Genomic DNA, 53,551 nt, shown 5'->3' with positions numbered 1-53,551 from the left:
ATGCGTTCTTGCCGGCGGCCGATTTGTCGACCCAGGCATTGCCGAGAACCTTGCGGCGTTTTGCGGTGCCTTCAGCGGCGCGCTGTTGCTCGTCCATCTTAGGTCTCCGTTCAGCGCTGCGTCAGGAAGCCAACGACGGCGTCAGTGAAAGCGTAGGGCTGTTCGACGTTCGAGATGTGTGCGGCGTCCAACAGCGTCATGCTCGCGCCGGGGATGTTGCTGCGGATCAGTTCACCAGCCGCAACCGGTGTTGCGTTGTCCTGACGGCCGGCGATCACCAGCGTGGGGCTTTTGATCTTGGGCAGCAGCGCGCGCTGATCGAGCGTGCTTAGCGCCTCGCAGGCAGCAAGATAGCCTTCGACCGGTGAGGCGATCAGCATCGCCTTCATCTTCGCGGTGGTCTCGGGCTCGCGCTCGCGGAAGTCGGCGGTCAGCCAGCCGCCGATGACGGCGTCGGCCACCGCGACAATGCCACCCTCACGCACCGCCTTGACGCGGTTATGCCAGTTGGTTGGATCCGGATAGTAGCAGCTGGTGTTGGCCAGGATGATCTTGTTGAAACGCTCAGGCGCGTTGGCCCCGAGCCACTGGCCGACCATGCCGCCCATCGACAATCCGCACCAGTGCACCTTGTCGATGTTGAGATCGTCGAGGATCGCCAGCACGTCCTTGCCATAGCGCTCCATCGAGGTCGGACCGTTCATGCCGGACTTGCCGTGGCCGCGGCGATCGTAGCGGATCACGCGAAACAGTTTTGTCAGCGCCGGCATCTGCGGCTCCCACATCGCCATGGTGCAGCCGAGCGAATTCGACATCATTAGCGTCGGCCCGCTGTCGCGGCCCTCCACGGAGACATTCAGCAGGCAGCCGTCGGCGTCGATCATGGGCATGGTGTGTCTCCCGAGTTTCTTCTTAACGGAGTGAGGCGAGCTGGCGGTCGATCAGGGCTTGCGAGACGCCCTGATAATCCATCGGCTCGAACAGTTTGGCGATCGCGGCAGCGCTGAGCTGCGCGCTGACCTTGGGATCGGCCGCGAGCACATCGCGCAAATGTTTCTTCTCGGCGACGGCGCGCTTCGTGGCGGCCTCGACCAGATGATGGGCGTCGCTCTTACCGAGCTTTTCGGCCAGCGCGAAGGTCACGGCTTCCGCCATAATGAGACCGTGGGTGGTGTCGAGGTTGCTGCGCATCCTGATGGCATCGACCTCAAGCCCTTCGGCGATGTCGACAATAGCCGCCAGCGCGCCTGAGGTGACCAGCAGCAGCGTCGGCAGTGTCGGCCATTCCGCGTGCCACGGACCAGCGCTGCGTTCGTGGTCCTGGATCTGCGCGGCAAAGATGGTTGCAGCAAGATTCGGCGCCATGGTCGCGGCCCCGAGCGCCGAAGCGGAAGCAACCGGGTTGCGCTTATGCGGCATGGTCGACGAGCCGCCGCGGCCTTCGCCTGACGGTTCGAACGCTTCGCCGACATCGGTCTGCATCATCAGTGACACGTCGCGGGCGATCTTGCCGCATGAGCCCGACAGGATTGCCAGCACGGAGGCGACTTCCGCGATGCGATCACGATGGGTGTGCCACGGCGCATCGGGCAGCGGCAGCTGCAATTCCTTGGCGAGTTGCTCGGCAACGACAAGCCCCTTGTCGCCGAGCGCAGCGAGCGTGCCCGCGGCGCCGCCGAATTGCAGCGCGAGGCCCTCGGTGCGCGATCGCTTCAGGCGCAGGCGCGAACGATTCAGGGCCGAGGCATATTCAGCAAGCTTCAGCCCGAACGGCATCGGCAGCGCGTGCTGCAGCCAGGTGCGGGCGACCACGGCGGTGTTGCGGTGCTTGACCGCAAGGCCTGCAAAGCCGGCAATGGCGCGGTCGATATCCGCCACCAGGGCGTCGATCGCGGCGCGCAGGCCGAGCATGGTTGCGCTGTCGATGACGTCCTGACTGGTCGCGCCCCAATGCACGTAGCGCGCGGCCTCGACATCGGCTTTCGCCACTTTGGCGGTGAGCGTCTTGACCAGCGGAATTGCGAGGTTGCCGGCATGCGTTGCAGCTTCTGCCAATGCGGCCAGATCGAACTGGTCGGCTTTGCAGGCGGCCTCGATGGCCTTTACGGCGCTGGCGGGAATCACCCCGACTGTGGCCTCGGCCCGCGCCAGTGCGGCTTCGAAGTCCAGCATATGCTGCAAATGGGCGGTATCATCGCAAACCGCGCGCATCGCGGGGCTCGATAACAAGGGCGCCAGCAGAGGGGAAAGGGAGGTGCTCATCTGTGCGGGACCCTAACCATTCCGGGCAGAGTCTGCCAATCCCCACAAACTCCCTGTCGACATTGCTTGTTGCATTGCGAATAGGCAGTGCATCCATCCGCGGGCCGGTCTTTCCTTTGCGCCCTCCGTGCATTACTTGGGATTGGGGGCAATCCCTTGGGGATGACAGCCTCAATTCCGGACGGCGACAAATTCAGGAGACAGACCCATGGCCATGACGATGAGCGGTGAAGTCCAGCTTGCGGCACCCCGCGACGTGGTGTGGGAAAAGCTCAACGATCCGGCAGTGCTGAAGGCCTGCATCCCGGGCTGCGAAGAGCTCGAGACCACCGAGGAAGGTGGTTTCCGTGCCACCGCCAAGATCAAGGTCGGCCCGGTCTCGGCGCGCTTCAAGGGCAAGGTTACGCTCAGCGATCTCGATCCGCCCAATGGCTACAAGATCACCGGTGAAGGCGAGGGCGGCGTGGCCGGCTTTGCCAAGGGCGGCGCCGTCGTCGGCCTGACCGACAAGGATGGCGGCACACTCCTGACCTACAATGTGGAAGCCCAGATCGGCGGCAAGCTGGCCCAGCTCGGTCAGCGCCTGATCAACGGTTCGGCCAAGAAGATCGCCGACGAATTCTTCGCGAACTTCGCTAAGGCCGTTCAGGGCTAGGCGCACAGGACCTTCCGATTACGATCAAGTGTTCTTGATCCCTCGTAAAAGCGCGCCAGAGACCGTCCCGACTTGAGGTTGCTCATTGCCGGGATGGGTCATAATATCCCTTTTGGAATGATTTTAATGACGCGCAGCCACGCAATGGCGGTGCGACCAAGAGAGTGCATATGGCCAAAATCTCGATGATCGTGAACGGCAATCCCGTCACCGGCAATATCGATCCGCGCACATTGCTGGTGCAGTTTCTGCGTGAGAATCTGCGACTCACCGGCACCCATGTGGGTTGCGACACGTCGCAATGCGGCGCCTGCGTTGTGCATCTCGACGGCAAGGCTGTGAAATCCTGCACCACGCTCGCTGTCATGGCCGATGGCCACGAGGTGAAGACCATCGAAGGCCTCGCTGCCGATGGTGCGCCGCTGCATCCGATGCAGGAAGCGTTTCGCGAGCATCATGGCCTGCAGTGCGGCTTCTGCACCCCCGGTATGATCATGACCGCGGTGGACCTCGTGCATCGCAAGGGACATGATCTCAGTGATCATCTGATCCGCGAAGAACTCGAAGGCAATCTCTGTCGCTGCACCGGTTATCAGAACATCGTGGCGTCGATCGCAGCCGGCGCCAAGGCGATGGCGAAGTCCGATCTCGCATAACGACGCACAACGATAATCGCGCACCGCGAATCAGGGATCCCCACCCATGTACGAATTCAAATATCATCGTCCGTCGACCGTGCGGCAGGCCGCCAATCTCCTCATCAAGAACGAAGACGCCAAGCTGATTGCCGGCGGTCACACGCTGGTGCCGGTCATGAAGCAGCGTCTGGCGGCGCCGCCGCATATCATCGATCTCTCGCATATCGAGGGCGTCGACGGCATCGAAATGAAGGGCCGTTCGCTGGTGATCGGCGCGCTGGCCAAGCATGCCGCTGTCGCGGCATCGCCGATCGTTGGTGAAGCCATCCCGGCGCTGGCCGAGCTCGCCGGCCTGATCGGCGATCCCGCTGTGCGCCACAAGGGCACCATCGGTGGTTCGCTGGCCAACAACGATCCCACCGCGGACTATCCTGCAGCCGTGATGGCCCTCGGTGCCACCATCACCACCAACAAGCGCAAGCTGAAGCCAGAAGAATTTTTCCAGGGCTTGTTCACGACCGCGCTGGAGGCCGACGAGATCATTACCAAGGTCTCCTTCCCCGTGCCGAAGAAGGCCGCCTATATCAAGTTCCGCAACCAGGCCTCGCGCTACGCGCTGGTCGGGGTGTTCGTGGCGCGTCTGCCCTCGGGTGTGCGGGTCACTGTCACCGGTGCGGGCTCGGATGGCGTGTTCCGCGTCGAGGAGTTCGAGGCTGCATTGCAGAAGCGGTTCTCGCCGAAGGCGCTCGATGGGCTTACAGTGCCTGCCGAAGGCCTCAACAGCGATCTCCATGGCAGCGCCGAATATCGCGCGCATCTGATCGGTGTACTGGCCAAGCGTGCGGTCGAAGCCGCCAACAACCGGGCCTGATATTTGTCAGGTTCGCACTTCCTCGGATCGGTTCTCTCATGACCAAGCCAGCGGCGCTCCCCACCTCCGTCGATGGCATGCTAGAGTTGCTGACATCGCACGGCTATCTCGCCGAGCGTTCGCTGGCGACAGTTACCTATCTGGCATTGAAGATGGGTCGGCCGCTGTTTCTTGAAGGCGAGGCCGGCGTCGGCAAGACCGAGATCGCTAAAGTGCTGTCGGCCGCACTCGGCCGCAAGCTCATCCGGCTGCAGTGCTATGAAGGCCTCGACGTCTCGTCCGCGGTCTATGAGTGGAACAGCGCCTCGCAGATGATCGCAATCCGTCTGGCGGAGGCGGCTGGCGATACCGATCGCGATCAGCTATCCAGCGACATCTTCGCCGAGCGCTATCTGATCAAGCGTCCGCTACTGCAGGCGCTGGAGCCCGATGTGAACGGCGCGCCGGTGTTGTTGATCGACGAACTTGATCGTGCCGATGAGGCGTTCGAGGCCTATCTGCTCGAAATCCTCAGCGACTTTCAGGTCACCATCCCCGAACTCGGTACCGTGAAGGCGCCGGTGCCACCGATCGTGATCGTCACCTCGAACCGCACCCGTGAAATCCACGACGCACTGAAGCGCCGTTGTCTGTATCACTGGGTCGACTATCCTAATGCTGAGCGCGAACTCGCCATCGTCAAGTCGCGCGTGCCGGGTATCTCCGCGAAGCTGTCGCAGCAGGTGGTGAAATTCGTGCAGGCGCTGCGTGACCAGGATTTCTACAAATCGCCGGGCGTTGCCGAGACGCTGGACTGGGCGACTGCGCTGACCGAACTCGACGCTCGCTCGCTGACGCCGCAGGTGGTGGGCGATACGTTGGGCGCACTATTGAAGTATCAGGACGATATCCAGCGCATGCAGGGTGATGCGCTGGCGAAGGTCATCAAGGAAGCGACGAACGATTAACACTCGTCATTCCGGGGGGCGGGCGGCGATAGCCGAACGCGAATCCGGAATTCCGAAATGTTCAGCGTGCAAACATTGCGAGATTCCGGGTTCGAACGCGAAGGCGCGTTCGCCCCGGAATGATGACAGAGGCAACGACGGAGTTTGGTTTGCCCATCGACCATCTCAATCCACCCACCGGCCAGATGGCAGATAATGTTATCGGCTTTGCGCGTGCGCTCCGTGCCGCCGGGCTGCCGGTCGGGCCGGGGGCGGTGATCGATGCGCTCAATGCGTTGCAGATGATTGAGATCGGCAAGCGCGCCGACGTATTCACGACGCTGGAGGCGATCTTCGTCAAACGCCACGAACATGCGTTGGTGTTTGCCCAGGCCTTCGATCTGTTCTTCCGTGCGGCCGACGAATGGAAGCAGATGCTGGATTCGGTGCCGCTGCCCGACGATGCCAAGCGCAAGCCGCCGCCGGCCTCGCGCCGCGTGCAGGAGGCGATGGCGCAGCCGGCACAGGGCGCAGAACGCGAGGCACCGCAGGAGCAGGAGATCAGGCTGTCGGTCTCCGACCGCGAGGTTTTGCAGAAGAAGGACTTTGCGCAGATGAGCGCCACGGAGATCGCCGAGGTCACGCGCGCTATCGCCAATATGCGGCTGCCGCAAGCTGAACTGCGCACGCGCCGCACCCAGCCGGACAAGCGCGGCGCGCGGCTCGATCTGCGGCGCACGCTGCGTGGTAGCCTGCGTACGGGCGGCGATATCATCGATATCCGCAGACTAGGCCTGATCGACAAGCCGGCGCCGATTGTCGCGTTGCTCGATATCTCCGGCTCGATGAGTGAATATACCCGGCTGTTCCTGCACTTTCTTCATGCCATTACGGATGCCCGCAAGCGCGTCTCGGTCTTCCTGTTCGGCACAAGGCTGACCAATGTGACGCGGGCGCTGCGCTCGCGCGATCCCGACGAGGCGCTGGCCTCGTGCTCGGCCTCGGTGGAAGACTGGGCCGGCGGCACGCGCATTTCCGCGTCGCTGCACAACTTCAACAAGCTCTGGGGACGCCGCGTGCTCGGCCAAGGGGCCATCGTGCTGCTGATCTCGGACGGACTGGAGCGCGAGGCGGATTCGCAGCTGGCCTTCGAGATGGACCGGCTGCATCGCTCCTGCCGGCGGCTGATCTGGCTCAACCCGTTGTTGCGTTTCGATGGCTTCGAGCCGAAAGCTCAGGGCATCAAAATGATGCTTCCGCACGTTGACGAATTCCGCCCGGTACATAATTTGAGTTCGATCGACGGACTGATCAAGGCGCTATCATCGGCCCCCCCGGTCCATCACCGCAGCCTGATCCGGCCCGCAGCTTAAGAGAGGCTTCCATGCTCAATCGCGATGAAGACATCCTGCAGGCCGCCGAGGCGTGGCAGAAGGCCGGGCACGGCGTGGCGCTGGCTACCGTGGTAGAGACCTGGGGATCAGCGCCGCGTCCCGCAGGCTCGAATCTCGTGATCAATGACGATGGCACCTTCCTGGGCTCGGTTTCCGGCGGCTGCGTTGAAGGCGCCGTGGTCACGGAGGCGCTTGATGTAATTGCGAGTGGTGAGCCGAAATTGCTCGAATTCGGCGTGGCTGACGAAACCGCCTGGAATGTCGGTCTGTCCTGCGGCGGCACCATTCGTGTGTTCGTCGAGAAAGTCGGTCAGTCGTGAAAGCCGAGACACTTGCCATCCTGAACACGGAACGCGCCGCTCGGCGCCCCGTTATTTTGATCACCGATATATCCGATGGAACACAACGCCTGGTGAAGGCTGCCGATTTCGGTGGCGATCCGCTGCATGTCGAGCTCGAGAAGCAGCTCCGTATGGGCAAGAGCGCCATGGTCGAGTCCGATGGCAAGAAGCTGTTCCTGAACGTCTACGCGCCGACCGCGCGCCTCGTGATCATCGGCGCCGTCCATATCAGCCAGGCGTTGGCGCCGCTGGCGCGGTCGCTGGATTACGATGTGACGGTGGTCGATCCGCGCACGGCCTTTGCCAGCCCCGAGCGTTTCCCGGACGTGAAGCTGATCGCCGAATGGCCGGAAGAGGCGCTGCCGGCCCTCAACATCGATCACTACACAGCCTTCGTCGCGGTGACCCATGATCCGAAGATCGACGATCCAGCGCTGTTGCACGCGTTCGAGAAGAACTGCTTCTATATCGGCGCGCTGGGTTCGCGAAAGACGCATGCCAAGCGCGGCGACCGGTTGAAGGCGCAGGGCGCCAGCGAGGCTGACTTCGCGCGGATCAAGGCGCCGATCGGTCTCAACATCGGCGCGGTGTCGCCTTCCGAAATCGCGGTCTCGATCATGGCCGAGATCACGGCTGAGTTGCGTATGCCCAAGACGATAACGGCGGAATCGTCCAAAGTGAGCAACCCATGAAGTTTGGTCCCGCCAGTCCGGCGGATGCACTTGGCGGCGTCACCGTCCATACGTTGCGTCAGGGCTCGCTCGTTCTCAAGAAGGGCACCACCATTGGTCCCGATGAAGTCGCGGCGCTGACCAGCGCCGGCGTCAAGGACGTTGTCGTCGTGCGTCTCGAAGACGGCGATGTGTCCGAAGACGTCGCTGCAGCCAGTATCGCGCAGGCGGTGGCGGGCGAGGGCGTCAATGTCGAACGTGCCTTCACGGGCCGCGCCAATCTGTTTGCCGGGACTCCGGGTGTGCTCGTCGTCGATCGCGCCATCGTCGATCGCATCAATGCCGTGGATGAAGCGATCACCTTTGCAACGCTGGCGGCCTACAAGCCGGTGGTCGAAGGCGAGATGATTGCGACGGTCAAGCTGATCCCGTTTGGTGTTGCAGGTACGCTGCGCGACGCGGCGGTGGAGGCGGCGCGCGGCGGCGCGATGCGGATCGCACCTTACACGGTCAAGAAAGTCGGCATTGTCTCGACGCTACTGCCGGGGCTGTCGCCGAAGGTGATCGACAAGACCCTGCGTGTTACTGAAGAGCGCCTTGCGCCTGCAGGTGCGAAGATCATCGCCGAACGCCGCGTGCCGCATGACGAGAAGGTGCTGGCGAAGACAATCAAGGAATTGCTCGGCCTCGGTGCCGAACTGGTGATCGTGTTCGGCGCCTCGGCCATTGCCGACCGCCGCGACGTTATCCCGTCGGCGATCGAGCAAATCGGTGGCGCTATCGAGCATTTTGGTATGCCGGTCGATCCTGGCAATCTGCTGCTGATCGGCAGGGCCGGCAACGTGCCGGTGCTGGGCGCGCCGGGTTGTGCGCGGTCGCCGGTGGAAAACGGTTTCGACTGGGTGCTGATGCGGCTGCTGGCCGGCCTCAAGGTTACCCGCGCCGATCTCACCAACATGGGCGTCGGCGGGTTGCTGATGGAAATCGTCACCCGGCCACAACCGCGCGTGCCCGTCGGCACTGACGGCAACAGCAATGTCGCGGCGGTCGTTCTGGCTGCGGGGCGCTCGACCCGAATGGGCGGGCCGAACAAGTTGCTCGCCGAACTCAACGGCAAGGCGCTGGTGCGGATCGTCGCCGAACAGGCGATTGCATCGAAATCGTCGAGCGTAACGGTGGTGACAGGTCATCAGGCGCCGGAGGTCGAGAAGGCGCTGGCCGGGCTCAAGGTTGCGTTCGTCTACAACCCTGATTTTGCCGATGGTCTCGCCAGCTCTGTGAAGGCTGGCATCGCAGCGGTCCCGGCCGGGGCCAATGGCGCGGTGGTCTGCCTCGGCGACATGCCATTGATCGATGCCCGGCTGATCGACCGGTTGATCGAATCCTTTGCGCCGGATCGCGGCAACCTCATCGTCGTGCCTGTAAGCGATGGCCGGCGCGGTAATCCCGTGCTGTGGTCTCGGCGCTTCTTCAATGAGTTGATGACGCTGGACGGCGATATCGGCGCTCGGCACCTGATCATGAAGCACGCCGAAGCCGTTGCCGATGTGGCAGTCGAAGGTCAGGGTGCCTTCCTCGATATCGATACGCCGCAGGCGCTGGAAGACGCGCGGAGCGGCTAGTACATGGCGGATGCGGCGCGCCGCCGCATTTCGCTTTCGTTCACCAAGTTGAAACGCCCTCCCTGTAGCGTCTGCCTCGTTCGGCCTCGGGGGAGGGGAAATTGTCACTGTTTGCTGCCGCGCGTCGTCGCGCGATTATCACCGTTGCCTTGCTGATGAGCGTCGGTGCCGTGGACGTGGCCTCGGCCGCTGGCGCCTTGGCCGTGGGCAAGTGCGGCGCCTATGGCCAGGCCTTCGACTATCCGGCACAGGGGGCGGCGCTGGCGGCGGCTAAAAAGCAGTGCAAGGGCGAATGCACGACCGTAACGATGAATCGTGCCTGTGCAGCGTTCGCTGTGGATATGAAGAACCCCTGCGGCGCACATGGCTATGCGGTGGCGCCGCGCATTTCCAGCTCGCTGAATCAGGCGACCAAGAAATGCTACGATTATGGTGGCAAGGAATGCGTCATTCGCGCTTGGGCCTGCGACGCCAAGGGCTAGCATTTACCGACAAAATTCTCGTTCAAACGGTGCGCGGCCGCTAAAGTGCCGCGATGATTCAGTTTTTCCGGACATTTTTAAAGCCTGCCGACGACGAACCGTCCGTTCGCGAATTTCGCAATGCGTTGTCGCATCAGATGCTGCTGACGGAGCAGTTGCGTCTCAAGGCTCTCATCATCACGGTCGCTGTGCTGGTTAGCGTGGCGTCCGTCGCACAGCTCGTCGCTCCCTCCGCGTTTGTGAAGATGTCGCGCGGCGGTTTCAACTTGACCGCGACATGGGCGATCACGGCGCCGTTCCTGCTGTTCGAACTGGGGGTGCTCTATCTCGTTGGCCGCCGCATCAGACAGCGCAAGGATATTCCGGTTCTGCGGCGCTATTTCAGCGCCCTGATTGAAACTTCCTTACCGACTGCCGCGCTCTATCTGCACATGACCTGGATGGGGCCGGAGACGGGTCTCGCTTTCGCTGCACCCCTTACGTATTTCCTGTTCATCATCCTCTCAACCCTTCGGCTGGATTTTTGGCTCTCAGCCTTTACGGGGCTTGTCTCGGCCGCGCAGATGTTTGCCTTGGCGATGCTGTATCATCCGGCGGCATATGCGGCCGAGCCGCCACCAGACACTGCCTTCCAGCTTCTGCGGGCCGTCATTCTTTTGGTTGGCGGCGTGCTGGCGGGCGGCGTAGGCGTTCAGCTCAAGCGTCAGTTCGAGGCCAGTATCGTGGCGACATCGTCGCGCGACCGCGTGACCAATCTCTTCGGCCAGCACGTCTCCCCGCAGGTGGTGGAGCGGCTGCTTTCATCCGGAGCCTCTCCTACGACCGAGATGCAACGGGTCGCGGTCATGTTTGTGGACATCCGCAACTTCACGGCAGCAACGCGGACACATACGCCGACGGAGGTTGTCCGGCGGCTGGACGAGGCCTTCGCCGTGCTGGTCGATGTACTCGATAGCCATTCCGGCATCGTCAACAAATTTCTCGGCGACGGTTTTCTTGCACTGTTCGGCGCGCCGATTGAAGATCCCAAAGCCGCCCAATGCGCGGTCGAGGCCGCGCGGCAGATGCTTGCGGCGATGGAAGAGAATAACTGCGGCAACGAATGGCCGCTGCGCATCGGTATTGGCATTCACATGGGCGCCGTCATCGCCGGCAATGTCGGCTCGCCGCGCCGCAAGGAATACACCGTGATCGGCGACACGGTGAATTTTGCTGCGCGCCTCGAAGCTCTCAACAAGCAGTTCGGGTCGCAGTTGCTGATCTCTGCGTCCATACGCGATGCCCTGGGCGAGACCTGCAGTGATGCGGAATTGCTGGGCGATGTGCCGATCCGGGGCTATGACCTGCCTCAGGCGATCTGGCGACTCGGCTGAGCTGATCCCGATCGTTCTCCCAAGAACGGCTATGCAACAGCACTACGCATGTCCGGCACGCTCATCTAGCCATCAAGCGTGCGGTTTGCCGAAATCGCTCGAAAGGCCTTGAATATGACTGACCGGTCAGTCATATTCAGGCCATGAGCACATCAAAGCCGAAACCGAAGGCGGCACGGCCAGCCCGTGCGGCCACTGGCCGAGGTAGCGCGAAGGCGGCTGCCGCCAAGCCGGCCAGAGTGGCAGCACCGAAGGTTGCCGTGTCGAAACCACCATCGAAACGTGAGGCCAAAGCGGAGGAGCGGCGGGCGGCAATCATCGCCGCCGGGCTCGACGAATTCGTTGCCCGCGGCTTTGCCGCCACCCGGCTCGACGACGTGGCGAAGCGCGCAGGCGTCGCCAAGGGCACGATCTATCTCTACTTCACCGACAAGGAGGCGTTGTTCCAGGAACTGGTGCGCAGCGCGCTTGGCCCGCTGATCAGCCGGATGAGTGCTCCGCCGGTTGCGGGTGGCTCGGCCCGCGCCATGCTGGAAGGCTTCGCCGAGAGCTTTGTGCGCGACGTCGCGCAAACCCGGCGCGGCGATATTTTGCGCCTGATCATAGCGGAGGGTGCGCGCTTCCCGTCATTGTCGGAATTCTACTACCGCGAAGTCGTGGAACGGGGGATGGCCGGCATGAGGCAAATGATCGAGTACGGCATCACGCGTGGTGAGATCCGCAATCCCGCGCTGCTGCAGTTTCCGCAGATTCTGGCGGCTCCGGCCATGGTCGCGGTGATTTGGCAGGGGCTGTTTGCCCGGCTGGCGCCGCTCGACGCCATGGCGATGTTGCAGGTTCATATCGACCTGATCTTTGGCGACCGGAGGACGACATGATGTCGTCGCACAAGACCTGCCGTTTGTTGGGCATGCTGGCGTTGATGTTGGTCCTTGCCGGTTGCAACGAGCGCAGGGACCCCGGCTATCAAGGCTGGGTCGAGGCCGACATGATCTTTGTCAGTCCTGACGAATCCGGGCGTGTTACCAAACTCAACATTCGCGAAGGCGACGGGGTTCATGCCGGCGCCCCGCTCTACGCGGTCGACGACGATTTGCAGCAGGCCGATCTCAACCAGAACAACGCTACACTGGCCAATGCAAAACAGACCTATGATCGCGCCCAGTCGCTCAGCAAGACCGGCTCCGGCACCCAGGCCAACCTGGACGCCGCGATATCGGCACTGCGCGTCGCGGAGGCGCGAGTAAACACCTCGCAAACGCGGCTGACGCGGCGCAACGCCTTCGCGCCGGTGAGCGGCACCATTCAGCAGATCTATTTCCGCGAGGGCGAGATGGTGCCGGCGCAGCGGCCCGTATTGTCGATCTTGCCGCCGGGTAATATGAAGATCCGCTTTTATATTCCGGAGACCGATCTGGCCAAGCTCGCCGGCGGCGACGAGGTCCGCGTCGCCTGCGATAACTGCGCGGCCGACCTGACGGCCAAGATCTACTACATCGCGACCACGGCGGAATATACGCCGCCGGTGATTTACAGTCTCGATGAACGCAACAAGCTCGTCTATCTCGTGCAGGCTCGGCCCAACAAGCCATCGAGCGTCCGTGTTGGCCAGCCGGTCAGCGTGTTCACCCGTGCTTCCATGGAGGCGACGCGATGACCGCAGCAACCGTTGCCGCGCCCGACATTGCCATCGAGGTGACCGGCCTGTCGAAATCGTTCAACGGCCGCGAGGTGGTGCATGACCTGTCGATGCAGGTGAAGCGCGGTACCATCTACGGCTTCCTCGGTCCCAACGGCTCTGGCAAGACTACCACGATCCGCATGCTGTGCGGGTTGCTGACGCCGGACAGCGGGACGGGCACATGTCTTGGCTTCGATATTCGGCGTGATGCCGACAAGATCAAGCGTCGGGTCGGCTACATGACCCAGCGCTTCAGTCTGTATCAAGATTTATCGGTGCGCGAGAATCTGGAATTCGTAGCCAGGCTGTATGGCGTGCGCGATCCGCGCAAGGCGGCGCGCGACATGATCGCGCGGCTTGGGCTCAATGGCCGCGATGAGCAGCTGGCCGGCGAATTATCCGGCGGCTGGAAGCAGCGCTTGGCACTGGGCGCCTGTACGCTGCCGAACCCGCAATTACTGCTGCTCGACGAGCCAACCGCGGGTGTCGATCCGAAGGCGCGGCGCGATTTCTGGAACGAGATTCATGCGCTGGCCGCGCAGGGCCTGACTGTGCTGGTCTCGACCCATTACATGGACGAGGCCGAGCGCTGCCACGAGATCGCTTACATCGCCTATGGACACTTGCTGGCGCACGGTACTGTCGAGCAGGTGATTGCGGCATCGTCACTGGCGACCTGGACTGTCACCGGCGCGGATCTCAATGAGCTTGCGGCAGACCTCGCCGATAAGCCCGGCGTCGACATGGTGGCGCCGTTCGGCACCAGCCTACACGTCTCCGGGCGCGATCATGCTGCCCTTGAAGCTACCGTTTCGTCGTACCGCGACCGGCCGGGACAGCACTGGCAGCACGGCGCGCCATCGCTCGAGGACGTATTCATCGATCTGATGACGCGCGCCAGGGACAATTTCCAGTGAGTGCCGTGGAGGGACCGGACCGAGAGGTCGAGGAGAGGCCGTTCGGTTTTTGGCGGCGCAGCTACGCCATGCTGGTGAAGGAGTTCATCCAGCTACGCCGCGACCGGGTCTCATTCGCCATGATCGTAATGATCCCCGTGATGCAGCTCTTGCTGTTCGGTTATGCCATCAATACCACGCCGCGTCACCTGCCCACGGCGGTGCTGCTGCAGGAGGACAGCGACCTCGGCCGCTCGATCCTCAAGGCGCTGGAAAATACCTCATATTTTCAGTTTACCCACGAGGTGCATACGGTGGCCGAGTTCGACAGCCTGTTGCTCTCGGGCAAGGTGCTGTTCGGCGTGGAGATCCCGCGCGGCTTCGAGCGCGCGGTGCGGCGCGGCGACCGTCCGGCTTTGCTGGTCGCCGCCGATGCCACCGATCCGGTGGCGGCGGGCTCGGCACTGGGGGCACTCGGCACCCTCATGCAGACCGCCCTGCAGCACGACTTGTTCGTCGGCGATCCTCCGTCGCTGCCGTTCGAGATTCGGGCGCATGCGCGCTACAATCCGGCGGCGTCGTCGCGGCTCAACATCGTACCTGGGCTGGTGGGCACGATCCTGACCATGACCATGCTGATTTTCACCGCGCTGTCGGTGACCCGCGAGATTGAGCGGGGCACCATGGAAAACCTGCTGTCGATGCCGATCACCCCGGTGGAGGTGATGCTCGGCAAGATCGTGCCCTATGTGCTGGTGGGCTTCATCCAGGCCACGCTGATCATCGGTATCGGCGTTCTGCTGTTCGGCGTGCCGGTGCAGGGCAGTTTGCTGCTGCTCGCGCTGCTAAGCACGCTGTTCATTACCACCAACCTGTCGATCGGTTACACATTCTCCACCATCGTGCAGAACCAGTTGCAGGCGATGCAGCTGTCGATGATGTTCTTCCTGCCCAGCATCCTTTTGTCCGGCTTCATGTTTCCATTCGCCGGCATGCCAGTATGGGCGCAGTATATCGGCGAAGGCCTGCCGCTGACGCATTATATACGGATCGTCCGCGCCATCATGCTGAAGGGGGCAGTACTGGAAAATCTGCGCTACGACGCGATCGCGCTCGTTGCGCTGATGCTACTGGCGATGACCATCGCAGTGAGCCGTTTCCGCCGCACGCTGGATTGAGCAGTTACGATAAACTGTCAGTTCTCGAAGAATGGAGCGCGGGGCGGCCGCATGACCATGCCAAAGCGTGCATAGACTCCCTGGCGCTCGAAACTATCCCGCACATGTCCCGCGGCGAACGACCATTCGTAGGGGCCGGTGCGCAAGCCAGTCAGATGGCCGCCGATCCGGGTCTGTTGGCTGAAATAATCGTTCGACAGTGCTGCCTCAGGGCCGATCCAGAACAAATCGAACAGGCGCCAGCCGGCCGCAATGCGCGTGGTGTAGCCGTTATCGATCGTCGTGCCCGACAGGGCATATTGCACCATCAGCTCGCGCGTCGGCTCCCACCAAACATCCATTGTACCGCGTGCACCGGCCATCGTGCGCAGCCGGGAGCGGCGCTGATCGTGGAAGAAATAATCGGCCTCCATATCAAGACCCGCCAAGAACTGAACTTCCAGATTGCCGCTGCGGACGAGGTAACCAGGCAGGATCGCTGCGCGGCTGATCTGGGTGTAGTCGGAGCGCGTGCCTGTTGTGTAGCGTTCGAGGTTTTCCGACAGGAAGAAGCGCAGGATGAAGCCATTCTTGTTCAGGCCGGCGGGGGCCCATTGCAGGCCACCATAGGCGCCGAGGCTCCAATGCGATGCATCGACGCCACCGAAATACATCAGGCGGTCCGGCATGCCCCCGGAAAGAAAGTCGAAGGCGCGACGTTTTTTGATAGGCGGGTCAAACAAGGACGACCAGAAGCTCGATGAGCCGGATGCCGGCTCGATCGTGGCATCGATCTCGCCGACATCCTGAGCCGAGGCTACGCCGCAGAAGTGTGCGGCCGCTGCAAGGCATAATGCGCGTAATGCCAGTCCCCAACGCATCGAGCCCCCACCCAACGCAACAGAAACACAACTATATAATGCAACTTAAGGTAGATTATCTTGGGGATAAGCCGCCGTCCAGTGTGGATAAGTGAGAATCCGAAAAAATCTGCTTCGAATGATCTAAACGCCGTCAAAACTGCGGCGGCAGCAGGTTCTGAACTTTGGCGCCTTCGCGCTCCTCGATGATCTCGGCGATCCAGCGCCGATGACAGTGTTCGTGGTCGCGTTCGTAGCAGAGGATGCAGACCGGTCCGGACTTCGTCACCAGCGCCGCCAGCTCATCCATCTCCTCCCGTGCCTGCGGTGTCTTGAGATGGGCCATATAGATCTTCTCAAGGGCTGCAAGCTTGCCACTGCGCGCGGCTTCGCGGCCGTCCTTCGGCGTGCCTAGTCCACGCAAATGGATGTAGCCGATGCCGCGCTCATCGAGGCCGGCGGCGAGTTGGTTCTTGGAGAAACCCGGCCGCCGCGATGCGGCGACGGCACGCACATCGACCAGCAGCTTGACGCCGGCATTTTGCAATTCGTCGAGCACGGCTTTTGCTGGCGTCTGCTCGTAACCGACAGTGAAGAGGCGGGGCGTCTTGCGGGCCATGTAAGCATCCACGTGATCGAGATATGATTGGCACAATGTTGCGGCCAGCCGCGAGGCGTTGCTCCGATCTGCAACATGACACATAGTGAACTCAACAAACTCCGCCAGTTCAATGGCTGATATCACCGGGGGAATAAATGGTTCGCAGGGTTGGTGCTCTGAGCGTGGCCGCGTTCGCGCTCGTGTCCTTTCATTCAGTAGCATCGGCGCAAGGCGCGTATCCGGATCGCCCGGTCAGGATCATCGTGCCGATCGCTCCCGGCGGGAGCTACGATCTGGTCGGACGGCATCTTGCCGATGCGTTGGCAAAGCGAACGGGTCAGGCGTTCTTCGTCGAGAACAAGCCCGGCGCGGGTACTGTCGTCGGCACGCAGGCTGCGGCCCAGAGCGAGGCTGACGGCTATACGCTGATGGTCGGCGGCCTTTCCAATATGGCATTCAACTCCGCGCTCTACGCCAAGCTGGCCTATGATCCGCTCAAGGATTTTGTGCCGGTCGCGCTGGTGTACAAGTTTGGCTACGTCATGGTTGGCCGCAAGGATTTGCCGCAGCAGACACCGAAGGAAATCGTTGCGGCGGCGACAGCCAAGCCGGGCTCGATCACCGTGGCGACGGCGGGTGTCGGAACCGGCCAGCAATTGGTGGCCGCGGCCTTCATGAAGTCCGCGGGCGTCAAGCTGCAGGAAGTGCCGTACCGGGGATCGCCGGCTGCCTTTGCCGATTTGCTGGCGGGCCGCATCGACCTGTTCTTCGACTCGATTGCCGCCGGGCTGCCTTATGTGCAGTCGGGTCAGGTGAAGGGCATTGCGGTCCTGTCGTCGAAGCGGAGTCCGCTGGCGCCTGATGTGCCGACGATGGCGGAAGCGGGCGTGCCGGGTCTCGACGTGGATTCATGGTTGGGCATTTTCGTGCCGGCCAAAACGCCGCCAGCGGTGATCGCAAAACTCCGCCAGGATATTCGGGCGGTGTTGCCCGATCTGAAAGAACGATTCGAAAAGAGCGGCGGTGAACCCTGGGATATGCCCGACGACAAGCTCGACAGCTTCATCGCGTCAGAACACGCGACCTGGACAAAACTGATCCGCGAGGCTGGCATCAAGCTCGACTGAGTAGCGTCGTGGGCGCTACGCCACCCGCTCGATCAACGCCATCGCGCCCGCAGGAGCACGCACCTTCGCCTCATGGATCACATAAGCGAACACGTCGCGTGGCTGCTTCTTGATCTTGACATCGTCGACGCGGGGCAGGTCGCTCGGCTCGCCGCCACCGGCCCATGTCTCGAAGCGTTTAGCCCAGGCATCCAGCGCCTTTGGGGGATAGGCAGTTTTGATGCTGTCCTCGCCCTTCTGCAAACGCAGATAGACGAAGTCGCCGGTGACATCGGCTATGGCCGGGTAGGTGGCGTGTTCGGAGAACACCACGGGGATATTGAACTGGCGCAGAAGCGCGATGAAGCCCGGCACGCAGAAACTGTCGTGGCGGACCTCGACCACGTGGCGTAGCTTGCGGCCAGCGAGCTCGGTTGGCAGCAATTCGAGAAACTTCCCGAAATCGGCTTCGTCGAATTTCTTGGTCGGCGCGAACTGCCACAGCACGGGTCCGAGTTTATCGCCGAGTTCGAGCACGCCGGAATCGTAGAAACGGTTCACGCTGTCACCGGCCTCCGCGAGGATACGGCGATTGGTTGCGAAGCGGGGGCCCTTGAGCGAGAATACGAAATCATCGGGCACTTCGCGCGCCCATTTGCGAAAGCTCTCCGGCTTCTGTGAGCCGTAGAAGGTTCCGTTGATCTCGATGGAGGTCAGCTTGGACGCGGCGTAACTGAGCTCCTTCGCCTGTGTTAGTTTCTCCGGATAGAACACCCCGCGCCATGGCGCGAAGGTCCAGCCACCGATGCCGATGCGAATTTTGCCGGATTTCACGGAAGTTGATTTTGTAGCCATCGTGGGATCAACCTTTACGTTACATGTGACGTCAGTGGCGTGTTGGCAGCATCGGCTTGGTCACACCTTCCATTCCGGTCAGGACCAGCATGGTGAGTAGTGCGTTTTGCGGCCCCATATAGGCATCGACGGGCTTGTACCATTCGTTGCGCGAGTGCCAGTTGCCGCCCTGGCCGCCGCCGCCGATGGTCACCGCAGGGATGCCGAGCGACATCGCGAGATTGGAATCGGTGCTGGAGCCGGCAAAGGTGACGCGCGGCGCGCGGGTCAGAACGGTGACGGCGCGTGCGCTGGCCTGTACCAGCGGTGAATCTTCGGCGACGAGACCTGCGGGACGGTCACCAATCAGTTTGATCTCGACCGTGATCTTGTCCGATCCCCAACGTTTATTTTCCTCGACGACTGCGTCGTTCACCAGATCGAGCAGCTTTGCTTCGAGCTTTAACAGTTCTTCCGTGGAATTCGACCGCATGTCGATCGCCATGCGCGCTTCGGCGGCGATGGCATTGACTGAAGTGCCGCCACTGACCGTGCCGACCGTGAAAGTGGTTTTCGGATCGGACGGAGTCTGCAACTCGGAAATTTTCTCGATTGCGCGTCCCAATGCGTGGGTCGCGCTCGGCAGTCCAAACTCCTGAAAACTGTGGCCGCCAGGTCCCCTAAAGATCATCTCGTAGCGGTGACTGCCGGTGCCCTGATTGACGATGCGGGTCACGCCAAGTCCGTCGATGGAAATGAAACCATCGATGTCCTTGTTGTCGCGAAACAGCGCTTTGACGCCGCGCAGGTTTCCTAGCTCCTCCTCGCCGACGCTGGCGACAAACATGATGTCTCCGACGGTCGTAATCTGCTGCGCATTGAGAGCCTGCATCAGCGACAGCAAAGCGGCGAGCCCGCGGGCGTCGTCACCGATCCCCGGTGCCAGATATGCGCCGTCTTTCTCTTTCACGGTCACATCGGTGCCTTCCGGAAACACCGTGTCCTGATGCGCGGAGATCACCAGCTTCGGCGTCCCGGTCGTTCCCTTGCGCAGGGCAATCACATTGCCTTCGGCGTCGATCCTGGCGTCCTTAAAGCCCAGTTCCTGAAACCGGGCCAAAATGTAGTTGCCGCGCACGCGCTCCTTGAAAGGAGGCGCGGGGATCTCAGTGATTCGGATCTGCTCTTTCAGGGCGCGGTCGTCGTCGGCCTTGATGGCATCCAGCGCAGTCGTGACGCGTGCATTGGCGAGCAGCGTCGTCGTGACGGCATCAACCGTCTGCGCGACGGCATGGATTGGGCAGAAGGTCGCGCCCCATGTCAGCCCCGCGGCGAGCAGATATGGCTTGAGCAAGCGTCGCATGGCGCCTCCGGTTTGTCTTCTGCGCGGCGACAGGCATGGGCCGAGGCAGCTGTAGCTACGGATGGCCGTCTTATGCACCGCATTAATTGCCGCAACGTAACGGTGCTCCACCATGCTGGCTATAGGCTGGCGTTGACAGCGATGGTGCGAACAGGAATGCCTTGGCCTTGGGAGGGCCATTAGAAAGCCGCAAGATCACCCCTTGCGGAACGTCTCCAGCGTCCCTATCTTGTTTGCAACGGCGACGTCGACGCTTAACAGCTCCGGCGCTGGAACGACCTTGAATAGCTTGGTGCGCCGGATGTACGTGCGCCTGTTGTTCGGGGTCGTTGGCATTTTTGGGCCGCTTTTGGCCGTTTTCCCCTTCTGATGGCTTGTTTCGGCACCTCTCAAGGCTTCGCTGTTCCCTGTCCGCCTTGGCAGGGTCCGGCGCGGCAGATATATGCTGGCGCCATGAACGAAGCCATCAGACCGGGGCCCGGACAGGTATCGAAAGCGGGCGCTCCGCTGCAGCTGTCCGTTGTCGTCCCCACTTTCAACGAACGCGGCAATGTCGCCACCCTTGTGCAGCGATTGGACGCGGCGCTGGTTGGCATTTCCTGGGAAGTCATTTTCGTCGACGACAATTCGCCGGACGGCACCGCCGACGCGGTACGTGAGCTGGCGCGCGGTGACTCGCGCGTGCGCTGCATCCGCCGCATCGGGCGCCGTGGTCTATCCGGCGCCTGCATCGAGGGCATGCTGGCCTCCAGCGCACCCTGCGCGGCAGTGATCGATGGCGACTTGCAACACGATGAGACCCAGCTCGGAAAAATGCTCGGCCTGATCGAGAGCGGCGCCGCCGAACTGGTGATCGGCAGCCGCTATATCGAGGGTGGCAGCGCCGACAGTTTCAATACGCAGCGCCTCGGCGCCAGCAAATTTGCGACTGCTGTGGCGCAGCGCGTGCTGCGGGTGGAGATCGCCGATCCGATGAGCGGCTTCTTCATGATCCGCCGCGATCGCTTCGAACAGCTCGCACCGAAGCTGTCCACGCAGGGCTTCAAGATCCTGCTCGACGTCGTGGCGACGGCCGAAGGCGATCTGCGCGTTATCGAGGTGCCCTACACCTTCGGTTCGCGCCTGCATGGCGAGAGCAAGCTCGATTCCATGGTGGCGCTCGACTTTCTGGGTCTGGTGCTGGCGAAGCTGACCAACGACACGGTGTCGCTGCGCTTCCTGCTGTTCGCTATGGTCGGCTCGATCGGCCTGTTCGTGCATTTCGCCGTGCTGTTCGTCACGTTGGAAGTGTTCGATCCGCCATTCGCGGAGGCGCAGGCCATTGCGGCGTTTTGCGCGATGACCGGCAACTTCCTGCTCAACAATTTCCTGACTTATCGCGACCAGCGTTTGAAAGGTTTCGGCATCCTGCGCGGTCTGGCGATTTTCTACGTGGTCTGCAGCGTGGGTCTGCTCGCCAATGTCGGCGTGGCCTGGTCGGTCTTCGACCAGGAGCCGATCTGGTGGCTGGCCGGTGCTTCCGGCGCACTGATGGGCGTGGTCTGGAACTACGCGATGTCGGGCCTCTTCGTGTGGCGGAAACGGTGACCGCTGGATGAATGCGCAGGAACTGCGGCTGGTTCGCGGCACCGCGGCCGTGGTCGTCGGTCTGGTGCTGCTGCGGCTCGTGGCGGCCGCATGGACGCCACTGACCTTCGACGAAGCCTATTACTGGATGTGGTCGAAACATCTGGCCGGCGGTTACTACGACCACCCGCCGATGGTCGCCGTGGTGATCCGGCTCGGCACCATGATCGCCGGTGACACCGAATTCGGTGTGCGCGTATTCTCTGTCCTACTGGCTCTGCCGATGAGTTGGGCGGTGTATCGCACGGCCGAACTGTTGTTCGGTGGCCAGCGGCTCGCGTCGACGGCGGTAATCCTGCTCAACGCGACCATGATCACGTCTGTCGGACTGATGATCGTCACGCCGGACGCGCCGGTACTGGTCGCCTCGAGCTTCGTGTTGCTGGCGCTCGCCCAGGTACTGGCCACAGGGCAGGGCGCGTGGTGGCTCGCTGTGGGCGTCGCCGTCGGAGCGGCGCTGTTATCGAAATACACAGCGTTGTTTTTCGGACCGGCGATCCTGATTTGGCTGATTGTCGTGCCGAAGATGCGGCGCTGGTTGGTCTCGCCATGGCCTTACCTCGGGGGCCTCACAGCGCTGGCGGTGTTCTCGCCGGTGTTGTTCTGGAATGCCGAACATGGCTGGGTATCTTTCATCAAGCAACTCGGGCGCGCCCGGATCGATCACTTCAATCCGGCTTTCATTGGCGAGTTGATCCCGACGCAATTCGCTTTTGCGACGCCTCTGGTGTTCATTCTCGGCGTGATGGGACTTTACGCCTTGGCCGTCCGCAGGCCCGGAGCGTGGCCGGCGCGGGTACTGCTCAATGCGATGTTCTGGATCATCGTGCTGTATTTCGGCTGGCACGCGTTGCATGCCCGCGTCGAGGCCAACTGGTTCGCGCCGGTCTATCCGACGCTGGCCATCATTGCTGCCGTCGCTGCAACCATCGTGCAATGGAAACCGCGCGAGCAGCGCACCGTGGATTTCTGCCTGCGCTGGGCGGGGCCGACCGGCATCGTCATGTTCACAGCGCTGGTCGTGCAGGCCAATACCGGCCTGCTGTCCGGCTACAAGCGCGATGCTACGGTGCGCAGCATCGGTGTCGGCTTCGTCGAATTGGCAGCCGAGATCGAGGCCGTCCGCGCCCGTGTGGGGGCTACATGCGTGGTGGCGCCTGATTACGGCACCACGGGCTGGCTCACTTTCTATCTGCCGAAAGGGACCTGTGTCTTCCAGCGCACCCAACGCATTCGCTGGGTGAACATGCCAGAGCCGAATGCAGAGCAGCTGTCCGGCAAGCTTTTGCTGGTGGGGGAACAAAATGCCGCAGCCAATCCGGAATGGCGGGCGGCCTTTGCCAACATCGAGAAAGTGGCTGACCTCAAGCGCAAACGCGGCCCGCTGGTCGTGGAGAATGTGGAGTTGAACCTGCTGGAAGGCGCCAAAGGTGACGTGCTGGACCGGTCGCCGCCACCGGAGATGTTACCGCGCTAGGAGGCGCGACCACCATGCGCGCAATGGCGCGATGGTGGCCTGCTGTTGCAGTTACGGCGCAAAGTGATAGTTCACGCCGATCTTTCCGAGCTGCATGGTCTGCGCAATATCGGCATTGAAATAGTAGGAGCCGACCATCGGAGGGGCATTGATCACGCCTTCGAGACTCGCTTTGTCATGGCCAAAGCCGATGTAGTTATACTCTGCCTTGACGGACCAGTTTGGTGCGAAGGCATATTCCACGCCGGCACCGATCACATAGCCGGTATGGATACGGGATCCATCGAGGTTTACGTACATCGGGCCTGACACCACCGATATGGCATGATGATCCCCGGCGACGGCGACACCCCCCTTGAGATAGGTCAGCCAGCGCTCGTTGGTCACGATGCCGATGCGCGCTGTAGCCATCGCCAGCCAGTCGGTGCGCGAGCTTATGTCGAGATTGCCGCCGGCATTGATGCGGGTGCCCCCGCCGACATCGCCGCCGACCAGTTCGCCTTCGACGCCCATGACGATCACGCCGAGCTGAACATTGGCGCCGATCTGGCCACCGCCAAAGCCCCCGGTCATCGAGAACTTGCCAACTGGTGTGTAGTCACGCCAGTTGCCCTGTCCCGATCCGTAGCCTGCCTGTGCGCCGAGATAGAAGCCGGTCCAGTTGAATCCCGTCTGCGCGTATTGCAGTGGCGGGATCGGCTTGGCGGCATCGGGAGCGCCGAACTGATAGTTCGCGCCGAGCTTGACGAGGTGCACCGTCTGCTTGGTGAATGCCGTGGTGGAGATCGACCCGGTGGAGGACTGCGTACCGCTAAGATCGAAATCGTGGTCAGGGAAGTTGATGAAATTATACTCGCCGCGAAGCGACCAGTTGTTCGCGAGCGCATATTCCATGCCGGCGCCAACGACCCATCCCCGCCGCGTCTCGCTGCCGGACAACGTGATCCTGTCGGGCCCCGGCACCGAAACCTGAACGTCGTAGCTGTGATCTTCATTAGCCCAGGCAAATCCGCCCTTGGCGTAAGTGAGCCAGCGGCCATTCGCAAAGCCAATGCGTCCGGTCACGGTTGACAGCCAGTTGATCTGCGACGTCTGGGACAGTGTGGCCTGATTCAGAACGTTCAGCGTGCGATTGCCTTTGATGCCGCTGAAGCTGATGTCGGCCTCGATGCCGAGCAGCAGGTTGCCGATCTGTTGATTATAGCCGGCCTGAACGCCGCCCAGTGCGCCATCGGTTCGGATATTCAGGATCTGCCATTCGGTCCCGCCGAGGCCGTAGCCAGCATGAACGCCGGCGTAAAAGCCGGTCCAGTTATAGGTGGGATCAATGGCGGGGGCCTTGGTATAGGCGCGGGCCGGCACGTCTGCGGCGATGGCGGCGTTGCCGAGGCTGAGGATGCCGATGGTGCCGAGGAGAAGCTGTTTCATGTCGTTTCCTTGCAGGTGCGTTGGCGGCCCTCCAGGAATAGGAGCTGCTTCGCGCGTCATTTCAGCAGCGACCATGTATAAAAATACCGCTCTCGTCGTGGTCGTAAGCGCGTGACTCGTGCTGGATTGCGCACCTGGCGTCGCATTGTGAGCGGCTGTCGCCGCTCGGTCTCACCTGAAAGTACTAGGGGGCGCGCGATCGTGGGACCATACGATGACCCGCCGGCCAACGACTGACGGGTCACCGTCGGGGCGCAGTGCGCCGCTATGGTTTCGAGCGATGCAAATTATCGTCGCCGGCGTTGAACCAAAGTCAGGGGTCCCGACGACCTATCACCGCACACATTGAAATGGGCGGTGATTGGGAACATGGAAAACACAAATCTCGCATTCAGCAGCCACTCCGACTTCGGATCCGACCGTGCCAAGGCGCACAGCGTCGACAAGCCGGATCCCGTGAACCTCACCGAGGTCGGTGGCCTGCGCGGTGCGCGGATCGCCAGCGTGATCAGCCAGATCAATGAGAGCTTTGCCGATCAGCAGTTCTCGACCCGGGTGGTCGCCGAGAAACTCGGCCTGTCGGTCCGCTACGTTCAGGACCTGCTGCAGGGCTCGGGCCTCAGCATCACCGATCGCATTATGGAGCTCCGGCTTGAAAAGGCCCGCAGCATGCTGATCAGCGATCGCCAGTGCAGCCTCAAGATTAGCGAAGTTGCGGCCGCCTGCGGTTTCAACGAGCTCTCTTATTTCCACCGCAGCTTCCGTCGCCGCTTCGGCGCGTCGCCGGCCAAGTTCCGCATCCAGTCAATGAATGGCTGACGCGCGCTTGCGCTTGAAATAGTCCAGCGTCCCGCGGCAGATGACGTAATCCTCAGGGATCACCTCATCGGCCGCGATGTCATGTGCGTTGGCCAAGCGGCCATAGAGCACGCCGAAATCCTGATAGCTGTCCTGCAGCAGCTTCTCGAAGCTCTCGATGACGAAATAGCTCTGCTGGAAATCGTCGATGATGTAGTTCGTCCGCATCACGCGTTCGAGGTCGAATGCGACCCGGTTCGGCGAGGCTTCTTCCAGCGCGAAGACCGACTCTGTTGCTGACGACAGAATGCCGGCGCCGAAGATGCGCAACCCGTCCGCGCTCTTCATCAGTCCGAACTCCACCGTGTACCAGTACAATCGTGCCAGGTTCTTCAACTGGCCGAGCGCCATCGCGCGCTGGCCGCCTTTGCCATAAGCCTGCATGAAATCGGCATAGACCGGGTTCGCCAATAGCGGAACATGGCCGAAGACGTCGTGGAAGATGTCGGGTTCCTGCAGGTAATCCATTTCATGCTCGGGGCGGATGAAGGCGCCAGCCGGAAAGCGTCGGTTGGCGAGATGATCGAAGAAAATCTCATCGGGCACCAGTTCGGCAACCGGCACCACCTGCCAACCGGTCAGCGGCATCAGACGGGCACTCAGTTTCTCCAGATTGGGAATGCCCGACTCTGATAGTTGCAATGTATTCAGCGCGGCGAGAAATTCGTCGCAAGCCCGTCCCTTAAGGACGGTCTGCGCGCGGGCGAACAGGCGGTCCCAGCGATCATGCTCGGCGGCGGAGTAGGAACCCCAGTCCTGATCCAGCGTGAAGTCAGGGCGTTTCGGGGCGCTGAGGTAGCGGCTCTTCTCGGTCGACTGGTTCAGCCCGGTCATGACGCTCTCCGACTCCGACGGTTCGATCAGAACATAAGGTTCCGCTGCCAAATAGTTCCGTCAAAAGAAGCAATTTCTCGCATCCGCCCATCCGACGATAGCAATCCACCATCGTCCAGATCTTATTTGCAAAGGCGTTTCCTTGTCGGAAGCCCGTCTCGATGACATTTTTAATGACAACAAACGTGGTCCCACATCGCTGAAATGATTGCGAAATCTCGTCGAAATGTCGCGGGAGCCACGGGCAAAACACTCTCATCATCGATCATAAGGAATACGACCGTGCGGTCCGTCATGTCTTCTCGCTTCCTCTCAGGTGCTTTCGCGGCAGTGCTGCTGGTTTCCGGCGCGACGGGGGCGTTCGCTGACAGCTGGCCGAGCCGGACGATCAAGCTGATCGTTCCGTTCCCGCCGGGCGGCGCTGCGGACATCACGGCGCGGGTCTATGCTGACAAGCTCGGCGAGGCGCTGAAGCAGACCATTGTGGTCGAGAACAAGGCTGGTGCCGGTACGGCTATTGCTGCCGACGCTGTCGCCAAGGCCGATCCGGATGGCTACACGCTGTCGCTCGCGCCCGCGGGGCAGCTCACCATTCTGCCGCATATCAACAAGACCATCGCCTTCGATCCCTTCAAAAGCTTTACGCCGGTCTCGTTGCTGACGTCGGTGCCCTATGTGCTCGCGGCCAGCCCGGATACGCCGGTCTCCAGCGTCAAGGAGCTGGTTGCGGCTGCGAAGCGCGAGCCGGGGAAATTCACCTACTCGTCGTGCGGACCCGGCACGCTCTGCCATTTGAGCGGCGAACTGTTCAAGAGCCTGACCGAGACGGATCTGCTCCACGTGCCGTTCAAGGGCAGCGCGCCAGCCGTCAACGCATTGCTCGGAAATCAGGTGAACCTGTCTTTCGACACGCTGACGGTGCTGGCGCCGCAGATCCGCGATGGTAAGGTCAAGGGTCTCGTGATCACCAGCCGCGAGCGCTCGTCGCAGCTTCCCGATGTGCCGACGCCGGCGGAAGCAGGCGTGGCTGACTTTGTCGTCGACTCCTGGTTCGGCCTCGTCGTGCCTGCAGGGACGCCCGATGCCATTGTTGATCGCCTGAACGCCGAAGTGGTGCGCATAGGCGCGCTGCCGGATGTTCGCGATCGCCTGGAAAAGCAGGGCCTCAGCATCACAACCTCGACGCCTCAGGCCTTTGCCAAGACGATCAAGGACGATTACGCCCGCTGGGGACGCGTCGTCGATGCGTCTGGCGCGAAGCTTTTCTGACCACTAGCCATATTGCCTGACACATCGGTCGGGCAAAGCAGACGCCAAGAAAGGCCGGGTTGATGTTTCAACCCGGCCCTTTGCTTGTCGATTATCTGCTGAAGTCGGTGTTCAGGCAGCAGCCTTCGGCTTCTCGATCGGATGCGGAACGCGGAAGCCGACGGCAAGACGGTTCCAGACATTGATGGCGCCAATTGCCACTGTGATCTTGAGGCATTCCTCTTCCGAGAAATGCGCGCGCAGCGCTTCATAATCGGCATCGGGCGCGCGAGTCTGCGCGATCAGTGTGACAGCATCGACCCAGCCGAGGAGCGCGCGCTCGCGCGGCGTGTAGACCGTGGATTCGTGCCAGACCGACATCATGTTGATCCACTGCTCGCTGAGACCGTCGTGACGGGATTCCTTCACATGCATGTCGACGCAGAAAGCGCAGCCATTGATGATCGACGAGCGGAGCTTGATGAGGTGGACGATCGCAGGCTCGAGGCCGCTTTCCTTGACGACATATTGATCGAGCGCGGCGACGGCCTTGTAGGCGTCAGGGGCGGCCTTGGCGATGTTGAGACGGGCTTGCATGGTCATTCTCCTTGTGTGGTGGTTGGGATTGCGGTCTGAAATTCAACTGATGTTGCGACGTCGTTCGTTGAGTTCGAGGAAGGCGCAGCCGCGCGCCGCGATGGCACCGTCGGTGTCCGTGGTACGGAGATCACCGAGTACGTCGGCGATGCTCACTTTGGCCAGTTCGTCGCGATAGACGCGTTCAGCGCGCAGCATCGCGGCATTGATGCCGCAGGGCGCCGTCGGTTTGCCGGGCAGGGGATTGGGGCCGCGCTGGCGGATTTCACTGCAGCGGAAGGCCGGCGCATTGCCCTCAACGGCAAGGACGACATCAAGCAGGGTGATCTGGTCTGGCGTTCGGGCAAGGCGATAGCCGCCGGTCGGGCCAGGCTGTGCGATGAGCAGGCCGGCACCCGAAAGCGCCTGCAGGTGTTTCAGGAGATAGCTGGTGGACACGCCATGGAATTCGGCGAGGGCGCCGGCGGACAACACGCCGTTCGATTGCAGGCCTGCGAGCATCGCCACGCTGTGGATCGCCTGCTCGACTCCGTCGCTCATCTTCATCGCTTCGTCCTTGCCCTCTATCGTGGATATTATTTATCCGCGATTAGTTTCGATGTCAACGGCATCGTGAGGGACATGTCGTTAGCGGCTTCCAATGAAGGGCGGCGTTTTTGGCCTGCGAAAGTGGATAGCGTACCTAGTTCGCGGAACGCGAGCGGCTCGATCGGTCAATCCAACGTATTGCGAAGCCGAATGCTGCTGACGTGAAGCGAGGTGTCCCATAGGGGCGCCAGCGTCTTCAGAGAAGGCAGCACGCGCAACTCGACGTCAGCAGCCGCCAGCGCCTTTTCGATGCTGTCGATTCGCTCGATATTGAGCGGCATGGATGGTGCGCGCGATACCCACGCACCTGCATCTCCGAGATCCTCGAACCCGTCGGGTGAAAGCTCGTAGCGATAGAGCGTCGTCTGAGAAAGCTTATCCAGCCAGCTAAGCTCGATATGCGCGACCATGCGGCAGGAGGTCATCTTCTTGTAGGCGGTGAGATATTCCGGCGTCGTGCTCTCTGTCGGCCAGACAAAAACGCGCGGGCAGTCGTGCGGGAATAGATAAATCGGCTGATGCCAGTCGTCGATCGCCCAGACCAAGGGTCCGTTGAGCCACTCCTGCCCATGGAGACGAGGCGAAGCGATCTTCGCCGGCCGCGGCATGAAGACCTCGATATTGTTCTCTTCGCTGAAATGAAACAGACGCATGGCGCACTCATGGGCATCGACGTGAGGGGCGTCAATGTCTGCCCGGTTATTTCGGCGCTGTTGTCGGATCGGCCGGTTCCGGAACGTCTTGCAGACGGAGCACGTTGAGCCCACCAAGGAAGGATCATGCCATGACCGGTTCCAGCCTGATACCCGCGATCGAACTCGTGAAAAAAGCCGGCTTTCGCTATCCCAACGAAAGCCGTGAATACCGCCAGGCGCGCAATACGCTGCTCGTCGAGGAAATCGAGCTGCGACGTCAGATCGAGCGCGTCGCCGAACTCCGACGCGCGCTGCCGGAAGGCGGCGAGGTGACGAAGAACTATGATTTCATGGGCGAGAAGGGCCCGGTGAATTTTGAGGGCTTGTTCGGCGACAAGCAGACGCTCGCTGTCTACTCCTACATGTATGGGCCACAGCGCGAGAAGCCGTGTCCGATGTGCACGTCGCTGCTGTCAGCCTGGGATGGCGAGGTGCCTGACATCACGCAGCGCGTTGCACTGGCCGTTGTGGCGCGATCGCCGATCGAGCGGCTGGTCGCCTTCAAGAAGCAGCGTGGCTGGCATTACCTGCCGCTGTTCTCGGACACTTCAGGCGCGTTCAGCCGTGACTATCACGGCCTGACCAAGGACGGTGGCGACGACGCGGCCTTCAACGTCTTCACCCGCCGCAGCGGCACGATTCGCCATTTCTGGAGCGGCGAGATGGATGGGTCCACGGCCGATCCCGACCAGGACCCGCGCGGGGCGCCGGATCTGATGCCGCTCTGGACGGTTTTGGACGTCACCCCTGAGGGGCGGGGCACCGACTGGTATCCGAAGCTGGGCTACTGAGGTCGTGATCAGTTGGCGGCTCAGCCGGCACAAATCGATCGTTATGATTACCTAAATACCGTAAAAGAAGATGTGGGTTCTCCACGCGCCAGCCTCGCACTAGGCCAATGACCTAATAGCACCGTGCCAAATAGTTCGGGCCGGGCGTGACCCAAAACCCCAGCGCGCCTGAGACCGGCCTGCGAGAGCCTCGAAAGCTCTCGCAGGTTCCCCGGATTCGTCCTGTCGCTTACTCAAAAAGGCCATCATTGGCAGGCCTTTAGGTAGGCAATCGGTGGGGGACCTCCAATTAATTCGCATTTAACTAAAACTCGCCTTAATGGCGTTTCGCATCCCTGCGCGGTGCTTTTCGAGACATGTGTGTCTCGTCCGGCACAACGGGCAGGGAGCTTAGTAAACGTGTGTTGGACGTCAGGCGTATGAGCAGCAGTAAACGTGCGTTGAACCATTCTGCATCCTCTCGCCGAGGCCAGCATCAGGTGTCGAAATCCAGTTCACGTATGTTCGTGACCGGTGCTGCACTCGCCGCCGTCGCACTGACCGGCGGATGGACGCTTGCCGGCAAGCTTTTCCAGAGCGGCGTGGAGCCAGCGATGGTCTCCGCCAATCTCGGTGGTGATGCAGGCGTTGGCCAGTCGTCCTTCGCCGAGCGCTTCGACAGCCGCTTCTCACGCACCGAACACCGCACATCCTTCTCAGAGCGTTTCGAGCCGGCCGTTAATGCGCCGCTCGCCGCCGCCCAGACCGAGCCAAAGCGCCAGGTCGCCTGGTTCGACCCGACCTATTCGATGGGTGCCGCGCCCGAGCGCTTCGTCAAGCGTACGCCGGCTTCTGAGTCCGTGGTCCCTGCACCGGCTGCGAAGCCGCAGGAAGTCGCGCTGATGCAGCCGGTACCGACGGTGCGTCAGCTCGTCGACAGCATTCCGATGCCCGCTGCACGGCCTTCCGATGCCCGCACGGCCTCCGCGCCGCAGGTTGCTGAAGCACCGCAACAGCCCGTCGCACAGGCCCGTGCGGCCAAGGGCGGCGCCTATGGTCATGACTCGCTGGTGCAGAAGGCGCGGCTGGCGCTGGCCGCACAGCCCAAGTCGGGCAATTTCAACGTCTTCGAGAAACTGTTCGGCGGCAGCGCTCCGCAGTCCGGCCCCGTGCTCGCTTATGCCGGCTCCGATGGCGGCGTGCTGACCAACGGCACCGACGCCGCGGCCAGCAATGAGCCGACCCTGAGCGATCGCACCACCGCGGTCTACGACATCTCCGCACGCAAAGTGTACATGCCCGACGGCACCAAGCTGGAAGCGCATTCCGGCCTCGGCGCCCGTCTCGATAATCCCGCTTACGCGCATGAGAAAATGCGCGGTGTGACCCCGCCACATATTTATGACCTCAAGCCGCGCGAAGCCCTGTTCCACGGCGTGGCTGCGCTGCGTCTGACGCCGGTGGGCGGCGAGGGCGCGATCTACGGCCGCACCGGTCTGCTGGCGCATACCTACATGCTCGGGCCCAATGGCGACTCCAACGGTTGCGTCTCGTTCCGGGACTACAACAAGTTCCTGCAGGCCTATCGCAATGGCGAAGTGAAGCGCCTCATCGTCGTCGCCAAGCTCGACTGATTGATGTGACCGACGTGCCGCCCGTGCAGGTGACACGTACCCGGTCACTTATGAGCCGACCTTGGGATTGATCTTCCGCGCACTCGCAACATCGGCTGCGCCCCCTGAATTGTCGCCCATCTCAAGCCGTGTCATGCCGCGCAGGTAAAGCGCCTTGGCGTATTTCGGATTGATGCGCAGGGCTTCATTGAAATCGGCCATGGCGCGGGTGTTGTCACCCTTGTCGGCCCATACACCGCCACGATCTGTCAGCGCTGCCACGTAAGTCGGTGCGATGCGGATCGCCTCATTGTAGTCGGCGATCGCACGGTCGTTGTGGCCTTTCAGGCTATAGGCGAAGCCGCGGTTGAAGATCGGGCAAGGATCGTTTGGATTGAGCCGGATCGCTTCGCTGAAATCGGCGACCGCGCGATCGTGATCTCCCTTCACCAGCCAGGCACCGCCGCGATTGCTATAAGCACTCGTTTCCTGCGGATTGAGACGGATCGCCATGTCGTAATCGACAATGGCCCGGTCATTGTCGTCCTTGGCGTACCAGGCGACACCGCGATTGACATAGGCATCGGTATTGTTGGGATCGAGACCGAGCGCCACGCTGAAGTCGCTGATGGCGCGGTCGTTGTCGCCGCGGGCGAGCCAGAGGTTTCCACGCATGAAATAGGCGCGGGCGTAATCCGGGTTCAGGCGGATGGCTTCGTCGAAAGCGGCCATAGCAGGGGCGCTTTCATGACGCTCTTGATATTCGAAACCGCGATTGAACTGCAGTTCCGCGAGCTCGCGACCGCGGTAATTGCCTGAGGCGATGGCGCGGTCGCAGGCTGCAATCGCGATGACGCCGGACGCATTGGTACACTGCTGTGCATCGTCGGCAGCAGCTTGCGCGACCGGCATTGCCACGCTTGCCAGCAGGGTGACGAACAGGATGCGGATAGCGCAACGGTTCAGGCTTGGGAAGCGACGCATGGTTCGACCTCTCGCGTGTGACTGCCGTTGGTCACGCCGCGAGGAGGAAGGGTTCAATCGTGGGGGGAGGCTATCGGAAATCGATGCTGCGCAGAACGATGCCGGGTGGCTTGCCCTCGAATTCGGCGTTCGCGAATTTATGCGCCGCGCAAGCCTCGATGCGATCGCGCAGCCGGGCGAATTGCTCCTCACGCTGTTCGGGCTTGGTGCGTGTCGCCTTTTCGAGCTCGTCCATCGCGCTGGTGCTGATCGCGCAGGTGACTTCGGTCTCGTCGTTCATCATCGAGAACAGGACGACCATGCGATTATATTCGAAACTTTGGAAAACACCGTGTGTAAGCGCCATCATCGTCTTCCCGCGTCAGGCCTTGCGCTTCGGCACGACAGGATTGAGTTCAGCGATCTTGCGCAGGCATTCGGCCTCGGTGGGATGTGGGCCTGTAACGAACGTTCCGCTGATCTTGGTGCTGTACCAGCCGGACTCAACGCCGAGACGGAGAGATTCTGCGACCTGAACGTGACGGTGCAAGAGATTTTGCATGGGGAGACTTTCGATTGTTGATTGCGGCCGGAAGCTGCAACATTCGGTGACAGATAGGATCAATCGTTGGCGGCAAGCCGCGTGAAGTCGTCCAGCACGATCGCAATCAGATCGCGGTGGCGGGCATCCTGCGCGCTCAGTGAAGCAGCGTAGAGATTGAGCACGTAGCGTGCCTTGGTCGCGGCCTCCGGCCATGTTGTCGCAGGCGCGGTGAGGAGGTGCTCTTCAAGCTCCTGCTGGCGGTCGCGCAAGGCCTTGGCATTGGATTCGACCTCGGCAAGAATTCGCCTGATATCGGTGGCCTTCTGTGCCGCCATGCCGCGACGGCTATCGAGTTCGACCGGACCCTCGGTCATAGTGCACTCGCATCGATGCGTTGTGCATCCGCCAGTTCAAGCGACTCAATCGAGATCATCTCCATAGATCTCGTATGTGGCGGTGCGCCTGGCACGATGATCATGGTCGCCGTCCGCCGATAGCTGGCGAAGGACAGTCCCTCGATCATCTCCTCATCGGTGACGACGTCATACGACCCTGCCGGGATCAACCGACCAAGGCCCTTCAACAGGAAAGGATGTTTGAAAGTTACGGTCTCACGGCGCGATCTCGTGGTCACGCGCGCATGTCGCTGCTGAGATCCGGCATGTATTGAGCGTGCGCCTATTCACAGGCATTAGCTATCGATTTCTTTGAGTGATCCGGTGTTTCGTCGAATTTCGCTATGATTGCCTTGTTATCTAACGTCTTGTCGCCATTTCGAGGATGTATCCGACATCGATGACGTTCCGGCCGACGCTTGTGCGGAGTTTTTCTCGCAAGACTGTCGCGCAATGTGCGACGCTTGCGATGTCTCGCTTTTGAAATCAACGAGCTTGCCGGGATGAGGTGTTTTGCATGAAGATCCGTGTTGGCTACGAGATGATCTATGAGTTCCCGCAGCCAACGCCTGTCATGATCGTGATGGGCATGCATTTCACGCGTGCTTCCGATGTCGTTGTGCCAGATTATCTCACGACGAGCCCGGCTGTTCCGATAACGCCGTATCGCGATGGCTTCGGTAACTGGTGCAGCCGTATTGTTGCGCCGACGGGCCGCATCACGTTCAAAGCCGACGGCATCGTCAACGACAGCGGCAAGCCGGATATCATCGTGCCATCCGCCATCCAGCACGCAGTGGAGGATCTGCCGGCCGAGACGATCGTCTATCTGCTCGGCAGCCGTTACTGCGAGACGGATCGGCTGTCGGACGTCGCCTGGCAGCTGTTTGAGAAGACCGTGCCCGGCTGGGCACGCGTTCAAGCGATCTGCGATTTCGTGCACAACCATATCCAGTTCGGCTACGAGCATGCGCGCGCGACCAAGACCGCGTGGGACGCCTATAACGAGGGCAAGGGTGTCTGTCGCGACTATGCACATCTGGCCATCACCTTCTGCCGCTGCATGAACATCCCGGCGCGCTACTGCACAGGCTATCTCGGGGATATCGGCATGCCAAAGCCATGGGCCGACGGCGATTTCGCCGGCTGGTTCGAGGCCTATCTTGGTGGCCGCTGGTACACCTTTGATGCCCGCAACAATATCCCGCGGATCGGACGTGTGCTCATTGCGCAAGGTCGCGACGCCGCGGATGTGCCGATCACGCAGACATTTGGGCCCAACACCCTCGTCAGTTTCAAGGTATGGACGGACGAGATCGAAGAAGAAGCCCGGATTGCCAACTAATTCGCTTTGTCGGCTCTGTCGTTGCACTCGCTTAAGCCTGCATTTTCAGCAGCATGTGAGCGGCCCGCAAGGAACCGGCCGCGCCACTGGGAATTTCACCTGTCATTCCTTCGCAAGGACAGGACCGATGGCAAACACTCTGACAAGCCTGATGACCGCCGTGGCGCTGATCGCGGGTTCCAGCGTCGCGGCTTTGGCCGGCGGCACAGACGCACAGCGCGAAGCCTGCACGCCCGATGCGTTTCGCCTCTGCACGTCGGCTATGCCGGATGAGGGGCGGGTGGAAAACTGCCTGCGCAGCGCAGGACCGCGCTTGAGCCGCGCCTGTTACGATGTGTTCTTTCCGCAGTCGGCCAACAATCAGGCCCAGATGATGCGTGGGCAAGCGCCAATGCGCGAGCGCACGCAGCCTTCGACTCCGGATCGCATGGAGACACCGCGGATGCCCCCGGCCGCCGGTGATGATGATTGAGGCAAGGCGAGGTCAGGCCTCGCGATAACAAGTCAAAGGCGGTGCTGATTGCATCGCCTTTGATGTGTGTTGGATGATGGTCTGTCGAGCAGAGCGCGTGGGCTACCTGAATCCGCCGGTGACGTGCAGCGTTTCGCCGGTCACATAGGATGCTGCATCGGAAGCCAGGAATGCCACGACGGAGGCGATTTCCTCGACCTTGCCGATGCGACCCATCGGCGTGGCGGATTCGATCCACTTGCGCATGTCGCCTTCATGGAATCCGGCTGACACCACACCCTCGGTCGCGATCATGCCGGGATTGACGGCGTTGACGCGGATCTTGCGTGGCGCAAGCTCCTTCGCCAGGACCGACGTGATGGCATCGACCGAGGCCTTGGTCGCGGTATAGACCGCCGAGCCCGGTGGGGTGATCGTCGAGACGCCCGATGAGATGTTGATGATGCTGCCGCCATTGGGGTTGAAGTGTCTGGCCGCTTCCTGGGAGACGAGCAGCAGCCCGAGCACGTTCAGATCGAAATGCCTGTGAAAGTGCTCCGGCGTGATGCTGTCGAGAGGGGCGAATTCATAGACGCCCGCATTGTTGACGAGAACGTCGATCGGTCCGAAAGCCTTGACCGTCTCGGCCACCACGGATTTGGCGCCGTCCGGCTCGGCGAGATTGCCGTGTACCGCAACGGCCTTGCCGCCTTTGGCGGTGATCTTCGCGACAACCTCGTCCGCGCCCTTCTTGCTCGATGCGTAATTGACGGCGACGGCAGCGCCCCCGGCGGCCAATTGGATGGCGATTTCGGCGCCGATGCCCTTGGAGCCACCGGTCACCAGCGCAACTTTGCCTTCGAATGTCTTGGTCATGGTCGTGATCCCTCTCGGATGCTTCAATAGTTCGGAAGTATGGAACTATTGAACGAGCGCAAGAGGGCGCCTATATCTTTTTTCATGGTTCAGTTCGTTCACCCCGCGACCAAGGACATCACGCTGGCCGGCGTGCTCTCGGCGCTGGCTGATCCCATTCGGCTGCAGATCGTCCGGGGCTTGCTGCAGGAGAGCGGCTGCCTGTCCTGCACGGCAGCGTCACCATGTCCGACCATCGCCAAGTCCACTTTGTCGAACCATTTTCGCGTGCTGCGCGAGGCCGGCCTGATCCAGACCAGCAAGAAGGGCGTCGAGCATCAAAACGCGGTGCGGGCGGCAGATATCGAAGCGCGATTTCCGGGGCTGCTGATGGCGATCCTGGCGAATTCGCTGAGCGACGCGCCGCCGGTTGCGGTCGGCTGAAATGCGCAACGAAAAAGCCCGGCACGTGGCCGGGCTTTCGGTGTGACGGCAAGCAGAGTCTCTCAGTTGCCGATGTCGATCGCCCCCTAGCGGCAGACCCGCGTCTTGGTCACGACGCGACGGCCATACGGACCGCGGCGCACGACCGTGCGCATGGTGCAAACCGGACCGCGACGGATCACGGTGCGGCGTGACACGTAACGCTGTGACGAAAAATCGGTGATCGGCGTGGCCATTTTGGTGGTCTGCACGGTGGTGGAAGCAGAAGCAGGCGCGGTGAGCGAGGCAAGCCCGATCACGGCGGCAGCGGCAAATCCAAAAGCAAATTTCTTCAAGCGCATTCTCCTTGGGTGAGGCGGTTCGATCCGCCATGCTGGAGAGTTGCGTTTTGCGCATGAATTGAAACTGAAGGAACTGTGGCGGGGAGAGGGCGCGGCGGTTGCATCTGATGTCGAATGCCAAACAAAAACCCCGGCATCGCTGCCGGGGTTCTGCATTTGATAGGTTGCTTGAACAGCGTGGACTTAGAAGTCCATGCCGCCCATGCCGCCGCCCGGAGGCATGCCGCCAGCGCCTGCGCCGCCCTTCTTGGGCAGTTCGGCAACCATGGCTTCCGTGGTGATCAGCAGGCCGGCAACCGAAGCTGCGTTCTGGATCGCTGCACGGACAACCTTGGTCGGATCGATGATGCCCTTCTTGAGCATGTCGCCGTAGGTGCCGGTCTGCGAGTCGAAGCCGTAGCTGTAGGTCGCGGTCTCGAGGACCTTGCCGACGATGACCGAACCGTCTTCGCCTGCGTTGATGGCGATCTGGCGAGCCGGAGCCGACAGGGCCTTGCGGACGATCTCGACGCCGGTCTTCTGGTCGTCGTTGGCAGTCTTGATCTTTTTCAGCTGTTCCGAAGCGCGGAGCAGAGCGACGCCGCCGCCGGGGACGATGCCTTCTTCAACCGCAGCGCGGGTCGCATGCATCGCGTCATCAACGCGGTCCTTGCGCTCCTTCACTTCGACTTCGGTCGCGCCGCCGACGCGGATGACGGCAACGCCGCCAGCCAGCTTGGCAAGACGCTCCTGCAGCTTCTCACGGTCGTAGTCCGAAGTGGTTTCTTCGATCTGCGCCTTGATCTGCGCCACGCGTGCTTCGATGTCGGCTTTCTTGCCGGCGCCGTTGACGATGGTGGAGTTTTCCTTGTCGATCATCACCTTCTTGGCGCGACCGAGCATGGCGAGCGTCACGTTCTCGAGCTTGATGCCGAGATCTTCCGAGATCGCCTGGCCGCCGGTCAGGATCGCGATGTCCTGCAGCATGGCCTTGCGGCGATCGCCGAAGCCCGGAGCCTTGACGGCAGCAACCTTGAGGCCGCCACGCAGGCGGTTGACGACGAGGGTAGCGAGAGCTTCGCCTTCGACGTCTTCCGCGACGATGACGAGCGGCTTGCCGGTCTGCACGACAGCTTCGAGCAGCGGCAGCATCTCGTTCAGCGAGGAGAGCTTCTTCTCGTTGATCAGGATGTAGGCGTCGTCGAATTCAACGCGCATCTTGTCGGCGTTGGTGACGAAGTAGGGCGAGATGTAGCCGCGGTCGAACTGCATGCCTTCGACGACGTCGAGTTCGGTTTCGAGCGACTTGGCTTCTTCAACCGTGATGACGCCTTCGTTGCCAACCTTCTTCATCGCGTCGGCGAGGAACTTGCCGATTTCTGCGTCGCCGTTGGCGGAGATGGTGCCGACCTGGGCGATTTCGTCGTTCGAGGTGACCTTCTTGGAGTTCTTGACGAGGTCAGCAACCACAGCTTCCACAGCCAGGTCGATGCCGCGCTTCAGATCCATCGGGTTCATGCCGGCAGCGACCGACTTGGCGCCTTCACGGACGATGGCCTGGGCGAGAACGGTCGCGGTGGTGGTGCCGTCGCCGGCTGCGTCGGCCGACTTCGAGGCCACTTCGCGCACCATCTGGGCGCCCATGTTCTCGAATTTGTCGTCAAGCTCGATCTCCTTGGCGACAGTGACGCCGTCCTTGGTGATGCGGGGAGCGCCGAACGACTTGTCGATGACGACGTTGCGGCCCTTCGGACCAAGCGTCACCTTCACGGCGTTGGCGAGAATGTCGACGCCGCGCAGCATCTTGTCGCGGGCATCAACGCCGAATTTCACTTCTTTGGCTGACATGTTTTGCTTCCTTGAAATTTAAGGGGGAGAGGAAAGGCGCTTAAGCGGCCTTCTTCTTGGCGGGAGCGGGGCCTTCGAGAACGCCCATGATGTCGCTTTCCTTCATGATCAGGAGGTCCTGACCGTCGATCTTGACCTCGGTGCCCGACCATTTGCCGAACAGCACGCGCTCGCCGACCTTCAGATCGATCGGGATCAGCTTGCCTGCTTCGTCGCGGCCGCCCGCACCGACGGAGACGATCTCGCCCTGGGAGGGCTTCTCTTTGGCGCTATCCGGGATGATGATGCCGCCAGCGGACTTCTCTTCGGCGTCGATACGCTTGACCACAACGCGATCGTGAAGCGGACGGAATTTCATGCAGTCCTCCTAAGTTTCTGTAGATGCAAGTTAATTTCGAAATTGGCAGTCGGTGCTGACAAGTGCCAGCCAGACTGAACCGGACATAGGCCGAACGTTCCCTACCGGCAAGGGTCTGTATCAAATATTTTGGCACTCAAATATGACGGGTGCCAGAATTGGTTAAGAACCGTGAATAGCGGTAGACAGGCCCGTTAGCACCCGCGGTAAGTGGCTGCTAACATTCGGTTTTCAATACATTATTAAACTTTTAAGCTTGTGATGAGGACGTTGCTTGCGTCACATTTCATGCATCGTGTTGTCATGGGCGAAGTGGAAGCCGGTTCGCTGCAGTCAGCACGGTCACAGGAGAGCAGAGCGAAGTTCGACGTCAAACCGGAATCCACTTAGCCGAATGCGCTCTGTCCATGGAGGTTGAACATGGTCTCGAGAAATGCAGCTTCTGACGATTTCAGAAAGCAGGTGCTTGGCTACGGACTGACGACGGCGCAGATCCTCTATCGCATGCCCGACCATCCCTCGCTGCTGCAAACCTATGTCTGGCAGAACTACGATCTGTTTCCGAAATTTCCCGCGCTGAAGGACTTCCTCGACTTCTGGCAGCAGAAGCTCGATGGGCCACTGTTTGCGGTTACAGTCGCGCATTCGAAACTGATCAAGCCGGCTGAACTCCGCGCCGTGGATGGCGTCTTCCGGTTGCACTGATCCAATACATTCAACGCGCCGGATGAATTGCCGGTGTGCTGAACTACAGCTAGGTTCCCACGCGCGCTGGCCGTTTGTTAGGCATTGCGCCGGGTGGGAAACACGACATGGCGAAGCTGAAGCGAACGTCAAAGAGCGCGGTGAAAACGGCTGCGACGAAGAAGCCTGCGACACAGGCAGCGAATGCAGCAAAGAAGCTCGCTGTTGGTAAGCCGGCCAAGGCGAGTACAAAAGCTGCCGCCAAGGCCGCGGCGAAACCCGGCCCGCGCCGCAAGCAGCGCGTCGCGATAAGTCACTATCAGGAAGAAGCATTTCTCGGCGACGGCCTGCGTGCCTACGCGAAGTATCGCGATCTCGGCGTCGCTGCGGCGACTGGCGGTTTGGCGCACGCGCATGTCATTCGGCTGATCGGACCTTGCGATCCGAAAGAGGTCTCCAAGCTTCACTATCACGATGCCGAGTTTCAGCTGGTCTATGTGCTGAACGGCTGGGTGAAGACTTATATGGAGGGCGAGGGCGAGACATTGATGCGCCAGGGGAGCAGTTGGACCCAGCCGCCGCGCATCAGGCATCTGATCCGCGATTACTCCGACAATTGCGAATTGCTTGAAGTGATCCTGCCGGCGGAATTCAAGACGGTGGAAGTCCGGTAGTTCGCGTGCGGAAATGCGACGCGTGCCTTGTTCGCGCGTCGCAGTGGCGTTGAATCAGCTATGCTGAGCCCGTCGCTGCCCTGGCCCTCAACGAGTATCTCATGACTGCATCCGTTCCGGTTTTCGACGGTCACAACGATGTGCTGCTACGGCTGTACAAATCGCAATCGCACGATCCGGTATCCGACTTCCTGATCGGGGAAGCCGCCGGTCACATCGACCTGCCGAAGGCGAAGGCCGGCGCGTTCGTCGGCGGGCTGTTCGCGCTATATTCGCCGGCGGCTCAGGCTTCGTCGGGATTCATGGCGCAGATGACGGGCGGACGCTACGCCGTGCCGCTTCCCGAGCCGCTGACGATGGACGAGGCGCGCAATTCCGTCGTTGCCGAACTGGCCATCCTGCTGCAGCTCGAACGCGCTTCCGCAGGCGCGGTGGCGATCTGCACCACCACCGCCGAAATCCGGTCCGCCATTGAGCGCAAGGCGCTGGCCGTGGTGGTCCATCTGGAAGGCGCGGAGGCCATCGACGCCGAGCTCAGATTCCTCGACGTTCTCTATGCGGCGGGATTGCGGTCGATCGGGCCGGTGTGGAGCCGGACCAACATCTTCGGCCATGGCGTGCCGTTTCACTTCCCGTCCGGGCCCGATCTCGGCGACGGTCTCACCGCGGCCGGCGAGCGGTTGATCGGCGCCTGCAATTACCTGAAGATTCTGGTCGACCTGTCGCACATCACCGAGAAGGGTTTTTGGGATGTGGCGCGGCTGTCGAAGGCGCCGCTGGTGGCAACCCATTCCAATGCCCATGCGCTGTGCCCGTCGCCGCGCAATCTCACCGATAAGCAGCTCGCCGCGATCCGCGACACCGGCGGCATGGTCGGCCTGAATTTCGCGACCTGCTTCCTGCGCCCCGACGGCAGCATGCGGCCCGACACCGGCATCGAGCTGATGGTGCAGCAGATCGACTATCTGCTGGAGAAGCTCGGCGAGGATCACGTCGGGCTGGGATCGGATTTCGACGGCGCGGTGGTGCCCGAGGCCATCGACTCCGCCGCGGGCCTGCAGGCGCTGTTCGTGGCCTTGCGCGACAAGGGCTATTCCGAGACGCTGCTTGGCAAGCTCGGTGCAGGCAACTGGCTCGATCTACTGCAGCGGACGATCGGTTGACCGGCGCTGGCGGCGTGTCTCAGGTGAGCATGCCGACGATCGCGCCCATCAGGCAGGTCGTCAGTGTCCCCGAGACGATCGACTTCACACCGAGCGCGTTGATTTCGTTACGACGTTCCGGCGCCATGGTGCCCAGGCCTCCGATCATAATTCCGAGGCTGGCAAAATTTGCAAATCCGCACAGCGCATAAAGCATGATGAGGCGCGAGCGCGCATCCAGCGCATCGGAACCGAGCTTCGCCAATTGAACATAGGCGATCAACTCGTTGAGGATCGTCTTGACGCCCATCAGCGAGCCCGCGGTCAGCGCCTGGTCCCACGGCAGGCCCATCAGCCAGCACACCGGTGCCATCACGTAACCCAGCATGCGCTGCACGGACAGCGTGTTGCCTCCCACGGTTGGCATCATCATGAGGATCGCGTTCATGAGATACATCAGCGCTACGAAGACCAGCAGCAGGGCGATAATGTTGACGAGCAGTTCGATGCCTGCACTCGTGCCCTTGACGATCGCATCTATCGTGCTCGTGGCCGATGCGTCCGGATTGGCGAGCAATCCACCGGTGCGACGATCCTCCGTCTCAGGCACCATGATCAGGCTGACAAGGATCGCAGCCGGTGCCGAGAGCACAGAAGCAATCACGAAGTGTGCCGACGCATCGGGGATCAGCGGCGCCATGAAAGTGGCGTAGAGCACCAGCACGGTACCGGCGATCCCCGCCATGCCGCCCGTCATCACCAGAAACAGTTCGCTACGCGTGAGCTGCGTGAGGTACGGGCGAATGAACAGCGGGGCCTCGACCATGCCCAGAAAGATGTTCGCGGCCGTTGACAGCCCGACTGCGCCGCCGATGCCGAGCGTACGTTCGAGCAGCCACGCCATGCCGCGTACGATCGGCGGCAGGATACGCCAGTAGAACAACAGGCTGGTCAGCACGCTGATGACCAGCACCACGGGGAGTGCCTGCAGCGCAAGCACGAAATCCGCGCCGGGATTCTTAAGATCGAACGGCAATGCGCCGCCGCCGAGATAACCGAACACGAAGGAGGTGCCGGCGCGCGACGCTGCGGCGATGGTGCTGACAGCATCGTTGATGCTGCTGAAGGCGCGCGTAACGACGGGAAGCTTCAGCAGGATCACGGCAGCGGCGACCGTCAATGCAAGACCAATCGCGGCCTGTCGCAGCGACACCTTGCTGCGGTTTTCACCGAGCGCCCAGGCGATCCCCAAAAGTGCGATGACGCCGAACGCCGATTGTAGCTGAAGCATAAATCCCCCGAAACCGCGGCGATGATGCCGCGGCTCCCCATGTCATGCAATCGCAATGCCGCTGAGGCGAATTACGTTTTAGCCACGTCCGACGAACGGCATCTTGGTTGCCATGACCGTCATAGTCAGCACGTTGGCATCGAGCGGGAGACCGGCCATATAGGCGACGGCGTCGCCGACGGCCTTGGCGTCCATGCGCGGTTCCTGCTTCGAGGTACCGTCGGGCTGTAGCACGCCGGGGCCGTTGACCATGCGGTCGGTCATGGGGGTGGCGGCGTTGCCGATATCGACCTGGCCGACGGCGATGTCATAGGCGCGGCCGTCGAGATTGCTGGCCTTGGTCAAGCCGGTGATGGCGTGTTTTGTCGAGGTGTAGGCGGCGGAGAACGGGCGCGGCGCATGGGCGGAGATTGAGCCGTTATTGATGATGCGGCCGCCGCGCGGCGTCTGATCCTTCATGATGCGGAAGGCATGCTGCGTGCACAGGAACGGCGCGGTGAGGTTGGTGTTCACCACGGCCTGCCACTGCTCGAGGCCGAGATCCTCGAAGGGGATCGCAGGCGCACCCATGCCGGCATTGTTGAACAGCACGTCGAGGCGGCCGAACTCCTGCATGGTCCTGGCGAACAGCGCTGCGATGGAAGCGGGGTCGGCCATGTCGGCGCTCACGGGAAGGCTCTTGCCGCCAGTGGCCGCGCCGAGCTTCTGGGTTTCTTGCAGCAGTTCGAGCCGGCGGCCAGCGAGCACGACGACGAAGCCGGCATTCATCAGCGCGAGCGACGCGGCACGGCCGACGCCGGTGCCAGCTCCGGTTACAAGTGCGATCTTGTTGGTCATCTGTTTCGTCCCTGTTTTCTTTTTACGAGAGGTCTTTTTGGGTGAGGTCCCGGACCATGAAACGTGCGTTGTCGCCGTAGCTTTGCAGTTTCTGATCCAGTTCGGAATCGCGGATGATGGTGAAAGCGTGCCGCTGCCAAAAATGAACTGAATTGTTGACGGCAACAAGCGTCATATTGGGCAATTGCATCAGCCTGGCATGTGCCGCCATCATGTCAACGGCCATGGTCGCCGCGCCGGATCTGCGGGTCTCGGGCAGCAGAGCAAGGTCGTGAATGTAATAAGTAGATGGCAAAGCGGGTATCGTCAGCAGGCTGTTTAGTGCCGGCGGCGTCTTGAACTGCCAGGGATGGCTGATGATGTAACCCTTAACCCCGTCCTGGGCTTCGAGCACGGCGCAACCGCTTGGATGCAGTGTCAGGCGGTTCGCGAACACAACCTCATCTTCGGGAAAATCGGGATGAACGGCATCGGCGATGGCGAGGACTGACGGCAGGTCTGCCTCCGTCATGATGCGCCATTTCATCGGAGCTGCGGTCATCGCGGCCGCGCTCAATTGTCTTTCTTGTAGGGCGGGCGCGGAATGTTTTGATGTGCCGCGCGCAATGCTGCCGACCAGCGCGAGCGCAGGTCGTGAAAATAGGGTTCGCCTGCTTCGATACGGTGGTTGAGATCGGCATCGCAGACATCGGTGCGTACCACCAGCACATCGATCGGCAGGCCGACGCCAATATTGGAGCGCATGGTCGAGTCCATCGAGATCAGGCCGGTCTTGAGCGCCTCATAGAGTTCGACATCGTAATGCATCGCGCGGTCGAGCACAGGCTTGCCGTACTTGTGCTCGCCGATTTGGAGATAGGGCGTATCTACCGTGCATTCGATGAAGTTGCCGGCCGGGTAGACCATGAACAGCCGCATCTTGGCGCCCCTGATCTGGCCGCCGAACAGGAACGAGACATCGAAATTGATGTCCTCGGCCTCGAGCGCTTTGCCCTCGCTGGCGTTGACGTGCCGGATCGCGCGGCCGATGCGCTGCGCGGCCTGAAACATCGTCGGCGCGTTCAGCAGGGTTTCCAATTCGCCGGTCGCTGGATTCTCCTGCCCTTCGCTCAGGGTGGAGAGCACCGACTGGCTGATCGCCAGATTGCCGGCGGAGGCCACGGCCATGATGCGGTCGCCGGGCTGGTTGAAGATGTGCAGCTTGCGGAAGGTCGAGATGTTGTCGAGTCCGGCATTGGTGCGCGTGTCCGCGATCATCACCAGGCCGTCCTTGACGAGAATTCCGCAGCAATAGGTCATCGTCAGTCCCTTGCGAGCGCGATCAGCAAAAGTGCACCGCTGTTTGCGTCCGGTCGCGCTCCAGAATAATACAGGAAAGCGTCTTACGCGGTGGACCTCAGCCGGGCAACCTCGACACGCCAATTTGAGGTTGTTCAGGACTGGCTTTGCGATTGGGACTGGCCGCGACTGCCGGCCTGATCGACATTGACGGCCACGGTGAGCGTTTCCGTGCCGCCGCCATAGCGGGTGCCGCGAACGGGGGCTGCACCAAGGTAATCCAGGCCGATGGCGATGCGGGCATGGGCATCGGTGGTGCAGATGGCATTGGCGGGATCGAATCCGACCCAGCCGAGATTCGGGACATAAGCTTCGGCCCAGGCATGCCCTGCCTGCTGGTTGCTCTCGCCATCGGCGCGCCAGAAGTGCCCGGAGACGAAGCGGGCAGGGACGCCGGCCGAGCGGGCGCAGGCGATGAAGATATGCGCGTAATCCTGGCAGACTCCGCGCTTGCCGATGAAGGCCTCGCTGGCCGATGTGCCGGTGCTGGTCGGATCGATGTCGAAGGTCATGTGTTCGTTGATGGCCATCATCAGCGCATGCAGGAAACCGAGCACGTCGGTCTCGGCGCTGGGCGCGAGGTCTTTGGCAAAGGCCTGCATCGCTGTGCTGGCGTCGGTCAGATCGGTTTGGCGCAGAAAGAAACTCGGTGGAAAGCGCTCATCAGTGCCCTTCAGAACGCCGCCGGTGTCCTGGGTCTCGATCAAGCCTTCTACGGTCACCGTGAGGTCGGCGATCGGCCCATGGGTCAGCACATGAGTGACGTTGCCGAACGCATCCTCATGCAGATCGAGGCGGGAATCCGTGGAAACGTCGATCTGCCACTCGGCGACATACTGGCCGTCATGGCTGCCCGGTGTCATCCGCAGAATCTGGATCACGCCCGACGCCGGCGGCTCGTAGCGATAGGTGGTCGAATGGGCGATACGCAGGCGCATGGTAACGTGTCCGAATCTGCAGATGGGCCGGGACGCTAGAGCTTTTTACGTTCCGATGAAATCGGAACGAAGGCTCCAGCTCCTTATTTTTGACGCGTTTTCTTCACGCGAACCGGCATCCACTTCGCTTGAAAACGCGCTAGCTCAAATCAGGTATTGTTTGGCGATGATGTCGCCCAGACGGCTGTTATCTGCAATGAATTCCTGGATGAATTCATGCAACCCATGCTGGAAAATATCCTGCATGTTGCTGTGTTCGAGGCGGTTTCGGACGCCGCGGGCGTGGCGCTGCGCTGCGCCCTGACGGCCGTAGGACACGCCGATCTGGTCGAGATTGCGGACGAGGTTGCCATAGCAGCTCGCCAGCGAGCGCGGCAGCGTGTCGTTGAGGATCAGGAGGTCGGCGATCAGCCACGGCTTCAGTGTCTCGCGATAGACCCAGTGATAGGCCGTCAGCGCCGAGACCGAGCGCAGGATCGAGGTCCACTGATAGTAGTCGAGCGGGCCTCCGACATGTTCGTCCTCGGGCAGCAGCAGATGATATTTCACATCGAGAATGCGCGCAGTGTTGTCGGCGCGTTCCAGATGCAGGCCAAGCCGCGAGAACCAGTAGGCATCGTTGCGCAGCATGGTCCGGTAGGCCGAGCCATCGAAGCGCAGCGAGGTCTCCTGCACGAAGCGCAAGAAATTCGCCAGCTGCTCGCGTGTCTTGGCGCCGCCGCTCCAGGCCGATTGCAGCTCCAGCCACGCGCTGTTGATGGTGTCCCACATCTCGCCGGTCAGCGCGGTGCGGACCGAGCGCGAGTTCAGCCGCGCAGCCTCGATGCAGTTGCGGATCGAGGAGGGATTGGCCGTCGAGAACGAGAGATATTCGACGACGTTGGTCTCGTTGGCTTCCTCGTAGATCTCGTAAAAGGCCGCACTGACACCGGCAGTCAGTAGCGCCGAGTCCCATTCATTGGTTTGGCCGATATAAGTGTTCGGCAGCGCGGTGACGCGCAGTGTTGCCTCGATCGTGCGCGCGAGATATTCGGCGCGTTCGACGTAGCGGGCTAGCCAGTACAGGTTCTCGGCGGTGCGCGACAGCATGCGGGGATGTTACTCTTTGAAAATTGGGTCGTCGGTCGAGGTCCGGTTGCTTATGTCGAGAATTATTCGTCCAAAATCCACGTGTCCTTGGTGCCGCCGCCCTGGCTGGAATTCACCACCAGCGAGCCTTCCTTCAGCGCCACGCGGGTCAGGCCGCCAGCGACAATGTTCACGCTCTTGCTGCCAGTGAGCACGAAGGGGCGAAGGTCGACGTGCCGCGGCGCGAGACCCGACTCGGTGCAGGTCGGGCAGGTCGACAGCGCCAGCGTCGGCTGCGCAATGAAGCCTTCCGGCTCGCGCTTCAGCTTGTCGCGGAACGCTTCGATGGTGGCCTTGGTGGCGGCCGGCCCGATCAGCATGCCGTAACCGCCGGAGCCGTGGACTTCCTTGACGACGAGTTCGCTTAAGTGATCGAGCACATAAGCGAGATCGCCCGCTTCGCGACAGCGCCAGGTCGGCACATTCTTCAGGATGGGCTCTTCGCCGAGATAGAACTTCACCACTTCCGGCATGTAGCTGTAGATCGCCTTGTCATCGGCGATACCAGTGCCGACCGCGTTGGCCAGCGTGACGTTGCCGGCCATATAGGCGGACATCAGGCCGGGCACGCCGAGCGCTGAATCCGGACGGAAGGTGAGGGGATCTAGGAAGTCGTCATCGACGCGGCGATAGATCACGTCGACGCGTTTGAGCCCTTCGGTGGTGCGCATGAAGACTTCGTCGTTCTTGACGATAAGGTCGCGGCCCTCGACCAGTTCGACGCCGAGCTTGTCGGCGAGGAACGAGTGTTCGTAGTAGGCCGAGTTGTAGACGCCGGGTGTCATCAGCGCGACGGTCGGCTCCGTGGAGGCCGAGCGTGGTGCGACGGAGCGCAGGCAGGACAGTAGTTCGTCTGGATATTTCTCGACCGGCGCGACGCGATGCCGCGCGAACAGATCCGGGAATAGCCGCATCATGATCTCGCGGTTCTCCAGCATGTAGGAGACGCCGGAGGGCGTGCGGGCATTGTCTTCGAGGACGAAGAATTCGTCCGGATTGGTCCGGACAATGTCGATGCCGGCGATATGCACATAGACGTCGTGGGGGACGTCCTGGCCGTTCATCTCCGGACGGAACACCGGGTTCTGGAAGATCAGGTCATCCGGGATCAGGCCAGCGCGGAGAATTTCGCGGCCGTGATAGATATCCTTCAGGAACATGTTGATGGCGCGGGTGCGCTGCCGCAAACCCTTTTCCAGCAGCGTCCATTCCTTGCCGGAAATGATCCGCGGAATGACGTCGAAGGGGATCAGCCGTTCGGTGGATTCGGAATCGCCATAGACCGCGAAGGTGATGCCGATCCGGCGGAACAAGAGCTCCGCTTCCTGGCGGCGATGTTCCAAAGCGTCCGGAGGCGTCTCCTTGAGCCAGCGGGAGAGTTCTTCATAGGCCGGGCGGAGTTCGCCTTGAGGCCCGTTCATTTCGTCGAACGCGACTGCCATGTACCCTGACTGTTGTTTCGAGGCCGTACGGAGATTGCACGACTGAAAGGGATGGTAGCAAGGGGCGGGCCAGCACGATATGCATTCAACAAGAGCAATTCGTATGAGATGCGTGTAAAGCTGCCTGAAAAAACGGCTGGACGCTGCTCGTTTCGGCAGCAAAACCCCGTGACATCAGGACTTTGCCTGCGCATGGTCCCGGGAATGGTAGGGAACGACAAATGACCGAGATTGTAACCGCGGGCATCCTGGTGATCGGCGACGAGATTCTGTCGGGTCGGACCAAGGACAAGAACATCGGCTTCATCGCCGAGTACCTCACCAATATCGGCATCGACCTCAAGGAAGTCCGTGTCGTATCCGACGACGAGCCGGACATCATCGCGGCGCTCGATGCGCTGCGAAAGCGCTACACCTACGTTTTTACCACCGGTGGCATCGGGCCAACCCATGACGACATCACCGCGGATGCTGTGGCCAAGGCGTTCGGTGTCAAGATCGATCATCACCCTGAAGTGGTCGCGCGCTTCCAGGAGCGCTTCGGTGCCGACCTGAACGAAGCCCGGTTGCGGATGGCGCGCATCCCTGACGGTGCTGACCTGATCCAGAGTGCAACGATTTTGGCGCCCGGCTTCAAGATCGACAATGTGATCGTCATGGCCGGCGTGCCGTCGATCATGCAGGCGATGATGGACATCGTATCGCCGAAGCTGAAGTCCGGCGTGCGGATGCTGTCCGATACCGTGAAGGCCAATGCGCGCGAAGGCGATGTCGGCGGTCCGCTCCGCGAGATCGCCAATGCGCATCCCGACACGATCATCGGCAGCTATCCATTCCTCGACGATCAGGGTAAGCCGAATACCAATCTGGTGGTGCGTTCGCGGGATCAGGATAAGCTCAATGCGGCGATGGAGGCCGTCAAGACGATGTTGGCGACGCTTAACGCGCCAAAGTAGATCAACAGAAGCCCGGCCGCCCGAGGGCGACCGGTTTGAGGAGACGAACATGGCAGAGCATCCGGAACTGAGTGCGCAGGAGCGCGCCGGCAAGGCATTCCCGGTGTCGTGGGATCAGTTCCATCGCGATTGCCGCGCGCTGACCTGGCGGCTGAGCAGTGCCGGTCCATTTCATGCGATCATCGCCATCACGCGTGGCGGTCTGGTGCCGGCAGCGATCGTGGCGCGCGAACTCGGAGTCCGCGTCATCGATACGGTGTGCATCGCCAGCTATGAGCACAACAAGCGCGGCGAGTTGCAGGTACTGAAAGGGCTCTCGGCCGATGCGTTGAAACTCGGCGCTGGGGACGGCAAGGGTCTGTTGATCATCGACGACCTGGTCGATACCGGCAAGACCGCGCGCATCGTGCGTGACATGCTACCAAAGGCCCACTTTGCGACTGTCTACGCGAAGCCGATGGGGCGCCCGCTGGTCGATACCTTCATTACCGAAGTCTCGCAGGATACATGGATCTTCTTTCCGTGGGATCTCGGACTGTCGTTCCAGCCGCCGATGCGCGAAGGCGCGGGCTAGGCTCTTGTTGCGAGGAGACGCGATTGCCCCTGCAAAATCGTGTCACGCCGACAGGCGAGATCGTCGCGACGCCAGAACGCGGAACGTTCACCGGCAATCGGGGCATCATCCACGATCCTTCGACTAAAACGCTCCTGAACAAGCGCTGGTCGAATCCGGCTTGGATTACTTGCGTTTGCGAGTTTCGCGGCCGTCGCCGCGATGTGATGGCAACACGCAGCTGGACCGAGCTGTTCTTCCTCGACGAGGCCACATCCTTCGCCGCCGGTCACCGCCCATGCTTCTATTGCCGCCGCGATGACGCCAACCGCTTTCGCGCGGCGTGGGAGGAGGGCAACGGCGTCATGCGTGTGCGGGCGACGGAGATCGATGCGGTGCTGCATCGTGAGCGGCTGGATAACAGGAAGAAGCCATTGCATCCGGTGGGTGGACCCATCGAGATATTGCCGGATGGGGCGATGGTGCAGGCGGGTGGTGAGAGCTTTCTGATCGCGCAGGGGCAGGCGCTGCGGTGGTCGTTCGCGGGTTATCGCACTTCGGTCGGGGAACTCGTCGACGCGCAGCTGCTGACGCCACCATCGACGCTGAATGCATTTCGCGCGGGCTATCGTCCGGTGCTGCACGCGAGTGCGCGAAACTAACGATCCCACTCCGTCATGCCCCGGCTTGACCCGGGCATCCGTCTTTCTTGCTCGTAACGGAAAGAGGAAGTTGGATGGCCGGGTCAAGCCCGTCCATGACATCGAGAGAGCCGGGGTTACCCCAGCTTCTGCCTTGCGAGTTTCGCACCCGCGCCCAGCGCCCTCAGCTTCGCTTCCGCGATATCGCGCTGCATCGGCGCCATGCCGCAATTGGTCGTCGGCACGATCCTGTCCTTCGGTACGTGCTTCATGACCGCTTCGATGGTGGCGACAACATCCTCCGGCGTCTCGACAGTGTCACTGGCGACATCGATCACACCGGCCTGCACGATCTTGTTCTTCAGCAGCCCCAGCAATTCCAGCGGCACACGCGAATTGCGGCATTCGATGGCGACCTGCTGGATCGGCGAGGCATCGATGGCCGGGAAGATCTCCTCATATTGCCGCCACTCGCTGCCGAGGGTTTCCTTCCAGTCGGTGTTGGCCTTGATGCCGTAGCCGTAGCAGATGTGAACGGCCGTCGCGCAAGTGAGTCCCTGCGCGGCGCGCTCCAGCGCCTTGACGCCCCAGTCGGCGGCTTCGTCCATGAAGACGTTGAAGGCCGGTTCGTCGAACTGGATCATGTCGACACCGTCGGCCTGCAGCGCGAGCGCTTCCTGGTTCAGCAATTCGGCGAAAGCGAAGGCCATTTTCACACGGTCGCCGTAATAGCTGTTCGACAAGGTGTCGATGATGGTCATCGGGCCGGGCAGCGTGAACTTGAACTTGTTCTTGGTGTGCGCGCGGGCAGCCTGCGCCTCGAAGGCGTGAACGCGGCCCTTGAGCTGCAGCGGTGCCGTCACCTGCGGCACCATCGCTTTGTAGCGATCCTTGCGGATGCCCATCTCGACCTTGTGGGCGAAGTCGATACCGTCGACCTTCTCCAGAAAACCGTGGACGAAATGCTGTCGCGCCTGTTCACCCTCGGTGACGATGTCGACGCCCGCATCTTCCTGCACCTTGACCGCCAGCAGCGTCGCGTCGCGCTTGGCGCGCGCCAGTTCGTCGCCGGAGGAGCGCCAGGTCGGCCACAGCTTGTTCGGCTCGGCGAGCCATTCAGGCTTCGGCAGCGAGCCGGCGATGGTGGTTGGAAACAGCATTTGTTCGCTCCCCGGAAATTGTGTTTTGCGGAGGCCTATCTGCCATGTTCCTGACCCCCCGTATATGGGATTGGCGCACCCATAAGGGAGGGCTAGGATCGGCCAAAACGCATCGAGGACGCCATGATCGACCTGCACTATGCGCCGACGCCGAACGGCTGGAAAATCTCGATCATGCTGGAAGAATGCGGGCTGCCCTATACGGTCGTCCCGATGCAGCTCGGTCGCGGCGACCAGCACCAGCCGGAATTTCTGAAACTCAGCCCCAACGGCCGGATGCCGGCCATCGTCGATCATGCGCCTGCCGATGGCGGTGCGCCGGTGTCGATCTTCGAGAGCGGTGCGATCCTGATCTATCTCGCGGAGAAGTCTGGTCAGTTCATGCCGGCCGAGATGCGCAAGCGGTTCGACGTCTTGCAGTGGCTGATGTGGCAGATGGGCGGCCTCGGCCCGATGCTCGGCCAGAATGGACATTTCCTGCTCTATGCCCCCGAGAAGATTCCCTATGCGATGGATCGCTATACCCGCGAAGCCAAGCGCCTCTACGGCGTACTCGATGCGCATCTCGGGGAAGGCCGCGATTACATCACTGGCGACTACTCCATCGCCGATATGGCGTGCTTTCCGTGGATCATGACCCATAAGGCGCAGGGCCTGACGCTGGATGATTTCCCGAACGTGAAGCGCTGGTTCGCTCTGGTCCGCGCGCGGCCGCAGGTGCAGGCGGGGCTTGCCGTCGGCAAGCAAGAGAAGAAGCCGATGGATGAGCAGGCGAGGAAGATCATGTTCGGTGTCGATGCACCAGCGCATGCGCAGGCGCAGCAATAGAGCTCGTCATTCCGGGCGCGTATAAAGAAGAAAATAATAACAAAACGAGGAAACACCTATGATCGAATTCTTCTTCGACTGTTCCAGCCCCTGGACCTACCTCGCCTTCCACAACATCCAGCCACTGGCGAAGGAATTCGGCGAGGAAATCTCGTGGCGGCCCATTCTGGTCGGCGGCATCTTCAATTCGATCAATCCCAGCGTCTATGAATCGCGCAAGACGCCGGTGCCGGCCAAGGCGCGCTACATGAAGAAGGACCTCGGCGACTGGGCGCGCTCGGCGGGCCTGGCGATCAAGATGCCGCCGACGGTGTTTCCGGTGAATAGTGTCAAGGCGATGCGCGGCTGCATCTGGCTTGGAAACGATGCGATGGTGCCGTTTGCGCGCGGGGTGTTCGAAGCCTATTGGGGCGACGACAAGGATATCTCGATAGATGATGTTCTCACCGAGATCTGCACGCGCACCGGCATCGATCCCGCGAAATTCTTTGCCGGCATTGGCGAACAGGCGATCAAGGACCAGCTGAAGGTCAATACCGATGAAGTGATCGCACGGGGCGGTTTCGGCTCGCCGACCATCTATCTCGACAAGACCGACATGTATTTCGGCAATGACCGCCTGCCGTTGATCCGTGAGGCGCTGCAGCGCCGGAAGGCGAGCGCCGCCTGATGCCGAAAGCAATCGTTTGCCGTGAGCTCGGGTCACCTGAAAGCTTGCGCCTCGAACAATTTGCATCAGTGCCGCTAAAACCCGGGCAGGTCCGCGTTGCCGTGCGCGCCGCCGGAATCAATTTTCCTGATATCCTGATGGCGGCTGGCGAATATCAGCTCAAGCCCGAACTGCCGTTCACGCCGGGCATGGAAGCGGCCGGCGACGTCAGCGAAATCGCCGGCGATGTGCCCGGCATCGCGGTCGGGGATCGCGTCATCGTCAAGCTGCGTCATGGCG

General features: G+C 61.5%; 62 protein-coding genes (2 of these 62 only partly in view). 33 read left to right on the top strand and 29 right to left on the bottom strand.

The genetic code is table 11. The annotated features are described in order from the left end of the window. The 3 genes in view from CIW50_RS09900 to CIW50_RS09890 are tightly spaced (at most 22 nt apart) and all read right to left on the bottom strand, a layout consistent with a single transcriptional unit that may run on beyond the window. A protein-coding gene (locus CIW50_RS09900) for a carboxymuconolactone decarboxylase family protein (RefSeq protein WP_149531054.1) crosses the window boundary here: on the bottom strand, positions 1-97 show its 5' portion. It extends 293 nt beyond the left edge of the window; the window shows 97 of its 390 coding nt (coding positions 1-97); it begins with the start codon at positions 95-97; the stop codon falls past the left edge of the window. 13 nt (positions 98-110) lie between these two features. Next, complete coding sequence (pcaD, locus tag CIW50_RS09895) at positions 111-890, bottom strand: 3-oxoadipate enol-lactonase (protein ID WP_149531053.1); 780 nt, start codon at positions 888-890, stop codon at positions 111-113. 22 nt (positions 891-912) lie between these two features. Further along, a complete protein-coding gene (locus tag CIW50_RS09890; RefSeq protein ID WP_149531052.1) occupies positions 913-2,262 on the bottom strand; it encodes a 3-carboxy-cis,cis-muconate cycloisomerase in 1,350 nt (449 codons plus the stop codon). A 208-nt stretch (positions 2,263-2,470) separates the two neighbouring features. On the opposite strand from CIW50_RS09890, the gene CIW50_RS09885 reads away from it, so the two are divergent. From CIW50_RS09885 to CIW50_RS09820, 14 genes are all read left to right on the top strand, one after another. After that, positions 2,471-2,917: an SRPBCC family protein gene (locus CIW50_RS09885; protein ID WP_149531051.1), complete on the top strand. Its 447-nt coding sequence runs from the start codon at positions 2,471-2,473 to the stop codon at positions 2,915-2,917. A 170-nt stretch (positions 2,918-3,087) separates the two neighbouring features. After that, complete coding sequence (locus CIW50_RS09880) at positions 3,088-3,573, top strand: (2Fe-2S)-binding protein (protein WP_089264990.1); 486 nt, start codon at positions 3,088-3,090, stop codon at positions 3,571-3,573. 46 nt (positions 3,574-3,619) lie between these two features. Further along, on the top strand, positions 3,620-4,426 hold the full coding sequence (locus tag CIW50_RS09875) for an FAD binding domain-containing protein (protein WP_089264989.1): 807 nt from the start codon (positions 3,620-3,622) through the stop codon (positions 4,424-4,426). A gap of 38 nt (positions 4,427-4,464) precedes the next feature. After that, complete coding sequence (locus CIW50_RS09870) at positions 4,465-5,373, top strand: AAA family ATPase (protein WP_149531050.1); 909 nt, start codon at positions 4,465-4,467, stop codon at positions 5,371-5,373. Between the two features lie 122 nt (positions 5,374-5,495). Further along, complete coding sequence (locus CIW50_RS09865; RefSeq protein ID WP_502707477.1) at positions 5,496-6,725, top strand: vWA domain-containing protein; 1,230 nt, start codon at positions 5,496-5,498, stop codon at positions 6,723-6,725. A gap of 11 nt (positions 6,726-6,736) precedes the next feature. Next, the gene (locus tag CIW50_RS09860) at positions 6,737-7,066 is read left to right on the top strand and encodes an XdhC family protein (RefSeq protein ID WP_068736040.1); all 330 of its coding nucleotides are present in this window, start codon (positions 6,737-6,739) and stop codon (positions 7,064-7,066) included. Beyond that, positions 7,063-7,779, top strand: a complete 717-nt coding sequence (locus CIW50_RS09855) for an XdhC family protein (RefSeq protein WP_149531048.1) — start codon at positions 7,063-7,065, stop codon at positions 7,777-7,779. The genes CIW50_RS09860 and CIW50_RS09855 overlap by 4 nt, the downstream gene beginning before the upstream one ends. Next, on the top strand, positions 7,776-9,380 hold the full coding sequence (locus tag CIW50_RS09850; protein WP_149531047.1) for an NTP transferase domain-containing protein: 1,605 nt from the start codon (positions 7,776-7,778) through the stop codon (positions 9,378-9,380). Before CIW50_RS09855 ends, CIW50_RS09850 begins: the two co-directional genes overlap by 4 nt. Positions 9,381-9,535: 155 nt before the next feature. Then, positions 9,536-9,862, top strand: a complete 327-nt coding sequence (locus CIW50_RS09845; protein WP_149531586.1) for a DUF4189 domain-containing protein — start codon at positions 9,536-9,538, stop codon at positions 9,860-9,862. A gap of 53 nt (positions 9,863-9,915) precedes the next feature. Beyond that, positions 9,916-11,235: an adenylate/guanylate cyclase domain-containing protein gene (locus tag CIW50_RS09840; protein WP_149531046.1), complete on the top strand. Its 1,320-nt coding sequence runs from the start codon at positions 9,916-9,918 to the stop codon at positions 11,233-11,235. Between the two features lie 143 nt (positions 11,236-11,378). Then, positions 11,379-12,113, top strand: a complete 735-nt coding sequence (locus CIW50_RS09835; RefSeq protein WP_149531045.1) for a TetR/AcrR family transcriptional regulator — start codon at positions 11,379-11,381, stop codon at positions 12,111-12,113. Then, positions 12,110-12,892 (top strand): HlyD family secretion protein, encoded by a 783-nt coding sequence (locus CIW50_RS09830; RefSeq protein ID WP_149531044.1) that lies wholly within the window; start codon positions 12,110-12,112, stop codon positions 12,890-12,892. Before CIW50_RS09835 ends, CIW50_RS09830 begins: the two co-directional genes overlap by 4 nt. After that, entirely contained in the window at positions 12,889-13,833 is a 945-nt protein-coding gene (locus tag CIW50_RS09825; RefSeq protein ID WP_149531043.1) for an ABC transporter ATP-binding protein, read from the top strand. Before CIW50_RS09830 ends, CIW50_RS09825 begins: the two co-directional genes overlap by 4 nt. Further along, on the top strand, positions 13,830-14,990 hold the full coding sequence (locus tag CIW50_RS09820; protein WP_172980284.1) for an ABC transporter permease: 1,161 nt from the start codon (positions 13,830-13,832) through the stop codon (positions 14,988-14,990). Before CIW50_RS09825 ends, CIW50_RS09820 begins: the two co-directional genes overlap by 4 nt. 17 nt (positions 14,991-15,007) lie before the next feature. On the opposite strand, the gene bcsS is transcribed toward CIW50_RS09820, so the two are convergent. Further along, positions 15,008-15,850, bottom strand: a complete 843-nt coding sequence (bcsS, locus tag CIW50_RS09815) for a cellulose biosynthesis protein BcsS (RefSeq protein WP_149531042.1) — start codon at positions 15,848-15,850, stop codon at positions 15,008-15,010. Between the two features lie 133 nt (positions 15,851-15,983). Then, entirely contained in the window at positions 15,984-16,448 is a 465-nt protein-coding gene (locus CIW50_RS09810; RefSeq protein WP_149531041.1) for a DUF488 domain-containing protein, read from the bottom strand. Positions 16,449-16,585: 137 nt separating this feature from the next. On the opposite strand from CIW50_RS09810, the gene CIW50_RS09805 reads away from it, so the two are divergent. After that, complete coding sequence (locus CIW50_RS09805) at positions 16,586-17,557, top strand: Bug family tripartite tricarboxylate transporter substrate binding protein (protein ID WP_149531040.1); 972 nt, start codon at positions 16,586-16,588, stop codon at positions 17,555-17,557. 15 nt (positions 17,558-17,572) lie between these two features. Here the strand turns inward: CIW50_RS09805 and CIW50_RS09800 are convergent, their stop codons facing one another. After that, complete coding sequence (locus CIW50_RS09800) at positions 17,573-18,391, bottom strand: DUF72 domain-containing protein (protein ID WP_149531039.1); 819 nt, start codon at positions 18,389-18,391, stop codon at positions 17,573-17,575. A 31-nt stretch (positions 18,392-18,422) separates the two neighbouring features. Then, positions 18,423-19,733, bottom strand: coding sequence for a M20/M25/M40 family metallo-hydrolase (locus CIW50_RS09795; RefSeq protein WP_149531038.1), 1,311 nt, complete (start codon positions 19,731-19,733; stop codon positions 18,423-18,425). A gap of 453 nt (positions 19,734-20,186) precedes the next feature. Here CIW50_RS09795 and CIW50_RS09790 point away from each other — a divergent pair, with 453 nt between their 5' ends. Further along, entirely contained in the window at positions 20,187-21,320 is a 1,134-nt protein-coding gene (locus tag CIW50_RS09790) for a glycosyltransferase (protein WP_149531037.1), read from the top strand. A gap of 7 nt (positions 21,321-21,327) precedes the next feature. Continuing rightward, positions 21,328-22,836, top strand: coding sequence for a glycosyltransferase family 39 protein (locus CIW50_RS09785; RefSeq protein WP_149531036.1), 1,509 nt, complete (start codon positions 21,328-21,330; stop codon positions 22,834-22,836). A 51-nt stretch (positions 22,837-22,887) separates the two neighbouring features. On the opposite strand, the gene CIW50_RS09780 is transcribed toward CIW50_RS09785, so the two are convergent. Beyond that, entirely contained in the window at positions 22,888-24,264 is a 1,377-nt protein-coding gene (locus CIW50_RS09780) for an outer membrane protein (protein WP_172980283.1), read from the bottom strand. Between the two features lie 369 nt (positions 24,265-24,633). Between CIW50_RS09780 and CIW50_RS09775 the strand changes: the two genes are divergently transcribed. Beyond that, entirely contained in the window at positions 24,634-25,083 is a 450-nt protein-coding gene (locus CIW50_RS09775; protein ID WP_149531034.1) for a helix-turn-helix transcriptional regulator, read from the top strand. On the opposite strand, the gene phhA is transcribed toward CIW50_RS09775, so the two are convergent. Then, positions 25,069-25,956: a phenylalanine 4-monooxygenase gene (phhA, locus tag CIW50_RS09770; RefSeq protein ID WP_149531033.1), complete on the bottom strand. Its 888-nt coding sequence runs from the start codon at positions 25,954-25,956 to the stop codon at positions 25,069-25,071. The genes CIW50_RS09775 and phhA overlap by 15 nt on opposite strands. Before the next feature lie 294 nt (positions 25,957-26,250). On the opposite strand from phhA, the gene CIW50_RS09765 reads away from it, so the two are divergent. After that, positions 26,251-27,225, top strand: coding sequence for a Bug family tripartite tricarboxylate transporter substrate binding protein (locus CIW50_RS09765; protein ID WP_149531032.1), 975 nt, complete (start codon positions 26,251-26,253; stop codon positions 27,223-27,225). Between the two features lie 111 nt (positions 27,226-27,336). Here CIW50_RS09765 and CIW50_RS09760 read toward each other — a convergent pair whose 3' ends face one another. From CIW50_RS09760 to CIW50_RS09750, 3 genes are all read right to left on the bottom strand, one after another. Beyond that, a complete protein-coding gene (locus tag CIW50_RS09760; RefSeq protein WP_149531031.1) occupies positions 27,337-27,801 on the bottom strand; it encodes a carboxymuconolactone decarboxylase family protein in 465 nt (154 codons plus the stop codon). Positions 27,802-27,843: 42 nt separating this feature from the next. Continuing rightward, the gene (locus CIW50_RS09755; RefSeq protein ID WP_149531030.1) at positions 27,844-28,347 is read right to left on the bottom strand and encodes an RrF2 family transcriptional regulator; all 504 of its coding nucleotides are present in this window, start codon (positions 28,345-28,347) and stop codon (positions 27,844-27,846) included. Between the two features lie 167 nt (positions 28,348-28,514). Further along, positions 28,515-29,042: a DUF6886 family protein gene (locus CIW50_RS09750; protein ID WP_149531029.1), complete on the bottom strand. Its 528-nt coding sequence runs from the start codon at positions 29,040-29,042 to the stop codon at positions 28,515-28,517. Between the two features lie 131 nt (positions 29,043-29,173). Here CIW50_RS09750 and CIW50_RS09745 point away from each other — a divergent pair, with 131 nt between their 5' ends. Both CIW50_RS09745 and CIW50_RS09740 read left to right on the top strand, forming a co-directional pair. After that, positions 29,174-29,875: a DUF899 family protein gene (locus CIW50_RS09745; RefSeq protein ID WP_149531028.1), complete on the top strand. Its 702-nt coding sequence runs from the start codon at positions 29,174-29,176 to the stop codon at positions 29,873-29,875. Positions 29,876-30,354: 479 nt separating this feature from the next. Further along, positions 30,355-31,488: a DUF2778 domain-containing protein gene (locus CIW50_RS09740; RefSeq protein WP_246664208.1), complete on the top strand. Its 1,134-nt coding sequence runs from the start codon at positions 30,355-30,357 to the stop codon at positions 31,486-31,488. A gap of 48 nt (positions 31,489-31,536) precedes the next feature. Here the strand turns inward: CIW50_RS09740 and CIW50_RS09735 are convergent, their stop codons facing one another. From CIW50_RS09735 to CIW50_RS09715, 5 genes are all read right to left on the bottom strand, one after another. Continuing rightward, positions 31,537-32,451 carry a tetratricopeptide repeat protein gene (locus CIW50_RS09735; RefSeq protein WP_149531027.1) on the bottom strand — a complete coding sequence of 305 codons (915 nt, stop codon included), beginning with the start codon at positions 32,449-32,451 and terminating at the stop codon, positions 31,537-31,539. A 70-nt stretch (positions 32,452-32,521) separates the two neighbouring features. Continuing rightward, a complete protein-coding gene (locus tag CIW50_RS09730) occupies positions 32,522-32,797 on the bottom strand; it encodes a DUF1488 family protein (protein WP_149531026.1) in 276 nt (91 codons plus the stop codon). Between the two features lie 15 nt (positions 32,798-32,812). Continuing rightward, positions 32,813-32,992, bottom strand: a complete 180-nt coding sequence (locus tag CIW50_RS09725) for a hypothetical protein (RefSeq protein ID WP_068736084.1) — start codon at positions 32,990-32,992, stop codon at positions 32,813-32,815. Positions 32,993-33,051: 59 nt separating this feature from the next. After that, a complete protein-coding gene (locus tag CIW50_RS09720) occupies positions 33,052-33,348 on the bottom strand; it encodes a hypothetical protein (RefSeq protein WP_149531025.1) in 297 nt (98 codons plus the stop codon). Then, a complete protein-coding gene (locus CIW50_RS09715; protein WP_149531024.1) occupies positions 33,345-33,608 on the bottom strand; it encodes a hypothetical protein in 264 nt (87 codons plus the stop codon). Before CIW50_RS09715 ends, CIW50_RS09720 begins: the two co-directional genes overlap by 4 nt. 278 nt (positions 33,609-33,886) lie before the next feature. Here CIW50_RS09715 and CIW50_RS09710 point away from each other — a divergent pair, with 278 nt between their 5' ends. Continuing rightward, positions 33,887-34,714 carry a transglutaminase domain-containing protein gene (locus CIW50_RS09710; protein ID WP_149531023.1) on the top strand — a complete coding sequence of 276 codons (828 nt, stop codon included), beginning with the start codon at positions 33,887-33,889 and terminating at the stop codon, positions 34,712-34,714. Between the two features lie 127 nt (positions 34,715-34,841). Then, positions 34,842-35,186 carry a hypothetical protein gene (locus tag CIW50_RS29505; RefSeq protein ID WP_502707422.1) on the top strand — a complete coding sequence of 115 codons (345 nt, stop codon included), beginning with the start codon at positions 34,842-34,844 and terminating at the stop codon, positions 35,184-35,186. A 102-nt stretch (positions 35,187-35,288) separates the two neighbouring features. Here the strand turns inward: CIW50_RS29505 and CIW50_RS09700 are convergent, their stop codons facing one another. Beyond that, positions 35,289-36,041: an SDR family NAD(P)-dependent oxidoreductase gene (locus CIW50_RS09700; RefSeq protein WP_149531022.1), complete on the bottom strand. Its 753-nt coding sequence runs from the start codon at positions 36,039-36,041 to the stop codon at positions 35,289-35,291. A gap of 84 nt (positions 36,042-36,125) precedes the next feature. Between CIW50_RS09700 and CIW50_RS09695 the strand changes: the two genes are divergently transcribed. After that, on the top strand, positions 36,126-36,464 hold the full coding sequence (locus CIW50_RS09695; RefSeq protein WP_149531021.1) for an ArsR/SmtB family transcription factor: 339 nt from the start codon (positions 36,126-36,128) through the stop codon (positions 36,462-36,464). Positions 36,465-36,550: 86 nt separating this feature from the next. Here the strand turns inward: CIW50_RS09695 and CIW50_RS09690 are convergent, their stop codons facing one another. The 3 genes from CIW50_RS09690 to CIW50_RS09680 all read right to left on the bottom strand — a co-directional run bounded on the left by CIW50_RS09690 (position 36,551) and on the right by CIW50_RS09680 (position 38,990). After that, a complete protein-coding gene (locus CIW50_RS09690; protein ID WP_502707421.1) occupies positions 36,551-36,805 on the bottom strand; it encodes a hypothetical protein in 255 nt (84 codons plus the stop codon). 183 nt (positions 36,806-36,988) lie between these two features. Further along, positions 36,989-38,632 (bottom strand): chaperonin GroEL, encoded by a 1,644-nt coding sequence (gene groL, locus CIW50_RS09685; protein ID WP_093756421.1) that lies wholly within the window; start codon positions 38,630-38,632, stop codon positions 36,989-36,991. A 40-nt stretch (positions 38,633-38,672) separates the two neighbouring features. Further along, positions 38,673-38,990 (bottom strand): co-chaperone GroES, encoded by a 318-nt coding sequence (locus CIW50_RS09680; RefSeq protein ID WP_149531019.1) that lies wholly within the window; start codon positions 38,988-38,990, stop codon positions 38,673-38,675. Positions 38,991-39,410: 420 nt separating this feature from the next. Here CIW50_RS09680 and CIW50_RS09675 point away from each other — a divergent pair, with 420 nt between their 5' ends. The 3 genes from CIW50_RS09675 to CIW50_RS09665 all read left to right on the top strand — a co-directional run bounded on the left by CIW50_RS09675 (position 39,411) and on the right by CIW50_RS09665 (position 41,511). Further along, a complete protein-coding gene (locus tag CIW50_RS09675) occupies positions 39,411-39,695 on the top strand; it encodes an usg protein (protein WP_149531018.1) in 285 nt (94 codons plus the stop codon). A gap of 107 nt (positions 39,696-39,802) precedes the next feature. Further along, on the top strand, positions 39,803-40,348 hold the full coding sequence (locus tag CIW50_RS09670; RefSeq protein WP_149531017.1) for a cupin domain-containing protein: 546 nt from the start codon (positions 39,803-39,805) through the stop codon (positions 40,346-40,348). A gap of 101 nt (positions 40,349-40,449) precedes the next feature. Next, complete coding sequence (locus CIW50_RS09665; protein ID WP_149531016.1) at positions 40,450-41,511, top strand: dipeptidase; 1,062 nt, start codon at positions 40,450-40,452, stop codon at positions 41,509-41,511. 19 nt (positions 41,512-41,530) lie between these two features. Here the strand turns inward: CIW50_RS09665 and CIW50_RS09660 are convergent, their stop codons facing one another. The 7 genes from CIW50_RS09660 to CIW50_RS09630 form a co-directional block, all read right to left on the bottom strand. Then, the gene (locus tag CIW50_RS09660; protein WP_149531015.1) at positions 41,531-42,781 is read right to left on the bottom strand and encodes a NupC/NupG family nucleoside CNT transporter; all 1,251 of its coding nucleotides are present in this window, start codon (positions 42,779-42,781) and stop codon (positions 41,531-41,533) included. 78 nt (positions 42,782-42,859) lie between these two features. Then, positions 42,860-43,618, bottom strand: a complete 759-nt coding sequence (locus CIW50_RS09655) for an SDR family oxidoreductase (protein WP_149531014.1) — start codon at positions 43,616-43,618, stop codon at positions 42,860-42,862. Positions 43,619-43,640: 22 nt separating this feature from the next. Next, positions 43,641-44,174, bottom strand: coding sequence for a GNAT family N-acetyltransferase (locus CIW50_RS09650; RefSeq protein ID WP_246664207.1), 534 nt, complete (start codon positions 44,172-44,174; stop codon positions 43,641-43,643). Beyond that, the gene (locus CIW50_RS09645) at positions 44,171-44,917 is read right to left on the bottom strand and encodes a proteasome-type protease (RefSeq protein WP_149531013.1); all 747 of its coding nucleotides are present in this window, start codon (positions 44,915-44,917) and stop codon (positions 44,171-44,173) included. The genes CIW50_RS09650 and CIW50_RS09645 overlap by 4 nt, the downstream gene beginning before the upstream one ends. A gap of 134 nt (positions 44,918-45,051) precedes the next feature. Then, the gene (locus CIW50_RS09640) at positions 45,052-45,894 is read right to left on the bottom strand and encodes a transglutaminase family protein (protein WP_149531012.1); all 843 of its coding nucleotides are present in this window, start codon (positions 45,892-45,894) and stop codon (positions 45,052-45,054) included. A gap of 144 nt (positions 45,895-46,038) precedes the next feature. Then, positions 46,039-46,983 (bottom strand): alpha-E domain-containing protein, encoded by a 945-nt coding sequence (locus CIW50_RS09635; RefSeq protein ID WP_068736110.1) that lies wholly within the window; start codon positions 46,981-46,983, stop codon positions 46,039-46,041. A 62-nt stretch (positions 46,984-47,045) separates the two neighbouring features. Further along, entirely contained in the window at positions 47,046-48,464 is a 1,419-nt protein-coding gene (locus tag CIW50_RS09630) for a circularly permuted type 2 ATP-grasp protein (RefSeq protein WP_149531011.1), read from the bottom strand. Positions 48,465-48,685: 221 nt separating this feature from the next. Between CIW50_RS09630 and CIW50_RS09625 the strand changes: the two genes are divergently transcribed. Genes CIW50_RS09625 through CIW50_RS09615 form a run of 3 tightly spaced genes read left to right on the top strand, consistent with a single transcriptional unit; the run spans position 48,686 to position 50,635 of the window. Further along, complete coding sequence (locus CIW50_RS09625) at positions 48,686-49,420, top strand: competence/damage-inducible protein A (protein WP_149531010.1); 735 nt, start codon at positions 48,686-48,688, stop codon at positions 49,418-49,420. Between the two features lie 49 nt (positions 49,421-49,469). Next, positions 49,470-49,994 (top strand): xanthine phosphoribosyltransferase, encoded by a 525-nt coding sequence (gpt, locus tag CIW50_RS09620; RefSeq protein WP_149531009.1) that lies wholly within the window; start codon positions 49,470-49,472, stop codon positions 49,992-49,994. A gap of 23 nt (positions 49,995-50,017) precedes the next feature. Beyond that, positions 50,018-50,635 (top strand): hypothetical protein, encoded by a 618-nt coding sequence (locus CIW50_RS09615; RefSeq protein ID WP_149531008.1) that lies wholly within the window; start codon positions 50,018-50,020, stop codon positions 50,633-50,635. Positions 50,636-50,751: 116 nt separating this feature from the next. Here the strand turns inward: CIW50_RS09615 and CIW50_RS09610 are convergent, their stop codons facing one another. After that, on the bottom strand, positions 50,752-51,774 hold the full coding sequence (locus tag CIW50_RS09610; RefSeq protein ID WP_149531007.1) for a methionine synthase: 1,023 nt from the start codon (positions 51,772-51,774) through the stop codon (positions 50,752-50,754). A 123-nt stretch (positions 51,775-51,897) separates the two neighbouring features. Between CIW50_RS09610 and CIW50_RS09605 the strand changes: the two genes are divergently transcribed. The 3 genes in view from CIW50_RS09605 to CIW50_RS09595 are tightly spaced (at most 58 nt apart) and all read left to right on the top strand, a layout consistent with a single transcriptional unit that may run on beyond the window. Further along, positions 51,898-52,602, top strand: a complete 705-nt coding sequence (locus tag CIW50_RS09605) for a glutathione S-transferase N-terminal domain-containing protein (protein ID WP_149531006.1) — start codon at positions 51,898-51,900, stop codon at positions 52,600-52,602. Positions 52,603-52,660: 58 nt separating this feature from the next. After that, the gene (locus tag CIW50_RS09600; protein ID WP_149531005.1) at positions 52,661-53,272 is read left to right on the top strand and encodes a 2-hydroxychromene-2-carboxylate isomerase; all 612 of its coding nucleotides are present in this window, start codon (positions 52,661-52,663) and stop codon (positions 53,270-53,272) included. Beyond that, positions 53,272-53,551, top strand: partial view of an NADPH:quinone oxidoreductase family protein gene (locus CIW50_RS09595; protein ID WP_149531004.1) — the 5' portion only. It continues 695 nt past the right edge of the window; 280 of the gene's 975 nt are visible here — the first part of the coding sequence; its start codon is at positions 53,272-53,274; its stop codon lies off the right edge, out of view. The genes CIW50_RS09600 and CIW50_RS09595 overlap by 1 nt, the downstream gene beginning before the upstream one ends.

It is taken from the genome of Tardiphaga sp. P9-11, assembly GCF_008329525.1.
Classification (GTDB): domain Bacteria; phylum Pseudomonadota; class Alphaproteobacteria; order Rhizobiales; family Xanthobacteraceae; genus Tardiphaga.
Note: the sequence above shows the minus strand (reverse complement) of the source record. Positions and strands in the feature narration are given on the sequence as shown.

Bases quoted from the DNA above. Each gene is read 5' to 3' on its own strand.
- CIW50_RS09830 (WP_149531044.1), top strand. From the start codon at position 12,110: ATGATGTCGTCGCACAAGACCTGCCGTTTGTTGGGCATGCTGGCGTTG.
- CIW50_RS09840 (WP_149531046.1), top strand. From the start codon at position 9,916: ATGATTCAGTTTTTCCGGACATTTTTAAAGCCTGCCGACGACGAACCG.
- groL (WP_093756421.1), bottom strand. From the start codon at position 38,632: ATGTCAGCCAAAGAAGTGAAATTCGGCGTTGATGCCCGCGACAAGATG.
- CIW50_RS09630 (WP_149531011.1), bottom strand. From the start codon at position 48,464: ATGGCAGTCGCGTTCGACGAAATGAACGGGCCTCAAGGCGAACTCCGC.
- CIW50_RS09745 (WP_149531028.1), top strand. From the start codon at position 29,174: ATGACCGGTTCCAGCCTGATACCCGCGATCGAACTCGTGAAAAAAGCC.
- CIW50_RS09870 (WP_149531050.1), top strand. From the start codon at position 4,465: ATGACCAAGCCAGCGGCGCTCCCCACCTCCGTCGATGGCATGCTAGAG.
- CIW50_RS09695 (WP_149531021.1), top strand. From the start codon at position 36,126: ATGGTTCAGTTCGTTCACCCCGCGACCAAGGACATCACGCTGGCCGGC.
- bcsS (WP_149531042.1), bottom strand. From the start codon at position 15,850: ATGCGTTGGGGACTGGCATTACGCGCATTATGCCTTGCAGCGGCCGCA.
- CIW50_RS09805 (WP_149531040.1), top strand. From the start codon at position 16,586: ATGGTTCGCAGGGTTGGTGCTCTGAGCGTGGCCGCGTTCGCGCTCGTG.
- pcaD (WP_149531053.1), bottom strand. From the start codon at position 890: ATGCCCATGATCGACGCCGACGGCTGCCTGCTGAATGTCTCCGTGGAG.
- CIW50_RS09835 (WP_149531045.1), top strand. From the start codon at position 11,379: ATGAGCACATCAAAGCCGAAACCGAAGGCGGCACGGCCAGCCCGTGCG.
- CIW50_RS09655 (WP_149531014.1), bottom strand. From the start codon at position 43,618: ATGACCAACAAGATCGCACTTGTAACCGGAGCTGGCACCGGCGTCGGC.
- CIW50_RS09690 (WP_502707421.1), bottom strand. From the start codon at position 36,805: ATGCGCTTGAAGAAATTTGCTTTTGGATTTGCCGCTGCCGCCGTGATC.
- CIW50_RS09735 (WP_149531027.1), bottom strand. From the start codon at position 32,451: ATGCGTCGCTTCCCAAGCCTGAACCGTTGCGCTATCCGCATCCTGTTC.
- CIW50_RS09625 (WP_149531010.1), top strand. From the start codon at position 48,686: ATGACCGAGATTGTAACCGCGGGCATCCTGGTGATCGGCGACGAGATT.
- CIW50_RS09730 (WP_149531026.1), bottom strand. From the start codon at position 32,797: ATGGCGCTTACACACGGTGTTTTCCAAAGTTTCGAATATAATCGCATG.
- CIW50_RS09790 (WP_149531037.1), top strand. From the start codon at position 20,187: ATGAACGAAGCCATCAGACCGGGGCCCGGACAGGTATCGAAAGCGGGC.
- CIW50_RS09810 (WP_149531041.1), bottom strand. From the start codon at position 16,448: ATGGCCCGCAAGACGCCCCGCCTCTTCACTGTCGGTTACGAGCAGACG.
- CIW50_RS09765 (WP_149531032.1), top strand. From the start codon at position 26,251: ATGTCTTCTCGCTTCCTCTCAGGTGCTTTCGCGGCAGTGCTGCTGGTT.
- CIW50_RS09605 (WP_149531006.1), top strand. From the start codon at position 51,898: ATGATCGACCTGCACTATGCGCCGACGCCGAACGGCTGGAAAATCTCG.
- CIW50_RS09665 (WP_149531016.1), top strand. From the start codon at position 40,450: ATGACTGCATCCGTTCCGGTTTTCGACGGTCACAACGATGTGCTGCTA.
- CIW50_RS09635 (WP_068736110.1), bottom strand. From the start codon at position 46,983: ATGCTGTCGCGCACCGCCGAGAACCTGTACTGGCTAGCCCGCTACGTC.
- CIW50_RS09755 (WP_149531030.1), bottom strand. From the start codon at position 28,347: ATGAAGATGAGCGACGGAGTCGAGCAGGCGATCCACAGCGTGGCGATG.
- CIW50_RS09860 (WP_068736040.1), top strand. From the start codon at position 6,737: ATGCTCAATCGCGATGAAGACATCCTGCAGGCCGCCGAGGCGTGGCAG.
- CIW50_RS09825 (WP_149531043.1), top strand. From the start codon at position 12,889: ATGACCGCAGCAACCGTTGCCGCGCCCGACATTGCCATCGAGGTGACC.
- CIW50_RS09640 (WP_149531012.1), bottom strand. From the start codon at position 45,894: ATGCGCCTGCGTATCGCCCATTCGACCACCTATCGCTACGAGCCGCCG.
- CIW50_RS29505 (WP_502707422.1), top strand. From the start codon at position 34,842: ATGGCAAACACTCTGACAAGCCTGATGACCGCCGTGGCGCTGATCGCG.
- CIW50_RS09800 (WP_149531039.1), bottom strand. From the start codon at position 18,391: ATGGCTACAAAATCAACTTCCGTGAAATCCGGCAAAATTCGCATCGGC.
- CIW50_RS09720 (WP_149531025.1), bottom strand. From the start codon at position 33,348: ATGACCGAGGGTCCGGTCGAACTCGATAGCCGTCGCGGCATGGCGGCA.
- CIW50_RS09675 (WP_149531018.1), top strand. From the start codon at position 39,411: ATGGTCTCGAGAAATGCAGCTTCTGACGATTTCAGAAAGCAGGTGCTT.
- CIW50_RS09795 (WP_149531038.1), bottom strand. From the start codon at position 19,733: ATGCGACGCTTGCTCAAGCCATATCTGCTCGCCGCGGGGCTGACATGG.
- CIW50_RS09885 (WP_149531051.1), top strand. From the start codon at position 2,471: ATGGCCATGACGATGAGCGGTGAAGTCCAGCTTGCGGCACCCCGCGAC.
- CIW50_RS09760 (WP_149531031.1), bottom strand. From the start codon at position 27,801: ATGCAAGCCCGTCTCAACATCGCCAAGGCCGCCCCTGACGCCTACAAG.
- gpt (WP_149531009.1), top strand. From the start codon at position 49,470: ATGGCAGAGCATCCGGAACTGAGTGCGCAGGAGCGCGCCGGCAAGGCA.
- CIW50_RS09670 (WP_149531017.1), top strand. From the start codon at position 39,803: ATGGCGAAGCTGAAGCGAACGTCAAAGAGCGCGGTGAAAACGGCTGCG.
- CIW50_RS09780 (WP_172980283.1), bottom strand. From the start codon at position 24,264: ATGAAACAGCTTCTCCTCGGCACCATCGGCATCCTCAGCCTCGGCAAC.
- phhA (WP_149531033.1), bottom strand. From the start codon at position 25,956: ATGACCGGGCTGAACCAGTCGACCGAGAAGAGCCGCTACCTCAGCGCC.
- CIW50_RS09785 (WP_149531036.1), top strand. From the start codon at position 21,328: ATGAATGCGCAGGAACTGCGGCTGGTTCGCGGCACCGCGGCCGTGGTC.
- CIW50_RS09880 (WP_089264990.1), top strand. From the start codon at position 3,088: ATGGCCAAAATCTCGATGATCGTGAACGGCAATCCCGTCACCGGCAAT.
- CIW50_RS09750 (WP_149531029.1), bottom strand. From the start codon at position 29,042: ATGCGTCTGTTTCATTTCAGCGAAGAGAACAATATCGAGGTCTTCATG.
- CIW50_RS09850 (WP_149531047.1), top strand. From the start codon at position 7,776: ATGAAGTTTGGTCCCGCCAGTCCGGCGGATGCACTTGGCGGCGTCACC.
- CIW50_RS09710 (WP_149531023.1), top strand. From the start codon at position 33,887: ATGAAGATCCGTGTTGGCTACGAGATGATCTATGAGTTCCCGCAGCCA.
- CIW50_RS09725 (WP_068736084.1), bottom strand. From the start codon at position 32,992: ATGCAAAATCTCTTGCACCGTCACGTTCAGGTCGCAGAATCTCTCCGT.
- CIW50_RS09600 (WP_149531005.1), top strand. From the start codon at position 52,661: ATGATCGAATTCTTCTTCGACTGTTCCAGCCCCTGGACCTACCTCGCC.
- CIW50_RS09700 (WP_149531022.1), bottom strand. From the start codon at position 36,041: ATGACCAAGACATTCGAAGGCAAAGTTGCGCTGGTGACCGGTGGCTCC.
- CIW50_RS09865 (WP_502707477.1), top strand. From the start codon at position 5,496: ATGACAGAGGCAACGACGGAGTTTGGTTTGCCCATCGACCATCTCAAT.
- CIW50_RS09660 (WP_149531015.1), bottom strand. From the start codon at position 42,781: ATGCTTCAGCTACAATCGGCGTTCGGCGTCATCGCACTTTTGGGGATC.
- CIW50_RS09645 (WP_149531013.1), bottom strand. From the start codon at position 44,917: ATGACCTATTGCTGCGGAATTCTCGTCAAGGACGGCCTGGTGATGATC.
- CIW50_RS09875 (WP_089264989.1), top strand. From the start codon at position 3,620: ATGTACGAATTCAAATATCATCGTCCGTCGACCGTGCGGCAGGCCGCC.
- CIW50_RS09845 (WP_149531586.1), top strand. From the start codon at position 9,536: ATGAGCGTCGGTGCCGTGGACGTGGCCTCGGCCGCTGGCGCCTTGGCC.
- CIW50_RS09610 (WP_149531007.1), bottom strand. From the start codon at position 51,774: ATGCTGTTTCCAACCACCATCGCCGGCTCGCTGCCGAAGCCTGAATGG.
- CIW50_RS09890 (WP_149531052.1), bottom strand. From the start codon at position 2,262: ATGAGCACCTCCCTTTCCCCTCTGCTGGCGCCCTTGTTATCGAGCCCC.
- CIW50_RS09775 (WP_149531034.1), top strand. From the start codon at position 24,634: ATGGAAAACACAAATCTCGCATTCAGCAGCCACTCCGACTTCGGATCC.
- CIW50_RS09680 (WP_149531019.1), bottom strand. From the start codon at position 38,990: ATGAAATTCCGTCCGCTTCACGATCGCGTTGTGGTCAAGCGTATCGAC.